Genomic DNA, 57,671 nt, shown 5'->3' with positions numbered 1-57,671 from the left:
TCAAGTATGGAACTAGGTTCCCAAGAAGAGGTTCTAAAGATGTTAGAGCAGGAAGGCTTTAAATTGACTCAAGCAACATTGAGTCGAGATCTTAAACAGTTGAAGGTGGCAAAGGCTGCTTCCATGAATGGTAAATATGTATATGTTTTACCAAATGAAACGATGTATCGACGTGTGACAACACCACGTAAAGCCACAGAAATGTTGCAGAGAAGTGGTTACGTTTCTGTTCATATTTCGGGACAGTTGGCGATAGTTAAGACCCGACCAGGTTATGCCAGTGCACTTGCATATGATATTGATAACTCTGAATCACCTTATATTTTAGGGTCAATTGCTGGTGATGATACTATCTTTATTGCTCTTCGTGAAGGGGCAACACGTGGACAAGTGTTAGAAGCTCTTTCGTATGTAATTCCAGAAATAGGATAAACTTAGGTAAAGAGGGGATTATATTAAGGCTGATAATAGCGCAAGGAAGGGAAATTGATTGCAAGACTTATTTCATAAATTGAAAAAGTAAGTTGGGTCTATAATGAATCATGTGGGTAATTAGTCATAGAGTATAAAAATATTGTCAAAAAGTATATCCACCAACAAAATACAACTCCAAATTGACCTTAGTTTTAATCTGCTTAACTCACGTTAAATCCCTACCCTTACATATACAGCAATGGTGTTAATCCTTCGCACATGTGGTGCATACCATCCGCACCATAAGTGCTAAGCATCCGCACCACATGTGCAAAGCACCCGCACCAAACCGGTGGAATATCAACACACAACCCCACGATTCGTTATTGAGCCAGTAAGTTTATAAAAATAAGCTCTTGGAATATTTAAGTTCGCTCTTCTCTATTTCTAGATGGTAATCCCCAAGGATGTCTGACATGTAGCTTTTGTGAGCGGGATAAATAATAAAAGGTATATTTTTTTTCGTGCCAATATATTATATAAGGTGTATAATCATTTTTTGAGGTTGAATTTGGTCAAAAATGAAAAAAAACGTATTTTCTTGAAAGTTTTTCTTGAAAACATTTGGTAGTATTCAAATTTCTCTATACCTTTGCATCCGCTTTACAAAACAAGCCACCTGGCAAGTTGATTAAGGCAATAAAGAAAGAGTTCTTTGAAAAGATTTACATAAACAGAGAAGTAGTACAAGAAGCGTCTGTTTGATTTTATATCAAATGGATGGGTAAAAGAAACGAACCGATCAATTCATTGTTCTTGCTTTTGAGGCACCGCCTCAAAACAATTAAGAAACAAGCGAAGAGGTGCTTTTTACTTGATACTTTTAGGATAAGCGTTCTGAAACAGAGATTACTCGGTGACGTGTTTGGAAGTAGTGGTATTTATTATCACCTATTATCCATCATTTATCACCAACAGATATTTTACAATGGAGAGTTTGATCCTGGCTCAGGATGAACGCTAGCTACAGGCTTAACACATGCAAGTCGAGGGGAAACGGCGGAGAGTGCTTGCACTCTTTGGACGTCGACCGGCGCACGGGTGAGTAACGCGTATCCAACCTTCCCATTACTGTGGGATAACCTGCCGAAAGGCAGACTAATACCGCATGGTCTTCGATGACGGCATCAGATTTGAAGTAAAGATTTATCGGTAATGGATGGGGATGCGTCTGATTAGCTTGTTGGCGGGGTAACGGCCCACCAAGGCAACGATCAGTAGGGGTTCTGAGAGGAAGGTCCCCCACATTGGAACTGAGACACGGTCCAAACTCCTACGGGAGGCAGCAGTGAGGAATATTGGTCAATGGACGTAAGTCTGAACCAGCCAAGTAGCGTGCAGGATGACGGCCCTATGGGTTGTAAACTGCTTTTTTATGGGAATAAAGTGAGGGACGTGTCCCTTTTTGCAGGTACCATACGAATAAGGACCGGCTAATTCCGTGCCAGCAGCCGCGGTAATACGGAAGGTCCAGGCGTTATCCGGATTTATTGGGTTTAAAGGGAGCGTAGGCCGGAGATTAAGTGTGTTGTGAAATGTAGACGCTCAACGTCTGACTTGCAGCGCATACTGGTTTCCTTGAGTACGCACAACGTTGGCGGAATTCGTCGTGTAGCGGTGAAATGCTTAGATATGACGAAGAACTCCGATTGCGAAGGCAGCTGACGGGAGCGCAACTGACGCTTAAGCTCGAAGGTGCGGGTATCAAACAGGATTAGATACCCTGGTAGTCCGCACAGTAAACGATGGATGCCCGCTGTTGGTACCTGGTATCAGCGGCTAAGCGAAAGCATTAAGCATCCCACCTGGGGAGTACGCCGGCAACGGTGAAACTCAAAGGAATTGACGGGGGCCCGCACAAGCGGAGGAACATGTGGTTTAATTCGATGATACGCGAGGAACCTTACCCGGGCTTGAATTGCAGGAGAACGATACAGAGATGTTGAGGTCCTTCGGGACTCCTGTGAAGGTGCTGCATGGTTGTCGTCAGCTCGTGCCGTGAGGTGTCGGCTTAAGTGCCATAACGAGCGCAACCCCTCTCTTCAGTTGCCATCAGGTGATGCTGGGCACTCTGGAGACACTGCCACCGTAAGGTGTGAGGAAGGTGGGGATGACGTCAAATCAGCACGGCCCTTACGTCCGGGGCTACACACGTGTTACAATGGCCGGTACAGAGGGATGGTGTAATGCAAATTGCATCAAATCTTGAAAGCCGGTCCCAGTTCGGACTGGGGTCTGCAACCCGACCCCACGAAGCTGGATTCGCTAGTAATCGCGCATCAGCCATGGCGCGGTGAATACGTTCCCGGGCCTTGTACACACCGCCCGTCAAGCCATGAAAGCCGGGGGTGCCTGAAGTCCGTGACCGCAAGGATCGGCCTAGGGCAAAACTGGTGATTGGGGCTAAGTCGTAACAAGGTAGCCGTACCGGAAGGTGCGGCTGGAACACCTCCTTTCTGGAGAGGATGCTTTTTAGTTGACAAGTTGACAAGTTAAAAGTATTGTAAAGATAAAAAGAACCTTGGTTCGTTTTTCTTCTTGTACTCACTGCACTCTGTATTATATAAATGTAGGAGTTTAGAGTTTAAGGCTCACATAAAGGTTCAAGTCCTTATTCTCCACTTAGCTGTCCACGCTTCTGAGGCACTGCCTCAGAACAATCAAAGTAACAGCATAAGATCTTTGACATATTGACACAAGCAAGACTGTAAAGTAGAACTATTCTTTCAATGATTGGAAGAATTAGTATTCTAAACAATGAGGTTTAAACTTCATTTTTTTAGAATCACACAACAGCTGAAAGTATGAGCTACATTTCTTGTTGTCAACAACGAGAAAGGCGAAGAAAGTAAGAAAGGGCGCATGGCGGATGCCTTGGCTCACGGAGGCGATGAAGGACGTGATAAGCTGCGATAAGCCTTGGGTAGGTGCAAATAACCTTTGATCCAAGGATTTCCGAATGGGACAACCCATCAGGTTGAAGACCTGTTATCACTACATAAGTAGTGAGGCGAACGGAGGGAACTGAAACATCTTAGTACCTCTAGGAAGAGAAAATAAATAATGATTCCCCTAGTAGTGGCGAGCGAACGGGGAATAGCCCAAACCTGCTTTGTGGCAACGCTTAGCAGGGGTTGTAGGACCACGCTGTCGTACTTAGATTGTGAGAAGAATGTTCTGGAAAGAACAATCATAGAGGGTGATAATCCCGTATTCGAAGCATGACGAGACGTAGTGGTATCCTGAGTAACGCGGAACACGTGAAATTCTGCGCGAATCAGCCGGGACCATCCGGTAAGGCTAAATACTCCCGTGAGACCGATAGTGAACGAGTACTGTGAAGGAAAGGTGAAAAGCACTCCAATAAGGAGAGTGAAATAGTTCCTGAAACCATGCGCCTACAAGCGGTCGGAGCTGCTTACGCAGTGACGGCGTGCCTTTTGCATAATGAACCTACGAGTTACCATGTCTGGCAAGGATAAGCGTCATGAGACGCGCATCCGCAGTGAAAGCGAGCCTGAATAGGGCGTCGAGTCAGATGGGGTAGACGCGAAACCAAGTGATCTACACTTGCCCAGGTTGAAGTCCGGGTAACACCGGATGGAGGACCGCACGGATAAGCGTTGAAAAGCTTCCCGATGAGGTGAGTGTAGGAGTGAAAGGCCAATCAAACTTGGAGATAGCTCGTACTCCCCGAAAGGCATTTAGGTGCCGCGTGCGATGATCTCCATAAGAGGTAGAGCGACCGATAGGTCAAGAGGGCTTCACCGCCTATCGAGACCTGACGAACTCCGAATGCTTATGGACCGCAATCGTGCAGTAAGGGGGCGGGTGCTAAGGTCCGTCCCCGAGAGGAGAAGAATCCAGACCGCCGTCTAAGGTCCCGAAATTCTGTCTAAGTTAGTCTAACGAAGTCTGGTCCCCGTGACAGCTAGGATGTTGGCTTGGAAGCAGCCATTCATTCAAAGAGTGCGTAACAGCTCACTAGTCGAGGGTCCGGGCATGGATAATAATCGGGTATAAGTCAGATACCGAAGGCGCGGGATAGTAATGTATATTAAAAGTATCGGTAGGGGAGCATTCCATTGGCGTTGAATGGTGAGGGTAACCGATCCTGGAGCTTATGGAAAAGCAAATGTAGGTATAAGTAACGATAAAAAGGGTGAGATTCCCTTTCGCCGAAAGACCGAGGTTTCCCGGGCGATGCCAATCAGCCCGGGGTTAGTCGGGTCCTAAGTCTCAGCCGAACGGCGAAGGCGATGGCAGATGCGGTTAATATTCCGCAACTCGCTATTACAGTGATGTGGAGACGGAGCAGTGACACTGCCGCGCCCTGACGGAATAGGGCGTTTAAGTGCGTAGGCTATGAGGAAGGCAGGCAAATCCACCTTCCGAGCTGAACCATGAAAGTACAGGTAATCCTTCGGGATAACTTGAGTGCAGGTAATCATACTTCCGAGAAAATCCGCTAAACTTAATGTAATAGCGACCCGTACCGCAAACGGACACACGTGGTCGGGTAGAATATACTAAGGCGTTGAGAGATTCATGGTTAAGGAACTAGGCAAATTGACCCCGTAACTTCGGAATAAGGGGTCCTCATAGCAATATGAGGCGCAGAGAATAGGTCCAGGCAACTGTTTAACAAAAACACAGGGCTGTGCTAACTCGAAAGATGATGTATACAGCCTGACACCTGCCCGGTGCCGGAAGGTTAAGAGGAGATGTCACCAGCAATGGGAAGCATTGAATTGAAGCCCCGGTAAACGGCGGCCGTAACTATAACGGTCCTAAGGTAGCGAAATTCCTTGTCGGGTAAGTTCCGACCTGCACGAATGGTGTAATGATCTGGACGCTGTCTCAACCATGAGCTCAGTGAAATTGTAGTATCGGTGAAGATGCCGATTACCCGCGATGGGACGAAAAGACCCCGTGAACCTTTACTACAGCTTAGCATTGACCTTGGTCATCCGATGTGTAGGATAGGCCGGAGGCTTCGAAGCGGGTGCGCCAGCATTCGTGGAGCCATCCTTGAAATACGGCCCTTTGGCTGTCTGAGGTCTAACGCGCCTGTGGTGCGGACACTGCTTGGTGGGTAGTTTGACTGGGGTGGTCGCCTCCAAAAGCGTAACGGAGGCTTCCAAAGGTGCCCTCGGGCCGATTGGTAACCGGCCTTATAGAGTGCAATGGCATAAGGGCGCTTGACTGGGAGGCAGACATGCCGAGCAGGCAGGAAACTGGGGCATAGTGATCCGGCGGATGTGTATGGAAACTCCGTCGCTCAAAGGATAAAAGGTACTCCGGGGATAACAGGCTGATCCCCCCCAAGAGCTCATATCGACGGGGTGGTTTGGCACCTCGATGTCGGCTCGTCACATCCTGGGGCTGGAGAAGGTCCCAAGGGTTGGGCTGTTCGCCCATTAAAGTGGCACGCGAGCTGGGTTCAGAACGTCGTGAGACAGTTCGGTCTCTATCTATCGTGGGCGTTGGAGTTTTGCGTGGTGCTGACACTAGTACGAGAGGACCGTGTTGGACAGACCTCCGGTTTACCAGTTGTGCCGCCAGGTGCACCGCTGGGTATCTGAGTCTGGATTGGATAAGCGCTGAAAGCATCTAAGTGCGAAGCCAGCCGCAAGATGAGAACTCCTCATAAGGGTCGTCATAGACGATGACGTTGATAGGGTGTAGGTGTAAAGACGGTGACGTCAAAGCCGAGCACTACTAATTGCCCGAAACTTTCTTCGGGTCTCCCGCCTCTAGATTATAGAGTGCGGGGACCAGTGACTCAGACTTTGAGCTGTGTATTCTTCTAAAGTAAGAAGATAGGTTCTATATATGTTTTGCTTGTGGAAATACGTCACCTTATACGGCTGACATAAGCGTCTTAGTTATCATAGGAAACGATGAATGAAACAATACTGATAATAATTTATTAAGACAGTCAGTTGAACGTTATATCAGGTGGTTATTGCGTCGGGGTCCCACCTCTTCCCATTCCGAACAGAGAAGTTAAGCCCGACTGCGCCGATGGTACTGCAATGCAATGCGGGAGAGTAGGTGGCCGCCTTCTTTTACGAGAGCCCTGAAGAGAAATCTTCAGGGCTCTTTTTTGTGTTTATGGAGGTCAAGCTTATTTGGCTAATAAGCCTACTAGAGCTAATAAGGCTAATAGGAGTAATAAGGCTAATTGGACTTAATAGGACAAATATTTATATTTAGAGACCAATGTCCTATGTTAATGATGAGTTTATTTTTTCTTAGACTATCGTTTTATAATCACCCATACATTTATTTTCTCTGTGTGTCCAATGATATTACAACTTTCGTTGTTCACTTTATATCTTGGTACAGAAGAAGTTTATAATAATTAGCCGAACTAGTTTCGCCAGGCAACTCATAAATCTTAGTTCCTGTCATTCCTATCATTTTTAATAGGCGCTTTTCTTATTGTTTTTCAGCAAAATACATGAAATGTTAAAAATGACAGCAACTAGAAATGAAACTAAACTCGTATTATATTCGATGTTTTTTTATCCTTTATGTATTCATATTACTCATAAGTTTGAAAGTATTTTTTATTATTCATCTCTTATGTGCCTATTTCTCATTTTTTTTCCTACTGAACCCTAATCAGGCTAATAATGGCTAATAGTTCTAATTAAGCTAGTTGTGATAATAGTTTAACAAATAGAGTTGGTCCATAGAATTAAGTGTTAGCGCTTACAATATTTTTTTTTTGTTTTCGTTGATTAAATATGCAATGGACCGACAGAACCCGACAGGTAAAGATATTTTTAGTAATCGCAGCCATTATTATTGCGGTAGCGTCATTACTTGTGTCACACTCTTTGACCCATGACTTATCAGTACAAGAGAAGAGTAAGATGCAAGTATGGGCAGAAGCTATGAAATCTTTAAGTGCAGCAGATGAAAACACCGACTTAAGTCTTGTATTGAAAGTGTTAGATGAAAATCACACGATTCCTGTTGTTGTTTTAGATAACGATGGCAAAGTTACAGAATTTCGTAATTTAGTCATTAAAGCACGCAATGCTCAAGATAGCCTCAATTATGTTACCTCTCAAGGGCTACAAATGAAGGTTGCAGGACAAGTGATTCGCATAGCTTTGAGCAAAAATCATAATGATTATATAGATGTATGCTATGATGATTCTTTAATGTTAAAGCGAATCGCTATATATCCTTACGTACAGTTGGGTGTCGTTATGTTATTTGTTATTGTTGCTATATTTGCTTTACTCACTTCGAAACGTGCTGAACAAAATAAGGTTTGGGTTGGATTAAGCAAGGAAACAGCACATCAGTTAGGCACTCCTATCTCATCTCTTATGGCATGGATAACGATATTAAAGGAATCTTACCCAGACGACGAACTCTTACCTGAGATGGATAAAGATGTAAAACGTCTTAAACTCATTGCAGATCGTTTTTCAAAGATTGGTTCAATTCCTGAGCCAGTTCCTGCAAGTCTTAACGATGTCCTTCGTCATGTGGTCGACTATATGGATCGTCGTACATCAAAAAAGATAGAGATGAGGACTGAACTACCAACTGATGACATTATTATTAATATGAATTCGTCTCTCTTTGAATGGGTGATTGAAAACCTATGTAAGAATGCTGTTGATGCTATGGGTGGAAAACTTGGTTGTATTACCTTACGTTTAGAGGAAACAGAAAATCGTGTATACGTTGAAGTAAGTGATACTGGAAAGGGAATAAAGAAGAAGGATATTAGAAACATATTTCGGCCTGGCTTTACCACAAAGGATCGTGGTTGGGGGTTAGGATTAAGTCTGGCAAAACGTATAGTAGAAGAATATCATCATGGTAAGATTTATGTTAAAAGTTCGGAAGTAGGGAAAGGCACAACTTTTCGTATAGAACTTCGGAAGGAGTAAAAACGAGACTTTGTAATTTTATGATGCTAAGGTTAATGAAAACTAGTTCGTTAGATTATCACTATACCTAGTCATTAAGATGTTAGGATATATTGAATAAGAGGGCACTTGTACACTAGAAATATTCAGTAAAACATTTTATAGTCAGTTGATAATGGCAGTTAAAACTTCATCTGATAACGAGTAGCCTATAGAAGTACAATCTCATATTCCTACTTTTTTTACTTATAATTTGCTTATTATCAGAAAAATATTCGTAACTTTGCAACCCAATTATGGACTTAGAAACCCTTAAGATAGACTTGAAGGGTCTGAAAGAAGGTGTAAATCACCTTGAGTTCGACCTGGATGACACTTACTTTAAGGAAGTTGACGCTCCTGAAGTAAGTCGAGGAAATGTGCACGTATCTCTCGGTATCGTACGCAATGGGAATGATTTCTTTACCCTTGACTTTCATGAGGTAGGTACGGTGATGATTTCGTGCGATAGATGCCTCGACTTAATGGAGCAGCCAATAGAGACCACACAGCGTCTCGAAGTTAATTTTGGAACAGAAAACTCAGAAGAGGGTGATCTTGTGACGGTGGCCGAGGACGAAGGAATACTCGATGTTACATGGTACCTCTACGAATTCATTGCTCTCGCAATCCCTATCAAGCATGTGCATGCACCTGGAAAATGTAACTCTGCTATGGTACGAGCTCTTGAGGAGTATTCTGCCGCCCGAAGCGGTGAGGAAGACGAGCAGCCAATGGATCCGCGCTGGGAAGCTCTATTAAAATTGAAAAAATAAAATATTAAAGTTTAAAGAATTATGGCACATCCAAAAAGAAGACAGTCAAAGACTCGTACACTGAAGAGAAGAACTCACGATAAGGCAGTAGCTCCTACATTGGCTTTATGTCCTAACTGTGGTGCTTACTATGTATATCACACGGTTTGCCCAACTTGTGGTTACTATCGTGGTAAGGTTGCTGTCGTAAAGGAAACAGCTGAGTAAATATGAGTATGATTAATGCGATTATAACAGGTGTCGCAGGTTACGTGCCAGACTATGTCCTCAATAATGAGGAGTTGTCTCGCATGGTTGATACAAATGATGAGTGGATTACCACTCGTACAGGTATTAAGGAACGCCGAATCCTGACTGAAGAGGGGCTCGGCACATCCTATATGGCCCGCAAGGCAGCAAAGCTCCTGATGACAAAGACAGGTGCTGATCCTGACAGTATTGATGCTGTTGTTGTTGCTACAACGACTCCTGACTATCCGCATCCTTCTACAGCTTCTATCGTTTTAGGAAAGCTGGGATTGAAGAATGCCTTCGCATTTGACTTAGCTGCTGCATGTTGTGGCTTCATGTATGCACTCGATGTAGCCTGCAATATGATCCAGAGTGGTCGTCACAAGCGTATCATTGTTATCGGTGCTGACAAGATGTCAGCTATTACCGATTATCGTGATCGTGCTACGTGTCCACTTTTTGGTGATGGTGCAGGTGCTGTGATGGTTGAGGGAACAACCGAGGAAGGTATTGGTATGATAGATTCTTATCATCGTACAGATGGTAAGGGACTTCCATTCCTCCATGTTAAAGCAGGCGGTTCTGTCTGTCCTTCATCAAGTTTTACAGTTGATCATCGTTTACATTACACTTACCAAGAGGGACGCACAGTCTTTCGCTATGCTGTCACAGCAATGGGCGACGATTGTGAAAATCTTTTGAGGCGTAATGGCTTAACAAAAGATGATGTAGATTACGTGGTTTGTCATCAGGCAAATCTCCGTATCATCGAAGCTGTCGCAAAGCGTATAGGTATCCCAATGGAAAAAGTTTTGGTTAATATTCAGCGTTATGGTAACACCAGTGCTGCTTGTATGCCGCTTGTTCTTTGGGATTTTGAATCACAGCTGAAGAAGGGTGATAATATTATTTTCACCGCCTTTGGAGCAGGTTTCGTTAATGGTGCCTCTTACTTCAAGTGGGCTTATGACGGAGACTCTGTAGCAGCTAAGAAATAAAGAAACTAAGTTATTATACATAAAAACGCATCTTTCTTTTCTTATAAGATAGGTGCGTTTTTTTGGTTAATGAGATTAGGAAAATATAAGCTAATAGTATGTTTTGCTTTCTTATCTCTTATTAAGAATTATAACAGAACTTTTCAAATGTCCCTTCTTATCGAAGGAAACATGAGGGTTAGATTTATGCACAAAGCAGGATTTGTAAATATCGTTGGTAATCCGAATGTGGGAAAAAGTACGCTGATGAATCAACTCGTTGGCGAGAAGCTTAGTATAGCCACGTTTAAGGCACAGACAACACGTCATCGTATTATGGGAATCGTCAATACAGAAGATTCGCAAATAGTTTTCTCTGATACACCTGGTGTACTAAAGCCAAATTATAAGATGCAGGAGATGATGCTTCAATTCTCCGAGTCAGCGTTGGCTGATGCTGATATCTTGCTTTATGTGACAGATGTTGTCGAAGATCCGGAAAAAAATATGGATTTCTTGGAGAAGGTATCTAAAATGACCATCCCAGTCATCCTCCTTATTAACAAGATTGACGAGAGCGACCAGAAAAAACTTGGTACACTTGTCACAAAATGGCATGTGCTGTTACCTAATGCAGAGATTCTTCCAATCTCAGCTAAGAATAAGTTTGGAATCGACATTCTTCTCAAACGTATTCATGAGCTTCTACCTGAGAGTCCTGCTTTCTTTGATAAGGATCAGTTGACTGATAAACCTGCAAAATTCTTCGTATCTGAGATTATCCGTGAGAAGATTCTGCGCTATTACGACAAGGAAATCCCTTATTCTGTAGAGGTTGTTATTGAGCGTTTCAAAGAAGATGACCGACAAATACATATAAATGCGGTTATTTATGTTGAACGTAATAGCCAAAAGGGCATTATCATCGGGCATCAGGGAATGGCGCTCAAGAAGGTTTCCACTGAAGCACGTAAGAGCCTCGAGCGATTCTTTGAAAAGAAGATTTTCCTTGAGACTTTTGTAAAGGTTGACAAGGACTGGCGTAACTCACAGAAAGAGTTGAAGCAATTCGGATATAGTCCGGAGTAAAGGGAGGGGTTTTATTAAGCCAATTGGGCTAATTAGGCTAATAAAGCCAATAAACTCTTGAAGACAAGAAACTTGCTCTGACTGCTTAGTAGAGCACACTCTCGCACAATGCGAGGGCTGGGGAATGGTCATCCTCGGCAAATATTCATCGGGTGCTTGACCACATCCGGCGCCTTTTCATAGTTGTTATGAGCTTAGGGCTGAATTATGGAGAGGGAAAAGACCAAAAAGAATGGGAAATTTAGTAGCTATTGTTGGACGCCCAAATGTTGGTAAGTCCACACTTTTCAATCGATTAACTCAGACACGTCATGCGATTGTGAGCGATACTGCTGGTACAACACGCGACCGCCAGTATGGTAAGTGTCAGTGGAACGGACGCGAGTTCTCTATTGTTGACACTGGTGGATGGGTTGTCAAATCAGATGATATTTTTGAAGATGCTATTCGCAAGCAGGTGCTTGTGGCAACAGAAGAAGCCGACCTTGTTCTCTTTGTTGTTGATACCGAGACCGGTATTACCGACTGGGATGAGGATGTAGCAACGATTCTTCGCCGCACAAAGCTTCCTGTGCTCCTTGTAGCTAATAAGGTTGATAATAGTGGTGAGTATTATCAGGCAGCCGAGTTCTATAAACTTGGTCTGGGTGAACCAATCTGTATCAGTGCTGCTACAGGTGGTGGAACAGGTGATTTACTTGATATTCTGTTAGAGAGTTTGAAAGATGCACCAGAAGAGACTATAGATTTGGATATTCCTCGTTTCGCAGTTGTAGGTCGCCCTAATGCAGGTAAGTCAAGTATTATCAATGCTTTCATTGGTGAGGACCGAAATATTGTGACCGAGATAGCCGGTACGACACGTGATAGTATCTATACTCGTTACACCAAGTTCGGTTTTGATTTCTATCTTGTTGATACCGCAGGTATCCGTCGTAAGAATAAGGTGAGTGAAGACTTGGAGTTCTATAGTGTCATGCGTTCTATCCGAAGCATTGAAAACTCAGATGTTTGTATTCTTATGTTGGATGCAACGCGTGGTATTGAAGCACAGGATATGAATATCTTCCAGCTCATTCAGCGAAACCATAAGAGCCTTGTTGTAGTTGTGAACAAATGGGACTTAGTTGAAGACAAGACCCAGAAGGTTATTGATACCTTCGAGAATGCTATTCGCAAGCGTATGGCACCATTCGTTGACTTCCCTATCATTTTTGCTTCGGCACTAACTAAGCAGCGTATCTTTAAGGTTTTGGAGACGGCGAAAGAAGTTTATCAGAACCGAACAAGACACATTGGTACAACAAAATTGAATGAGGTGATGCTTCCTATCATTGAAGCAACGCCACCACAGTCAGTTAAGGGTAAGTATATTAAAATTAAATATTGCTCACAACTTCCTAACACACAGATTCCTTCATTCGTATTCTATGCGAACCTGCCACAGTATGTCAAGGAGCAGTATCGCCGTTTCTTAGAGAATAAGATACGTGAGAATTGGAACCTACATGGCTGTCCAATCAATGTGTTTGTCCGTCAGAAGTAGTCATAGGAAGTCTGCTTATGAAACGAATAACAATTTCTCTTCTCTTCTCTTTACCATTTCTATTGATGGCTTGTGGGAAGAAGAAGGAAGTAGATCATGCAGAGTTGGCTGGTCGTGCAGCCAAACTCTACTATGACCAACTCTTAAAGGGGAAGTATGATGCCTTCTTAGGAGGTGAGAATCGTACGGAGAAATTGCCTGATAACTATCGGAAACAACTCCTGCTAAACCTTCGTCAGTTCATTGAACAACAGAAGAAAGAGCATAATGGGATTGATTCTGTTTCCTTTGTTTCATCAGTTTTCTCTGAAAAAGACAGTACAGCCAGTGCTTTTCTGTTATTCCATTATGGTGATAAAACGACTGAACAAGTTGTTGTTCCAATGTTAAAGAAGCATGGTATTTGGGTGATGCGATAGCACATAGTTGCCATCTGGATCTTCTTTTTTCGAGCAGTTTACTGATGTGTTTGTGTCAAACGCACGTGGTACTAATATCTTATAGGAAGAAAGTGAACCCAAGTTTAACCGGTAAAAATATTTTTCATAAATTTTCGGGATGTTTTATGTGGTATTAATTTCATAAAAGACTGATAATCAGGCATAGGGTATTGTAACGAGGAGTAAAATCTGATTTGTAGGACACCGTCATATCAAAATTATTTTGTTACTTTGCACTCATGCACGCAAATGTACAGACACGATTCAACCCTGCAACAGGCGACATGGCTCCTTATTATCGCATTAAGGAGTCATATCGTGACGTGCAGGGTCATGTACATTCGCTAATTCTGTTGAACATCGGGTTCGAGCCTTCACTTACAGCCGTACAGGTTCGAAAAATTGCATACGCACTTACCGAACGCTTCAAAAACAGAAGTACACCCTCGCTTTTCAAGGAACATCTTGACGGACTTACTCCTATTGAACAGGTAAAGGCTGATGAATGGTGGAGCCGTATGGAGAACGAAGGTGGAATTGATAGGTTTAACAAGGAAGAGCAGAAGTCGCTGAGAAAATATGAGAACTACGTTGACCTTGAGACGGCAAAATATACTGACGCAAGGAATGTCGGTGCTGAGTGGCTCTGCAAGCAGACGATAGACAAACTGCAATTAGAGGGTTTCCTGCGCAAAAACGGCTGGACGGAGAATACAATACACACAGCTTTGTCAGCATTGATTGTTCGCACAGTATATGCTGTTTCTGAACGTTCGTCTTATTATTATTTGCGTGATAACTCGGCTGCTGGTGAACTTTATAGTGGAGTTCCTGGCTGGACACCAGGAATCAATTCTCTGTATAAAGTCACTGACAAATTATATGAACTAAAGGAACAGTTAGAGCGTCATCTGTGCAACGTTACTGACGATCTCTTTAATATAGACAACAAGTTGATGCTCTTCGACTTAACCAACTTCTATTTCGAGGGCAGCAAGCGTAACAGCAACAAGGCCAAGTTCGGCCGATCAAAAGAAAAACGCTCTGACTGTAAGCTACTTGTACTTGCACTATGTATCAATAAAGAAGGTTTTATACGTTATTCTTCTATCTTGGAGGGTAATACAGCAGACCCTAAGTCTCTGCCCAATATGATTGATACGTTAGCAAAGAGGAATCCATCACGGACAAAAGATACGCTCGTTGTCATGGATGCAGGTGTTGCCACGGAAGAGAACTTGGAGCTGATCAAAAGAAAAGGTTACAATTATCTCTGCGTATCCCGTACAAAGATGAAGGACTATACGCTCAGTGATGATAACAAGAGTGTTACGGTAATGGATGCCCGTCGGCAGAAAATAACGCTGAAAGAGGTTAAGACAGAAGATGACAAGGATTATTATCTCGAAATAACATCTCCTTCGAAAGCTATGACAGAGTCGTCTATGAACAGGGTCTGGAGAGAGCGTTTTGAGATGGAACTGAAGAGAATAAACGATGGAATCTCCAAGAAAGGTGGAACAAAAACCTATGAAAAGGTTGTTGAACGTACAGGACGTGCCATACAGAAGTACCCATCTATAGCGAAGTTCTATCAGATAAGCTACATAAAAGATGAGAAGAAACCCAAGCAGATGCTGCGCGTAGACTGGGAGATAAAAGACCTCTCGGCAATGGAGTCCGGTCACGGAGTCTACTTCCTCCGCAGCAATATCAGGACACTTGATGAGCGTGTGACATGGGAATACTACAATCTCATTCGTGAGATAGAATGTACAAACAGGCAACTAAAGAATGACCTCAACCTCCGTCCTATCTATCATCAGAAAGATGAGCGAAGCGACGCACACCTCTTCTTCGGTTTATTAGCCTATTGGGTGGTAAACACCATCCGCTGTCAATTAAAACGAGAAGGAGAATCCTGTTACTGGACCGAGATTGTACGACGTATGAGCACCCAGAAGCTCGTCACAACAAAAGGGAAGAATCCATTAGGTGAGAACATCGAGATGCGCCAATGTAGTAGTCCTTCGAAGCAAGCAAAACAGATATACGATAAGTTGAACTTAAAACACTCACCATACAAAAAGAATAAAATTTGTAGGACACAGAGCCCATAAGAAAAACGAGGAAAGTACGATGACTGCCAGGAATAGGCGAAAGTGGGGGTTAAACTTGGGTGAAGAGTCTTGTGGACTAAGAGATATATAAAGGAAAGTCCTCCTGCTGATATGTTTCAACCTCATTTAGGAAGAGATGATAAGCAGGAGGACTTTCCTTTTGTGTTATGTTGTCTTGCGGAGTGCCAATAAGGCGTCCTGTTGGCAACTTATATGGAAGAGTTTGTAGTTCTTATTTCATATCTTCCTTTTCTATTTTCTTGACTTTCTTAAAGAGATCTGATGCGAAGACGAGGTCGTTTAACTTTTCATTTTTCGATGTAATGACAGAGTTCTTGTCACCTTGCCATTCTTTCTTACCATCTGAGATAAAGATGATATTCTCACCAATACCCAACACTGAGTTCATATCATGCGTGTTGATGATGGTTGTCATGTTAAACTCGCGTGTGATACCTGTAAGCAAATCGTCGATGACCAATGAGGTCTTTGGGTCAAGGCCAGAGTTTGGTTCATCGCAGAAAAGATACTTCGGATTCATGACGATGGCCCTCGCGATGGCAACACGTTTCTGCATACCACCTGATATCTCACCAGGGAACTTCTGTTCAGCTCCAGTCAGATTCACACGATCCAGACATTCCATTGCTCTTTTGTCACGTTCCTTTGCCGTCATATCCGAGAACATGTCCAGTGGGAAACGTACGTTTTCCAATACGGTGAGCGAGTCGAAGAGGGCTGCTCCTTGGAAGATCATACCCATCTCACGTCGCATGAGAATCTGTTCTTTCTTTGTCATCTTGACAAAGTTACGTCCGTCGTAGAGCACTTCGCCCTTCGTAGGCTCAAGGAGTCCTGTGAGAGAGCGCATAAGAACGGTTTTACCTGCACCACTCTGTCCGATGATGAGGTTAGTTTTTCCGTCTTCAAAAATGGTGTTGATATCTTTCAGCACTTCTTTATCGCCGAATGATTTATAAAGGTGTTTTACTTCAATCATAGAGCCTCCCCCGACCCCTCCGAAGGGAGGGGAGCCCAATCTGCTTACTTGTGGGGGAAGATGGGCTTATTAATTAGTTAGTATTAACTTTTAAGAGTTGATTTATTCTCTCATCTCCCCTCCTTTGGAGGGGTTGGGGGAGGTTTAACTCAACATCTGTGTGAGGAAAACGTCGCTGAAGAGAATCAGTACGCTTGAGCAGACTACAGCGTCAGTAGATGCTTTGCCGACTTCAACACTTCCACCCTTCACCGTGTAGCCCATGTAAGATGATACACTTGAAATGATAAAGGCAAAGAAGAATCCCTTGATGATACTCATCCACATAAACCACGGATTGAAATCATGTTGCAAACCAGCAGTCAAATCTACTGGTGTGATGATATGTGCAAGGTAGGCTGTGGCGTATGCTCCAATGATACCTGTTGCTGCCGAAAAGATAACAAGAAATGGCATGATAGTGATGAGTCCCATAATCTTTGGTAGGATGAGGTAACTGGCGGAATTGATACCCATAATCTCTAAGGCATCTATCTGCTGTGTCACGCGCATGGTTCCTAACTCAGAAGCAATGTTTGACCCAACCTTACCCGATAGAATCAGACACATGATACTACTGGAGAACTCCAATAGCATAATCTCACGTGTCACATAACCTGATACCCAATGAGGCATCCAAGGGCTCTGCACGTTGAGTTTAATCTGAATACATATAACAGCTCCAATGAAAAAAGAGATGAGCAACACGATGCCAATTGAGTCAACACCCAACTGGGACATCTCTTTAACATATCGCTTCATGAACATTCTCATTCGTTCCGGACGACTGAATGATCGTCCCATTAATATAAGATAATTACCGAATGTGGTCAGCCATTTGAATAAAAGCATGCTCTTTTTATTTGATGTTGAAAATGCAAATTTAACTAAAATATCACAGAAAGAGAAAAGAAAGACATTATTTAATAGTCATGAGGGTAGCTTTTCTTTTTCTGAAAACAGTATCTTTGTGTCTGTTGTATGGACTTTTAGGATTATATTTGTATTTTTGTGCGTGACAAACTATGAGTTGAAGGCTATGAAAAGTAATCCTGCAATATATGTGGAAGGGGTAGGTTGGCGTCGTGCGCGTGTGGCCTCGCTGCTACGGAGGCTTAAAGGGCATGACTATCAAGGACGGAGTATCTATATGATAACGCTCTGTACGGAAGGAAGACAGCCGCTGTTGGGAAGGCTTATGCGTCGAACTGCAGCTGTAGCATCCGCCTATATAGAACCAACGGAGCTGGGGAGTGAGGTTGTGTGTTGTTGGCGAGAGATTCCCAAGCATTATCCAGAGGTGAGTGTGCTTGCTTTTCAGGTTATGCCAGACCATATACACGGCATCCTTTTTGTGACACATGAGATGGCTGTACACCTGGGGAAGGTTGTCAACGGGTTCAAGGTTGGCTGTAATCGGGCGTATCGGCGGCTGGTGTTGGGGAGTTCTGAGGCACTGCCTCAGAAGCAGGGACAGGAGGACAGAATCGGAAGGCAGAGGCTGGCTGGCAGCGGAGAAAGGACTAAGCAGCGAGGTTGCAAGCACCCAGAGCATGGCTTGCTCTTTGCTCCAGGCTATCATGACAGCGTGCTAAGAGGGAAGGGGCAGTTAGAGAATATGTTCAGATATGTTGCAGATAACCCAAGACGGCTGGCGATGAAGCGGGATAATCCGAAACTCTTTCGTGTTGTGAATAGTTTGAAGGTGGGTGAAAGAACTTTCTCGGCTATAGGAAATCAGTGGTTATTAGAGCACCCAATAAGACTGCAGGTACGTTGTCATAACAACAAGACACCAGAAAACCTACGCCTTATAGCCTTACAAAAGGAATACTTCCTTGCACGAGGACGAGAGGGAGGAGTACTTGTTAGCCCCTGTATATCGGCTGGAGAAAAAGAAATAGCACGTGCAGCATTGGAGGAGAAACTCCCGCTTATAGTCTTGTTAGAAAACGGTTTCCCTCCCCTTTATAAGCCGCCTGGGCAGTATTTTGATGCTTGTTGTGAAGGGCGACTCCTTATGTTAGCCCCATGGGCATATCATCACGAACGTAGGCCTATTTCGCGTGAGCAGTGTCAAGCCCTTAATTCAATGTCAGCAGCACTTAGCAATGAAGCATGGACGATGGCATTCGAGCAGGAGTTATTAAGATATACTTCTGGTGAAGAATAGGGGATAGCTACCAAACAATCAAGGCATAGAACCTTCGTGAGAACGTCTTTTAATAGAAGCGTAGACGCGTAGCTATAGATTTATCTGTATTGTTCTTTTGTTTCTTTTCACGTCTTTATGACTGCTATCTGCTTTTTATTTCGTAATTTTGCAGCGATAGCTTAAAAGAGAAAACTATGTCAGAATCAGATAATATTGTTGTGCGCCCAGAAGGCGAGGGAAGTATTCTTCGTACAGAGAAACTGGTGAAGCGATACGGAAAGCGTACTGTTGCCAATGGTGTGAGCATCAATGTGAAGCAGGGTGAGATTGTGGGATTGCTCGGACCAAATGGTGCGGGAAAGACCACGTCGTTTTATATGACAACAGGATTGGTGGTCCCTAATGAAGGACATGTGTATATTGATGATCAGGAGATTACCAATTTCCCTGTTTATAAGCGTGCGCGTGCTGGTATTGGCTATCTCCCACAGGAGGCGAGTGTCTTCCGTAAGATGAGTGTGGAAGATAATATCATGAGTGTCTTGGAGATGACAAAGCTATCAAAGCAGGAACGTATCGACAAGATGGAGAGTCTGATTCGCGAATTCCGATTGGAAAAGGTGCGTAAGAATCTTGGTGACCGTCTTTCTGGTGGTGAGCGTCGTCGTTGTGAAATTGCTCGCTGTTTGGCTATCGATCCAAAGTTTATCATGCTTGATGAGCCTTTTGCAGGCGTCGACCCTATCGCCGTTGAGGATATCCAGCACATCGTTTGGCGTTTGAAGTTCCGTAATATCGGTATCCTTATCACCGATCACAATGTGCATGAGACGCTGAATATTACCGACCGCGCCTATCTTCTTTTTGAGGGTCGTATTCTCTTCAAGGGAACTCCAGAGGAGTTGGCAGCCAATAAGATAGTGAAGGAGAAATATCTCGGTACAGACTTCGTTCTTCAGAAGAAAGACTTTCAGTTGCTCGACCAGCGTAAACGTGCACAGGAAGAGGCGAATGGTTTATAAGAGGAATATATCCTCACTTTTAGATAGGCTATATTAGCCGTCAGAAAGGCGCAAAGATAAAGCATTCTTTGTGCCTTTGTTTATGCAAGAGTAAGTAAGTTGCGAATTATTTTCATGAAGAAAAATATTTTTTTTCATGAAAAGAAATATTTTTCTTCATGAAAAGAAATATTTTTCTTCACGACCATAAATATTTTTTTTCATGAAAATAATTCGACAACAAAGCCTTTTCTTTTTTCAAAGAAAGCTGAAAATAAAAGCTGCATACAGTAAAACTTAATATGAGAGTTGGTTGTAAGCAGCTTTGTTGGTTAAAAAATAAAACCAATTATAGCCTTCTGTAGCCAATTATCTTGGTTAAAAAAATAAATTTCCACTTATATATTATAAGGTTATGCGATTTTTTAAGTATCTTTGCATTTCAAAGTTCATAGGGGCATTGTGTCTTCTTGTGAATTTACTCTTTTGATAATTAATAATAAACTAAATATTTAACATCAAAGATGAAAATTTCATTTGAGAATCCCGACAAAGTGAATGGTTTGATGACCATCCTCGTTGAGGAAGCTGATTACAAGGATGAGGTTGAGAAGACTCTCAAAGATTACCGTAAACGTGCCGACGTTCCTGGTTTCCGTAAGGGTCAGGTGCCTATGGGCTTGTTAAAGCGCCAGTACGGTCCACAGATTAAGATGGATGCTATTAACAAACTTCTTGGTGAAAACCTTCAGAAATATATTGCTGATAACAAGATTCAGATGTTAGGTCAGCCAATGGGCTCTGAGTCACAGGAGCCAATAGACTTGGAGAAGCCAGCTCCTTACGAGTTCAAGTTTGATATTGCTGTTGCTCCAGAATTTAAGATTGAGTTGAATGGCAAGAACAAGATTGACTATTACGAGATTGCTGTTGATGACAAGTTAATCGATCAGCAGGTTGAGATGTTCCAGAGCCGTTCTGGTCACTATGACAAGGCTGAGGTGTTCGATCCAGAGCAGCGTGATATGTTGAAGGGTGACCTCCGTGAGTTGGATGAGAATGGAAATACACTCGAGGGTGGTATCACCGTTGAGGGCGCATCATTGATGCCACAGTACATCAAGGTTGAGGATCAGAAGAAACTCTTCGATGGTGCTAAGCTTGGTGATATCATTATCTTTAACCCAACAGCAGCTTATCCTGATAACGATATTGAGGTTTCTTCACTTTTGAAGATTAAGAAGGAAGAAGTTGCTGAGCATAAAGGTAACTTCTCTTATCAGATTACAGAGATTTCACGCTTCGTTAAGGCTGAGAATAATGCTGAACTTTGGAAGAGTGTTTATGGTGAAGATGCTGATATCAAGGATGAGGCAGCTTTCCGTAAGGCAATTGCTGATGGTTTGGCAGAGCAGTTAAAGGGTGATTCTAACTACAAGTTTATTCAGGATCTCCGCGCTTACTGCGAGAAGAAGGTAGGTGAACTGACTTTCCCAGACGCTATTTTGAAGCGTATCATGTTGGCAAACAACCAGGATAAGGGTGAGGAGTTTGTAGAGAAGAACTACGCACAGAGTATCAAGGAGTTGACATGGCACCTGATTAAGGAGCAGTTAGCTAAGGATCATGGTATCAAGGTTGATGATAACGATGTTCGCGAGAGTGCTCGTCAGATGGCACGTGCACAGTTTGCTCAGTATGGTATGACTAACGTACCAGAGGATTACTTGAATGGTTATGCTGATGAGATGCTGAAGAAGCGCGAGAACATAGACTCATTCGTTGAGTCAGCTCTTGATCGCAAGCTCGCAGAAGCTATCAAGGAAGTTGTAAAATTGAACGTTAAGACCGTAAGTCTTGAGGAGTTTAACAAACTTGTAAGCGAGTAATATTTTTAGAAAAATCTTCCTTTATATATAGAGGTTATCGATTTTTTTGCTTATCTTTGCTTTAGATATGCAGGCGAATGTCGCTCTGAGTGGCATGGTGTTTGTATAGATGACAATGATAAGAGAGGTCGATAACCTCTATTTTTTGTCATATATAAATTATAAGAAAGGAAAACAATGAACGATTTTAGAAGGTATGCTACAGGGCATCTTGGGATGAATGGTATGGTGCTTGATGACGTGATGAGAGCACAGGCACAGTATCTAAACCCATATATCCTAGAGGAGCGTCAGCTGAACGTAACACAGATGGATGTCTTCTCACGTTTGATGATGGAAAGAATCATCTTCCTCGGGACGCAGGTAGATGACTATTCAGCCAATACAATTCAGGCACAGCTACTTTATTTGGATTCTGTTGATCCAGGTAAGGATATCTCTATTTATATTAACTCTCCTGGTGGAAGCGTAACAGCAGGCTTGGGTATCTATGATACTATGCAGTTTATTTCAAGTGACGTTGCGACGCTCTGTACAGGTATGGCTGCGTCAATGGCTGCCGTATTGCTTGTTGCAGGTAAGGAGGGTAAACGTTCTGCCCTAAAGCATAGTCGTGTGATGATTCATCAGCCATTGGGTGGTGTTCAGGGTCAGGCTTCAGATATTGAGATTGAAGCACGTGAGATTCAGAAGTTCAAGAAGGAACTCTATACAATCATTAGTGAACACTCTCATCAGTCTTTTGAAAAGGTATGGAACGATAGTGACCGTAACTATTGGATGACCTCTGAGGAAGCTAAGGAGTACGGAATGATTGATGAGGTTCTGATGAGAAAACCAGTAAATAACACTTCGGAAGAAGGAGTAAAGTAAAGGATAATAATGCCCCAAAAGAAATGTAGTTTTTGTGGTCGAGGTGAAAAGGAGGTGAAACTTCTTATCACTGGCTTGAATGGCTATATCTGTGAGGATTGTGCACAGCAGGCTTATAATATCGCCATGCAGACAGGTGTGCTGTCACAGGGTCAGGATGGCGAGGAGAACACGTTTACGCTAAAGAAAGTTCCTAAGCCAAAGGAAATCAAGAAGTATCTTGACGAATATATCATAGGCCAGGATGAAGCGAAACGCTATCTAGCTGTAGCCGTTTATAACCATTATAAGCGTCTCCAACAACCTAAGGACGATGATGGTGTAGAGATTGAGAAGAGCAACATCATTATGGTTGGTTCGACGGGTACGGGTAAGACATTGCTTGCACGCACCATTGCCAAACTCCTTGACGTACCATTCACGATTGTTGATGCTACCGTCTTCACCGAAGCTGGATATGTAGGTGAGGATGTGGAGAGTATCCTTTCACGTCTTTTGCAGGTTGCAAACTATGATGTGGCAGCAGCAGAACGTGGTATTGTTTTTATCGATGAGATTGATAAGATTGCACGTAAGAGTGATAATCCAAGCATAACACGTGACGTGAGTGGTGAGGGTGTACAGCAGGGTTTGTTGAAACTTCTGGAAGGAACCATGGTGAACGTACCACCAAAGGGTGGTCGTAAGCATCCTGATCAGGATTACATACACGTTGATACGCGCAATATCCTCTTCATCTGTGGTGGTGCTTTTGATGGAATTGAGCGTAAGATAGCGCAACGACTGAATACACATACAGTCGGTTACAACTCTGTTCAAAATGTTGCAAAGATTGATAAGAACGACCTGATGAAGTATGTTCTTCCTCAGGACTTAAAGTCATTCGGTCTTATTCCTGAAATTATTGGACGTTTGCCAGTGCTAACTTATCTTAATCCGCTTGATCGTGAGGCGTTACGTAGAATTTTGGTTGAACCCAAGAACTCTATTGTGAAGCAGTATATTAAGTTGTTTAAGATGGATGGTATTGAACTAACTTTCACTGAACCAGCACTTGATTATATCGTAGATAAGGGTGTAGAGTATAAGCTCGGTGCCCGTGGATTGCGTTCAATTGTTGAGGCGGTAATGATGGATGCTATGTTTGATGTGCCATCACGGCGTATTAAGTCATTTGAAGTGACTGAAGATTACGTTCGTCAACAATTAAACAAAGCACATATTCAGAAATCGAATACAGTCTCATAAAACCTATAAATACAGCCTACTGATGTGAAGATCAAGTCGCATCAGTGGGCTGTGTTATTTCTACAGAACCGTAAAGGATCGGAATATATCCAGCTATTAACATGACACAAGAAGTCAATCTTACCGAAAAACTAAAACACTACTTTGGCTTTGATAAGTTCAAAGGCGACCAGGAAGCAATTATTCGTAATCTTCTTGCCGGACATGATACTTTCGTATTGATGCCAACTGGTGGTGGCAAGAGTCTTTGCTATCAGCTTCCCTCATTAATTATGGAAGGAACGGCAATTGTCGTTTCTCCGCTCATTGCATTGATGAAGAACCAAGTGGATGTCATCAATGGAATCAGCGAGGAAAATGGTGTGGCACATTATCTCAACTCATCGTTGAAGAAAGCAGAAATTGATAAGGTTCGTTCAGATATCGTTTCAGGTCGTACAAAACTGCTCTATGTTGCTCCAGAGTCTTTGAATAAGGAGGAGAATATGGAGTTCCTGAAGTCAGTCAAGATTAGTTTCTACGCCATCGATGAGGCACATTGTATCTCGGAGTGGGGACATGATTTCCGACCAGAGTATCGTAAGATTCGTTGTGCTATCGAAACGATTGGCACTGCTCCTGTCATTGCTTTGACAGCAACGGCTACTGATAAGGTGCGTACGGATATTGTACGTAGCTTAGGTATTGAGGATTGTGCCGAGTTCAAAAGCTCTTTTAATCGTCCAAACCTTTATTATGAGGTACGTCCGAAGAAGGGTGATGACGATACGAATAAGCAGATTATCAAGTTTATCAAACAGCATACAGGCAAGAGTGGTATCATCTATTGTCTTTCACGTAAGAAGGTGGAAGAGTTAGCTGCTATCTTGCAAGCTAATGATATTAAGGCTGCTCCTTATCACGCAGGACTCGATTCTGAGACACGCTCTAAGACACAGGACGACTTTCTCATGGAAGAGTTGGATATTATTGTGGCAACGATAGCCTTTGGTATGGGTATTGACAAACCAGACGTACGATTTGTCATCCACTATGATATTCCGAAGAGCCTTGAAGGCTATTATCAGGAAACAGGACGAGCAGGACGTGATGGAGAAGAAGGCATCTGTGTTGTGTTCTATTCTAAAAAAGACCTTAATAAACTGGAGAAGTTTATGGAGGGAAAGCCTGTTGCTGAGCAAGATATCGGTCGTCAATTGTTACAAGAGACCGAAGCCTATGCAGAATCATCTGTCTGCCGCCGTAAGATGCTGTTACATTACTTTGGTGAAGGCTATCCAAAATGTAACTGCTCAATGTGTGACAATTGTTTGCATCCAAAGACAAAGATAGAAGCTCAGAAGCAACTTCTCGTCGTTCTTCAAGCTGTGAAGACATTGAAAGAGAACTTCCGGCAAGAGTATGTTATCGATTTTGTGCGCGGTAGGGCTACTGATGATCAGAAAGATCATAAGCATGATGAGTTGGACGACTTTGGAGAGGGCGAGGATGAGAATCCTAAGATTTGGAATCCTGTGATACGTCAAGCACTCTTGGCAGGTTATCTGAAAAAGGATGTTGAAAACTATGGTTTACTAAAACTTACTGCTGCTGGTAAACGATTCTTGAAATCTCCAGAATCGTTTATGATAGTTATGGATACCGAGTTCAGAGAGGAAGATGAGGATGAAGACCCAATGATGGGTACGGCAGTTCTTGATCCAGAACTCTTCTCTATGTTGAAGAACCTCCGCAAGAAGATTGCACATAAGTTGGAGATTCCTCCTTACGTCATCTTCCAGGATGTCTCATTGGAACAGATGGCTATGATGTATCCTATCAACGAACAAGAATTACAGAATATCCAAGGTGTCGGTGCTGGTAAGGCAAAACGTTACGGAAAGGAATTCCTTGAGTTGATAAAGCAGCATTGTGAGGAGAATAATATTGAACGTCCAGAAGAGTTACGAGTTAGGACGGTGGCTAAGAAGTCTATACAGAAGGTTAAGATTATCCAAAGTATTGATCGTAAGTTACCACTTGATGATATTGCATTAGCTGAAGGCCTTGACTTTGATGATTTGCTGACAAAGATAGAAGAAATCGTATATAGTGGAACAAAACTCAATATCGACTACTTCCTAGAAGATGTGTATGATGAGGATCAGGTAGATGATATTTATGATTACTTTATGGAAAGCGAGACTGATAGCCTCGATGCTGCTATGGAAGAGCTTGATAGTGACTATAGCGAAGAAGAAATTCGTCTTGTACGCATTAAGTTCTTGTCAGAGATGGCTAACTAATACAACACATCATTATTAATGGGTGTATAGCTCTTTATCTGTAGGGATACACGATTTGTGTATCCCTACAGTCTATAACCGAAATCCTTTTAATCTACAAACTGAAAGCAAACCTCTGAGTCTTAATCTATTTATTGTTAGTCGCAACTCCTTTATAAATCTTAATAATGTAATTAATTTATTCCATTTATTTGTATATATGTAATCTATTTATTACCTTTGCTTATGGATAAAGTTGTAAGAGAAGTCATCTACTCACCAGAGTATGAAGCCTATTATGCAGGCTTGGATTCAAAAACTAAAGAGAAATACGATTATGTGGAGCATATTATCAAGACACAAGATGTCGTAAAGAAGAATTATGTGAAGCATTTAGAGAATACAGACCTTTATGAGGCACGTATTTCCTTGGGTAGTAATGAGTATCGCACAATTCTGTTTGCGGTGAATGCTACCAGTTTTATGCAAGCAACAAAGATCTTGTATCTTAATTCTTTTTTGAAGAAAGATACGAAACAATATAAACGTGAGATAAGCAAGGCTTATAGATTGTTGGAAAATTATATGGAGGAATAAGATATGATAAAGTTAGATGAAAATAAGTTAGCAAAGTTACGCACCTCTTCTGAACGCTTAACAGAGAAATATGGGGAGCCTGGATCGCCTGAACGGGAAGAGTTTGAGGCACGTGCCAAGGCTTACTATTATGCAGAACTGCTAAAGGAACAGCGCAAGCAGCAGAAGATGACGCAGCAACAGTTGGCGGATAAGATAGGTAAGAAGCGAGAGTATATCTCGAATATTGAGCGTGGAAACAGTGATATGCAACTTTCTACTTTTATGCAGATTGCGAATGCTTTAGGACTTCGTTTTGCTTTAGTGGTAGGATAGTTTCGCTGGTGAAAAGTAGCAAGTAGAGTTCGTTTCGGCAATATATTGCAAGGTGTTTAGCACTCAGCACTAATGGTGTTTACCAACAACACGACGTGTGCGGAGCGTTAGCACGATATGTGCGGAGCAATAATATGTTATCTGAAGATGGGAATATAGAACGCTAATGGTCAGTATAACGAATATTTTAAGACGATGATGGCAAGCTAACATGGGAAGTGTTTACCAGAAAGTTCTTAAGATATTTTTTTGTTTTCCATGTAGCTAAATCAATAAAGAGGCTGAATCAGAAAGTGGTCAGTGATTAATGAAGAGTGGTACGAGTTTAGTCAATTCTTCGATTAAACCTTTTGACAAATGCCTATGGCGTGCATTTCTACTTCTGATTCAGCCTCTTGGCTATTTATAATGTTTTTGTATTATTCTGCGCAGCTCTGTGACTTTGTAGCAACGAGCATCCAAACTGTCTTTTCCTGCTCTTTGAGGAAGTCGCTTACCAATGAAACGGTTGTATCATCGTGTGCATCAGAAGCTAGTTCGATGATTCTACGCTCACGTGCAATCAGTGTCTTATAGTAGTCTAAGAGTAAATTAACTGCCTCTTTGCTGCAACTAACAACGTCAGCCTCTTTGATTTCTGTGACCTTTAGATATTCACTGAAGCGGCTCTCTGGAGTGCTGCCTAACTGAAGGATTCGCTCTGCTACCTCATCAACCTTCTCTGCAGCATCGTTGTAGAGTTCCTCATACTTGCTATGCAATACAAAGAAACCATGTCCCTTTACGTTCCAGTGGAAATTGCGGAGATTGCTGTAGAATACTTGAAAGTCTGCCAGTAAAACTGAAAGCTCGTTTACTACGTTCTGTACCTTCTTCTCGTCTAATCCTAATAAATCTAATGTTCTCGTCTTTAATATGTTTTTAAGTTGTTGTTTCTTGTTTACGAGTGCAAAGTTAGTGAGTTTCTCAATCTGCTACAACAGATAAATTCTATTCACTCATTGATATAAACTGTATGTGCTTGTTATTGGCTGATAATAAGGTTGTTATTGCCGATATGTTAGCTTTTGTAAAAAATGAATTCTTGCTGGTTATTTTACCGTCATGGACGAAAAGTAGGGAACATGTCAAAGAATAAATATTAAATACTTTTAATAAGGTGTGAGAAAAACCGGAAAAAGCCAGTCTGTTTGATATTTAATTGCTAAATTTGCATGCAATAAATTTCTAAAATACAATTATGTCATCATTTGTTGCAGACAAAATCGCGATGGACGGCTTAACCTACGATGACGTCCTTTTAATTCCGGCTTTTTCAGAAGTCCTGCCTAAAGAGGTGGTGTTGAAAACCAAGTTTTCACGTAACATTGATCTTAATGTACCTTTCGTTACAGCAGCTATGGATACCGTTACGGAGAGCTCTATGGCTATAGCGATCGCACGTGAAGGTGGTATCGGTGTGATACATAAGAACATGAGTATCGAAGACCAGGCGCGTCAAGTTGCTATTGTGAAACGAGCTGAGAATGGTATGATTTATGATCCTGTTACTATCCGCAAGGGGCGTACTGTGAAGGATGCGCTTGGTATGATGGCAGACTACCATATCGGTGGTATTCCTGTAGTCGATGAGGAGAATCATCTCGTGGGTATCGTTACCAATCGTGATCTCCGTTTTGAGCGTCACTTGGATAAACTTATTGACGATGTGATGACCAAGGAGAACCTTGTTACAACTCATCAGCAGACTGACCTTATAGCAGCTGCGCAGATTCTTCAGGAAAATAAGATTGAGAAATTGCCAGTAGTCGATCGTGAGAATCGTCTCGTCGGTCTGATTACTTACAAGGATATTACCAAAGCTAAGGATAAACCAATGGCATGTAAAGATGAAAAGGGGCGTCTTCGCGTTGCAGCTGGTGTTGGTGTGACCGTAGATACGATGGAACGTGCTCAAGCGCTTGTCGCTGCTGGCGTTGATGCTATCGTTATCGATACTGCACACGGACACTCTGCTGGTGTGATTGGTAAGCTTCATGATGTGAAGGCTGCTTTCCCTAATCTTGATGTTGTTGTAGGTAACATTGCAACAGGAGAGGCTGCAAAGTTCTTAGTTGATAATGGTGCAGATGCTGTTAAGGTTGGTATCGGACCTGGTTCTATTTGTACTACACGTGTCGTTGCAGGTGTAGGTGTGCCACAGCTGACTGCTATCTATGACGTTTTCAAGGCGTTGGATGGGACGGGCGTACCATTGATTGCCGATGGTGGTTTGCGTTACTCAGGCGATGTTGTTAAGGCTTTGGCAGCAGGTGGCAGCAGTGTGATGGTAGGTTCATTGGTTGCTGGTACAGAAGAGTCACCAGGTGATACTATTATCTTCAATGGACGTAAGTTCAAGAGCTATCGTGGTATGGGGTCATTGGAAGCAATGGAACAGAAGAATGGCTCACGTGATCGTTACTTCCAGAACGATGTCGGTGATGTTAAGAAACTCGTTCCAGAAGGTATTGCTGGCCGTGTCCCTTACAAGGGAACAGTTCAGGAAGTCATTTACCAACTCGTTGGTGGACTTCGTTCAGGTATGGGCTATTGCGGTGCAGCCTCAATCGAAGGCTTGCATGATGCTAAGTTCACTCGCATTACCAATGCTGGCGTGTTAGAGAGTCATCCACATGACATCTCAATTACCAGTGAGGCACCAAACTATTCACGTCCAGAATAATAAATAGACGACAAGTAATCCGCCCTCTTCCTTGTTTTCAGGGGAGAGGGTCCCTGCGTTAAAATAATAACAATGAAATTCAAAGCGTTTTTGTCAGTTCTACTGCTATCTACAACAATGGCATATGGGCAGTCTGACCCTATAATAATGACCATCAATGGGCTGCCAGTGAGCCGTTCTGAATTTGAGTATTCGTATAATAAGAACAATACCGAAGGCGTGATTGATAAAAAGAGTGTAGATGAATATGTTGACCTCTTTATCAATTACAAACTAAAAGTTCAAGCTGCTCTTGATGCGCACCTTGATACACTTAGCTCTTTTAAAAAGGAGTTCCTAAGTTATCGTAACCAGCAGGTACGTCCAACCTTTATCACTGATGCTGACGTTGAGGCTGAAGGTCATAGACTTTATCGTGAAGCACAACAGCAGGTAGAGGCTAATGGTGGTATGTGGAATTGTGCACATATCCTTATCGGAATAAACCAGAATGCAGGGAAAGAGGCTCAAGAGGCAGCAAAGCAGTTAGCTGATTCTATTTATAGCGTCCTTAAAGGTGGGGCTGATTTTGCTCAACTCGCAAGGAAATATTCCACAGATATTAATTCTGCTATGAATGGCGGTGAGTTGCAACATCTACAGAGAGGGCAGACTGTACCGGAGTTTGAGAAGGCTTTATTTGCTTTGAAGCCAGGTGAGGTAAGTGCTCCTGTACTATCTCCTTTCGGTTATCATATCATTAAGATGGGTGGCCGTGAGAGTTTTCCAACGTATGATACGCTACGTCCAGATATCATGCAGTATATCGAGATGCGAGGATTGCGTGAGCAGATTATCGACCAGAAGCTTGACTCTCTTGCAAAAAGTGAAGGAAAGACGATTACACCGAATCAGTTGTTAGATAAAAAACTCGCTTCGCTAGAGGAGGAAGATGCAAGCATGAAGAATCTTATCCGAGAGTATCATGATGGTTTGCTAATGATTGAGATGAGCAATCGCGAGGTGTGGGATAAGGCTGCTAAGGACGAAAAAGCACTCGAGGCTTATTTCCGCAAGCATAAGAAACAATATAAGTGGACTGAACCACGTTTTAAAGGTATTGCCTATCATGTGAAAACGAAAGAAGATGTGGATGCAGTGAAGGCATGTGTGAAGAATGTTCCTTTCAATCAGTGGGCAGAGAAATTGCGTGATAAGTTCAATGCTGACAATACCATTCGTATTCGCGTAGAGAAGGGACTCTTTAAAAAAGGTGATAACGCATTGGTAGATCGTGATGTCTTCGGTGAGAAGACGACTGTAAAACCTGTAGCAGGTTACCCAATTGATGCCGTGTTCGGTAAGAAAATCAAGGCTCCAGAGGGAATGGAAGATGTGCGCGAAATCGTCGTCTCTAATTATCAGGAGGAACTTGAAAAAGCATGGATTGAAGCATTGCGCAAGAAGTATAAAGTAGTTGTTGACAAGAAGGTTCTTTCAACAGTCAATAAGCATTAAGATAATAAAGCATTTCAATGAAGATAAATAAAGGAAAGTCAATAGTCCTGTTCGCAGGTACAGTTCTTACAGCAATGGGGTTGCGTGCTGGTGCGTTCCGCACAAGTGGTCCCGTTGCTCTGACTGATACAGTGAAGACAGAGTTTGCAGCAGTAGATAAGCCAAATAGTGTTGTTGATGAGGTTATCTGGGTTGTAGGTGATGAGCCTATCTTGAAGTCTGAGGTGGAGATTATGAAGCTACAAGGTGAAGCTGAAGGAATGAAGTGGGATGGCGATCCCGAATGTATTCTGCCAGAACAGATTGCCGTTCAGAAACTTTTCCTACATCAGGCTGCCATCGATAGTATTGAGGTAACTGAATCGGAGATCGCACAAGGTGTAGATCAGCAGATAAACTATTGGATTTCTTTACCACAAATTGGTTCAAAGGAAAAGCTTGAGGAATTCCAGAACAAGAGTATGACGCAGATTCGTCAAGACCTGCATGATGATTATAAGAATCGTCAACTTGTACAGAAGATGCAAGAGAAATTGGTGAGCGACGTGAAGGTTTCGCCAGCTGAGGTTCGTGAATACTTTAAGAAGTTGCCAGTGGATAGTATTCCAATGATTCCTACAACGGTTGAAGTGGAGATTCTTACACAGACTCCAAAGGTTGAGCCGGAGGAGGTAAATCGTATTAAGAATCAATTGCGTGACTATACTGATCGTATTACGAAGGGCGAGACTTCTTTTGCAACCTTGGCTCGTCTTTACTCTGAGGATCCAGGTTCTGCTCGTCAGGGTGGTGAGTTAGGTTACATGGGACGTGGTATGCTCGACCCAGCTTTTGCAGCAGCGGCTTTTAATCTTACTGACCCAAAGAAGGTCTCAAAGGTTGTTGAGAGCGAATTTGGTTATCATATCATACAGCTTATTGACCGTCGTGGCGATAAGGTAAACGTTCGGCATATTCTTCTGAAGCCAAATGTTTCATTGGCTTCTATTGATGCTGCTAAGGAGCGTTTGGATTCTATTGGGAAAGACATCAGGAATGGTAAGTTTACCTTTGAGGATGCTACGGCTTATCTTTCTGATGATAAAGACACGAAGAATAACCACGGATTGATGGTTAACTCAACAGAGAACGCTCGCACCTCACGTTTTAAGATGAAGGATCTGCCAACAGAGGTGGCTCGCGTCGTTGATACAATGAAGGTTGATGAGATCTCACAACCTTTCCAGATGGTGAATGCTCGTGGAAAAGTTGTATGTGCTGTTGTGAAGTTGAAGGCTCGTGTACCAGAACATAGGGCAACGATAACAGAAGATTTCCAAGCTATGCGTGACATCGTGACAGCTAAACGCAGAAAAGAGGTTCTCCATGATTGGGTTGTAAAGAAGGTAAAGGAAACCTATGTGAGGATTAATCCTCGTTATAGAAATTGTAAGTTCCAATACGAAGGTTGGTTTAAATGATAATAAGCAACAAGTATAAAGATATATTTTGCGGGCATAGAATCTTAATAACTATGATTCTATGCCTGTTTGGGCTATGGCAATCCCAGTCACTTCGGGCACAGAATGTAACGGAGAAGAAGGGAGATAAGTTCTATATTGACCATGCTGATAATCTGCGTCATAACCAGTTGGAAATGCCTGATGTGATGATTGCAAAAGGCGATGTTCGTTTCCGTTATAAGGGAATGACGCTTAAGTGCGACAGTGCTTACTTTAATGAGAAGTCAAACTGGTTCAAGGCTTTTAGCCGTGTACACATTACTCGCCCAGGTGGTGTGAATCTTGATTGTCAACGCCTACATTATGATGGCTTTGCTCAGATGGTTCATGCACGTGGGAAGGTAGTCGTAAGAGAGCCTGGTAGGTCTCTTCGTTGTGATAGTTTGGATTATAATACAGCTTCAAAGGTTGCAAACTATTTTGGTGGACGTGGTACATTGGTTTACAATGGCAACACGGTTGTTGCTGATCAAGGTGATTACAATACGGAGACTCACGATGCTAACTTCTTTGGTAATGTCGTCATGTTTACGCCTAAGTATCGTATTACAACACCTGAAGCGCATGGTAACACTGAAACGGGTCTTGTTCATGTTATTGGTAAGTCGGTTATCAAGACTACTAAGGGCGAAGTTGTACATACCAATGATGGTACTTATAATAGCAAGACCGACCAGATGGAACTTAATGGACGCTCTACTATCACTTCCCCAAAGCAGGATGTTGAAGGCGATAATATTATCTACAATAGTTCTAATGGTGATGCTGAAGGTCATGGTAATGTAAAGATTGTAGATAAAGCAAACAATCGTACGATCATTGGTCAGGATGTTTTCTATAATGAGAAGACGGGACATAGCAATGCACGTGGCAATGTTAAGATTGATGATCGTAAGGCACAGCGTGTTATTACAGGTAATGAGGTGACTTATAATGCGAAGACGGGTTATAGCTCAGGACGTGGAAATGTGAAGATTGTGGATAAGTTAAAGCAGCGCACAGTGACAGGGCGTGACCTTACCTATAATAGTAATACGCACGAGGGAACAGGTGAAGGCAATGTTTACTATATCGATTATAAGGGGAAGCATGCTTTCTATGGTGACTACTTACATTATACTGACTCTGCAGCGATAGCCTTTGGTGGTAATCCTGGTCCTGTAGCTAAGGACTTCTCACAAGGTGACACGCTCTATGTTCATGCTGATACCATTAGTATGAAAGCTTTTCATATGAATACTCCACAGATGTATCGTGAGATATATGGCGTGAACAATGTTCGTGCTTATCGTACAGACGTGCAGGCTGTATGTGGCTTTATGGTGGCCAATACAAAGGATTCATGCCTAACGATGTATGATTACCCTATCGTGTGGAGTGGTACACGTCAGTTGGTGGGCGATTCTATTAAGGCATATATGAACGACTCAACCATCCGTCAGGCGTTTGTGTATGGCAATGCTTTCTCTATTGAAAAGCTTCCTGAAGCCAAATACTATAATCAGATATCCTCTAAGGATATGCGTGCCGACTTTGTCAATGGTGCTATTCGTCGTGTTGATGCTTGGGGAAATGTGGAAGTTGTCTTCTATCATACCGATAAAGATAGTACGCTTATCGGGCATAATTATACCGAAACCGATACCCTCAGGATGTTTATCTCACCTGTTCGAAAGCTACAGAAGATATGGATGTCGAAGTCGAATGGCGTTATTAGTCCAATGACACAGATACCACCAGACAAGTTGACACTGCCTCGCTTTGAACTTTTCGATGATGCACGACCTAAGGATAAGAATGATATATTCCGCCTTGCACCACGTAAGACGAGTGCAACCGTACGTAATTCGCGAGTATCTTTACCGCCTCGTCAGCAAATAGAATGACGTCTTTGGGTCTTATATACAGACCCATTTGGTGTTTTATTAAGTAATATTCCACAATAAATAATGCTATTCTTTCAATCATCACGCCCCCGTCGTTTCCATCATGAATATATGTATGTGGACGAACGTAAGGAACTGCTCAATGATATAGAGCAGCGTGCTCGGCGTGAATTGAATGGTGAAGAGGTGCCTGAGGGTGAGTATCGGGAGGAGTTACAGCGCAAAATTAGTGGTTCTCTGAAGCCAGAAGTGTTGCGCCATAGAGGTAATCGTTTTACGGCAATGTGGGTGTCATTGATTCTTTCGGCAGGTGTCATTGCTCTTCTTACCTTATTTTTATTTATTGCTTTATAGAATCATTCATGAGTGATATTATACAACTTTTACCAGACAGTGTAGCCAATCAGATTGCAGCCGGTGAGGTTATCCAGCGTCCAGCTTCTGTTATTAAGGAGTTGGTGGAGAACGCCATTGATGCTGGAGCAACGCATATTGATGTGTTGGTGGTAGATGCTGGCCGTACTTCTATTCAGGTAATCGATGATGGAAAGGGTATGTCAGAGACGGACGCACGCCTTTCTTTTGAGCGTCATGCCACTTCCAAGATTCGTAAGGCTGACGACCTTTTCTCTCTTCGTACGATGGGTTTCCGTGGAGAGGCACTGGCTTCTATTGCCGCAGTGGCTCAGATTGAATTAAAGACCCGTATGGAGAGCGAGGATTTGGGTACACACCTGTCTATTGCTGGCAGTCGCTTTACGGGTCAGGAGCCTTGTTCTTGTCCTGTGGGAAGTAATTTCTTGGTAGAAAATCTCTTCTTCAACGTACCTGCTCGACGCAAGTTTTTAAAGTCGAATACTACCGAACTCAATAATATTATTACTGCCTTTGAGCGCATCGTATTGGTCTATCCACAGATATCCTTCACACTGCACAGCAATGGTACAGAACTTTTCAATTTGCGTGCTTGTAGCTATCGTCAGCGCATCGTTGAGGTGTTTGGTAAGCGACTCAATCAGGATCTCCTTTCGATAGATGTGGATACAAGTCTTTGTCATATCCACGGCTTTGTAGGTAAACCAGAAGCGGCACGTAAGAAAAGTGCTCATCAGTATTTCTTCGTCAACGATCGCTATATGAAACATCCTTATTTTCATAAGGCAGTCATCACGGCTTTCGACCGACTTATCCCACAAGGAGAGCAAGTTCCTTACTTCCTTTACTTCGATGTACCAGCAGAGAATATTGATGTGAATATTCATCCGACAAAGACTGAGATAAAGTTTGAGAACGAACAGGCTATTTGGCAGATTCTACTTGCAGCTGTAAAGGAGGCTGTAGGTCGCTTTAATGATATCCCTTCCATAGACTTTGATACGGAGGGAAAACCTGATATTCCTGTGTTCAATCCCAATGTCGGAATGTCTGCACCAAAGGTAGACTTCAATCCTGCTTATAATCCTTTCAAACAGACATCTCAACCTGCTAAACCTTCTGTTCCAGATGGATGGGAAGAACTCTATGCAGACTTAGGTTCTGGTGGCGAAATCCGTCAGTCAAAACTCTTTGAACAAAGCGAGGGAGAGCTGGTAAGTAGTAGTATGGGTGCTGTGAGCAGTAGTTTGGAGGATGGGGCAATCATCCCTTCAGCAGCTACACAGCCTGTTGCAGAGTCGTTGATAGAAGACAAGGCACCTTCTCATTATCAGTATAAGGGCTGTTATATCATGACAGCTGTGAAGTCTGGACTTATGATTATCGACCAGCACCGTGCGCATATCCGTATCCTCTATGAGGAGTATTTGCGCCAGTTGTCTGAACATAAGGTACATTCTCAGAAGGTACTCTTTCCTGAGATGGTTCAGTTCTCCGTCTCTGACCAAGTGGTTCTCGATCAGATTCTACCCGAAATGGCTGAGATGGGCTTCCAACTCGATAGCCTTGGTGGTGGTAGTTATGCTGTTAATGGCGTTCCTGCAGGTATAGAAGGACTGAATGTAGTTGCGCTTATCAATGACATGGTAGCTTCGGCAATGGAGAGCGGAACGAGTGCTAAGGAAGAAATCGATCAAGCCTTGGCATTGAGTCTTGCACGCAATGCAGCCATACCACAAGGTCAGGTGCTGAGTAGTATGGAAATGGATAATATTGTCAACGAACTCTTTGCTTGCAGTAATGTCAATTATACGCCTTCTGGCGAACCTGTAATTGCGATTATGAAGCAGCAGGATATTGAGCATCTCTTCGATAGTTGATTGATTTTTCTTTCTTGTTATTAGCCTTATTAGCCGAATAGGGCTCATAGTTCGCTATAATCCTTTATTTAATTTGTTCTCAACGTTAAATAAATTGTATTTTTTAGAAAAAAACGACTATGATAGATTTTAATTATTATCTTTGCGAACAGACTTAGTATTGCTGGGAATCACTGTCAGCAATAAAGAAGTAGAATAGGTTAAGATCGTTAAATAATAAGATTATGAAAAAGTTATTGATAGTTTTGGCGTTGGCTGGTGTCTCTATGACCAGTTTTGCCCAAGATGAGGTGCCTACAGCGAAGTATAGCGTTGCTACCAACTCGTTCTGGAGCAATTGGTTCGTACAACTTGGTGCAGACTGGAACGCATGGTATTCTAACCAAGAGCATGGGCGTGATGCAGCTATTAGTCCATTGAAAGACTTCCGTTCAAAACCGGGCGCAGCTTTCGCTATTGGTAAGTGGTTCACACCGGGTATCGGTCTTCGTACAAAGATACAAGGTGTTTGGGGTAAGCGTGTCGGTGCTGACAGCAATCCTGCTTCTCAGCTCGATAACAGTAATAAGTATTGGATTGCGCAGGAGCAGGTGATGTTCAATTTGAGCAATCTTCTTTGCGGTTACAATGAGAACCGTGTTTGGAACCTTGTTCCGTTTGCTGGTGCTGGTGTTGGCCGTTCTATGTCAGCTAACCGTTATGCTATGGGTTTGAGCGCAGGTGTTCAATCTTCTTGGAAGGTGAGCAAGGGAATGCGTGTCTATCTTGAAGCAGGATGGAATCGCTATGAGGGTGACCTCGATGGAGCTGCATACGCAAACAATGAGCGTCGTGGATGGGAATCACACGACAATAACCTTTATGCAGAAATTGGTTTGAACTTCAATATTGGTAAGGGTACTTGGAAGAAGAGTCCAGATATGGAAGCTATCAATACACAGCATCAGGCAGCACTCGATGCACTGAATGCACGCCTTCAGGATGCAGAGGAAGAGAATGCACGTCTTCGCAATGAGCTGACAAACCAGAAGCCTGTTGAGACCGTGTCGGAGTCTGTGAAGCAGTTGGTGACAACTCCTGTTTCAGTCTTCTTTGAAATCAACCAGTCTACGATTGCTTCTCAGAAAGACCTCGTAAACGTACAGGCACTTGCGAAGTATGCTAAGGACAATAATAACAATCTCCTTGTGACTGGTTATGCTGACAGCGCAACGGGTTCTGCTGATTACAACCAAAAACTGTCTGAGCGTCGTGCAACAGTAGTTGCCAACGAACTTGTTAAGATGGGTATTGAGAACAATAAGATTACGACAGTTGGTAAGGGTGGAGTAGAGACCTTGTCTCCTATCTCTTTCAACCGTCGTGCAACGGTTCAGATTACGGAATAAGATAAGCTCAATCAAGATATTTCTTAAATGCAAGTAGGGATACACGAGCGTGTATCCCTACTTTTTGTTATGATGATGGGACTAATTGGGCTTATTTGGCTTATGGGGCTAATCCCCCCAATACCACTTCATTTATCATTGATCCTTTGTACCCTTCATAGTGTAAGCTATGGCTTAAACTCCTTCAGCAGCATGATAAGATGAACGGACAAGCGGTCCACTAACAACATGCTTAAAACCTTTCTCTAATGCTATCTGCTTATATTCAGCAAACATTTCGGGTGTGATATAGGCTTTAACGGGTAGGTGTTCGGCAGTAGGTTGGAGATATTGACCGAGTGTGAGGCGTTGGCAACCTGTTGAAAGGATGTCGTCCATTGTCTCTAAGATTTCTTCATGAGTCTCACCTAAACCAAGCATAAAACCAGTCTTGGCTGTGATGCCACAGTTAGCAATCTCTCTCAGCACTTCTAAACTACGTTCATAGCGTGCCACAGAGCGTACTGATGGTGTGAGGCGACGCACTGTTTCCATATTATGTCCTGCTACGTGGGGGTGTGTTGCCATGACTTGGCGTATGAGGTCTGCCTTCCCCATGAAATCAGGAATGAGCAGTTCAATCTTTGTGTCAGGGTTTAATCGGCGTATCTCTTCGATGGTCTTTATCCAGTGGGCTGCACCATAGTCGGGTAGATCATCTCGGTCAACGGAAGTAATAACGGCATAACGTAGCTTAAGAGCTTTCACTGACTCAGCTACACGACGTGGCTCGTCAGGGTTGAGCAGTCTGGGTCTGCCACTTAACGTGTTACAGAAACGGCACTTTCGAGTACAGATATCACCGCCAATCATCAAAGTTGCCGTACGAGCCATCCAACATTCCGAGCGATTTGGGCAGAGTCCACTCGTACAGATAGTGTTTAGATGATGCTTGGCAAGGATGCCAGCCGTCTCACTAGTCGACTTCTTCGATGTGAGGTCAATCTTCAGCCACTCTGGTTTCATCACGTGTGGCTCACGTCCGAAGAGTAGGCGGAGGAACTGTCGTAGCTTTAGACCACGAATAATCGTGGATAGATCTATGTTTTCCAACCTCTCTTCTACCGCCTCTCTCGTGAACTCACAGCCTTTAAGTAGGCTGAGGAAATCATGGTCGATATCGCCAAGAAGGAAGTAATCACCCACCATATTGATGCTTCCAATGATGTTATTCTTTAGTTCAATATGGGCTTCAAGTGTTCCGACACCTTCAAAACGATGCTTTCGAACGAGGAAGTATTTTGGATTTTTACCATAAACAAAGTTATCAGAAGATAGTTCTTTCTCTATCTCTGCAACTTCTTTCATGTCTTCTTCGGTTAGTTCGAGTACCTCAGTACCACACATTTCTTGTCGTACATAGTCCATAAAAGCCAAGATATCTAACTGTGTATAGGTCGCAACATTCGTCACTCGTTGTCTGACAGACGCTACACCTTTGCTTTGAAGTTTCTCTTTTGCAGGTGTGAGTGCATTAGAAAGGTGGTCAAGTTGGGTGTCAAAGAGTAGGGAGTTGTGCAGAACACTACGGTTAGACAGTTGATAGAAAGCACAACCCGATACCTTTGTTCCGTTAATGAGAATATCATTTCGACCCGATAACTGTGCGTCAATCTTCAGTCCTTTTAGTAAGTCTGCCATTCGTTGCATATAAGCAGCAAAGGCTTCATTGGCATTGACGGCACGTGAAATATAAGAGAATTGTATGCAACCCTTGTCGGCATAGATACATCCTCCACCACTTTTCCGTCTGAAAATATCAATCTTGTGTTCTTTGCAGTAGTCTGTATTGACCTCATTATCAATTAACTGATTGCGTCCTAACATCACCGTGGGGTTCACACGCCAGCCCATAAAGTAGTCGTCATCGGTATAATGCCGTGCTACATATTCTTCTACTGCAAAGTAGAAGGGTAGTTGATGAATGGTATCTGGTTTAGGTAGTAGGATATATTTCATCGTTGGTATTGATTGTTTATGGGAACAAATGTACAAATAAATTTACTAAAGAGAGAAGAAATTTGGGAAAATAGTGAGGAGGGTACTATTAGTCTTATTAGCCTTATTCTCCCAATAAGGCTAATAAGCAACTCTTAAAAAATACAAAAAGCAATCATCACTCTTATACTTTTTCGTACATTTGTAGTCGAATTTATCAGTTAAAAAATAAAGGTAATAGGTTATGTTTAAAAAACAATTAGTATCAGTAGCAGCCATAGCAGTACTAACAACAGGGGTTGCTTTCGCTGCAGTGCAGCAGGATAAGGTAATGTATAAGCAGCCAGATGGCACCTACGTTGTCAATACGACCAGCCTCTGTTCAAATGTAAAGGGATTTAAAGGTGCAACACCAGTAGAGGTTTATATCAAGAATAATAAGGTTGTCAAGGTTGAGGCTTTGCCAAACCATGAGGGTCCTAAGTTCTATGAGAAGGTGAAGCAAGGGTTATTCCCAAAGTTTAATGGCTTGAAACTATCAAAAGCTGCAAAGGCAGAGAGTATTGATGGTGTAACGGGAGCTACCTATACATCACGTGCTGTGAAGGAGAATATAGCTGCTGCTGTAGCTTACTATAAGAAGAATAAGTAGGGTACATACTTTCCTTCCTTATTAAACGTGCTTTTTGTGGCGTTTTTCTCACGTGTTTATTCTGTTGATATATAGTTTATTAGACTATGATATAACGACTTCGGTGAATTCTTTTCATGATAATAAATATTTATTTTCATGAAGAAAAATATTTATTTACGTGAAAAGAAATAATTATTTACGTGAAGAAAATTCCACCAAGCACGTTTCTCATACGTAGAAACGATAGTTATACGATAGTTAAATAGCGTTTTTAGTAGGTCAAGAGACTATGTTTACTATGGTGAAGCTTATGTCTTTTGATGTAGCCTATCATCAATTGGCTTTATTAATGCAAAAGAAAAGAGCGTATCAAGAAGTTTTCAGTCTTCTCGATACGCTCTTTTTATGTTCTGCAAACCCTTATCCTTTTTCGGTAATCACTCCCCTCCCTACGGGGGAGGGGTTGGGGGGAGGGGCCAGCTTTTCTTTTTCTTCCTTCCTATTTCACATTACCCACCTTAATCAAATACTCCGCAATTTGTACAGCATTCAAAGCGGCACCCTTACGAATCTGATCGCCTGTGAGCCAGAGCGTATTACCATTGTCATCAGCAAGGTCCTTACGGATACGGCCCACATAGATGTCATCGTGGCCAGCACTCTCAAGTGGCATTGGATAGATATAGTTCTGTGGATCATCAACAACAGTAACACCAGGAGCAGCCTTCAAAGCCTCACGAATCTCCTCAACAGAGAGTGGACGCTCGGTCTCGAACCATACTGCCTCAGAGTGACTACGGAGTGAAGATACACGAACGCAGGTAGCAGAAGTGCGAACATCAGAGTGCATAATCTTACGTGTCTCGTTAAACATCTTTACCTCTTCCTTTGTATAGTCGTTCTCTGTCATCTTATCAATCTGTGGAATGACATTGTATGCCAACTGATGTGGGAACTTCTCAACAGTCTTCACCTCGCCTTTCTCAACAAGTTCCTTATACTGCTGCTGCAACTCTGCCATTGCGGCAGCACCTGCACCAGAAGCACTCTGATAGCTGCTTACATGTACCTTCTTGATATGGCTGAGTTTATCGATAGGATTCAATACAACAACCATCATGATAGTTGTACAGTTAGGGTTGGCAATGATGCCACGAGGGCGATTCAATGCGTCTTCTGCATTGATCTCTGGAACAACCAATGGAACGTCATCATCCTGACGGAACTGGCTTGAGTTATCTATCATGACAGCACCATACTTGGTAATGGTATCTGCAAACTCGGCTGATGTGCCACCGCCAGCACTAGTGAAAGCGATATCTACATCTTTGAAATCATCGTTATGCTGGAGCAGTTTTACTTCGTATTCCTTACCCTTGAATGTGTATTTCTTACCCGCTGAACGCTCTGAACCAAAGAGAACGAGGTCGTCTATTGGGAAATTTCTTTCAGCTAAGATGCGCAGGAATTCCTGACCTACGGCACCACTGGCACCAACAATTGCTACTTTCATATCTTTTATCTTTATTTATTTCAAACCTATTCTTAGTTGCAAATTTACTATTTTTCTTGTAATATAAGGTATGGTTTGTTTTTCTTTTTTTGTTTTTTTTGTCTATTTTTTTCTTTTATTTAATTTTTATTATTAATTTTGCTTCTTCTATTAAGCATATAAGTAAAGAATTTTCCCGCAATCCACAACTATTTTATATACGGCTATTTAGAATGTTATATTCTGTGGTTGTCTGACGTAAGGAAACTCTTTATAGTGTTAAATCATAAGTGAGATGAAGTATACACTGTTATTGAAACAGGTTTCGGTTACCAGATTTATTCTTTTTTGGCCTGATCAGGACGGGAATAACTGTCGGATAAAGCTTGTTGCTCCTTTTCCGTGCCTTGAGTTCGAGAAGGCTAACTGTTTCTGGCTCGGGCAAGAAGTAAAGGATGGTGGAAGAGAGCATTCAGGCTGGACAGATGGTATATGTTTAATCGTTATGGTCTTGAAAGTTTTCCTGACAGCTAAGTTTTTACTCCCTGTAGATTTCTGAAAGATGGTCCACATTGTTTTGTAACTGCGATTATTTATAGTCTCGCCAGTTTCGTCTTTTACTTACCTTTGATTAATTACATTGAAAATCAAATAAACATACTAATATATTTATAAAACCTAATTATTTATGAGAAAAATCAGAAAGGGTGTACGCGAACTTTATGTGTATCCTACTGTTGAAGTGATCGAGGTGAAACTGGAGAGTGAACTCTTTGCAGGAAGCCCCGATGTCCGTCCCGGTGGTGGCGGTACTCCTGCTCAGCAAGGTACGGTTCAAGTTATTGAAGCCAAAGAAGAAGATGGAGGCGATGATGATAACTTGGAAGGATGACCGATGAGTTTTTATATGAGTTAAAGTAAAGAACTTTTCTACTGTGTCAGAAGTGGTAGGGGGATAGTCTTTATGCTGTTGTCTTTCACCTCTTACACTTTCTTTACGTAATTAAAGGGAATAAGTGGAAAAATAATTAACGTACCCCACAATTTCTATAGCAAGAGTGGCGTCCTGCAAACCTTTAGGGTTATCTGACAGTTCACTCTCCTCTCTGAAGGTGAGAGAAGCCTGGGGTGAAGTTTTCTTTTAGAATTTATGAACAAACTTTCTTATTATGCGTTCACAGCATTTTTAGCTGTTGGATCAGCAATGACAGTAGTATCGTGTGCTGACGGCGATTTGGAGAACAATGACAGAGTGTACGGCAATGGTGAGCTTGTCCGTTTCAGAGTTAATGATGTGCAGGAAGAAACCTTGAGCCGTGGTGTGATGACACGTGGTGCCATTACACCTGGTTTGTGTGACAGTGACCTGGCTGGTCAGAAGCTTGAGGCATATAGCAATGCCAATATAGATGTGTGCCTGATAGAGACTACCGTTGAGGGTGTCAATCCGGTAAAGTCTGGTGTTTCTACACGTGCTAGGATAGTTACGACTTCTACTCTTGGCGATTTCTCTTCCTCTGGTATTCGCGGAACTGTAGCCTCTGGCATTATTACCAGTCCTGAGTGGTTCCATGCTAAGAGAACCAAGAGTAACGGTGAGCTTTATACGCCTATTTACTGGTCGTTCTCACAGCCTAAGGCCCGTTTCTTTGCAGTTCATCCTAACATTGAGAGTTACTCAAAGATGGTTATCAACGAAACTGATGCCAGTGGTAGCCCAAGTGTTGACTTTACTGTAGAAGGTGATGTAACGAAGCAGGTCGATCTGATGACTGCCTGTTCTGGTGATATAGAGTATGCTGAGCAGGGTGTTCAGCCTACAACAAGTCTTGACTTTCGTCACGCTCTTACAGCTATTCGCTTTGCTGTGGGGCAGAATCTTTCTTGGAACAAAACCATCGACAGGGTGGAGTTGCGTAATGTTGTAATGAAGAGCAGGTATGTGCTTTCAAAACAATTTGATGGTACTGGTGCAGACTGGGATCATTCAAAAGATAGTCGTGGTACTGCATTCCTCTCTGGTGTTAGGGTTAGCACTAGCCATAACCCTAACGTTACTATCATGGGTGATGCAGGTGATAACTACACCTTCTATATGATTCCTCAGAAACTTACAGGAAGTAACGTTGAAGTCTATGTTCATTGCACCGATGGCACAACGATTAACGTACCATTGAAGGGCGAGTGGAAGGCTGGTACAACACGTACATACAAGTTAAGTCAGATAAACTCAACTTGGACCTATGTGCTTACTCCAACTGACCCAGAGCGTGCTGCTAACTATGACGAGAATGAGTCACAGGCTTTTGGTATTACAAGTTACCGTTATTCTCCAGGTTCTCCTTCTCAGAGGCAGGCTGTACCTTGGAAGGTTGTTGGTTATGATGCCAATGACGATGGCAATTTCTCAATGGACGAAAAGCCAGACTGGCTGACTACGCTCAGTCTGACAGAAGGGGAAGGTGGTACTGCTGCAGATCTGGGAACTGCTTCTTTTGAGCCAGCTGTTACTGATTTTCTTGATAATCGTAACAAGGAGCTCAAGGAGGCACAGGCTTTAGGCACTGTTACCCCTTATGACCTTTCAACCAAGGGAGGAAGCGTAGCCCGTAGTACCGCCAACGCTTATCTTATCTCTGCTCCCGGTCATTATCGTATTCCTTTGGTCTATGGTAATGCTATTAAGAATGGTGAGAATAACCCTAGTTCTTACAAGACAAATAAAAGAGGGGCTAATGTCCTGAGAAACTTCCAGGACCACGCAGGACAGGATATCACTGACCCGTGGATAGAAAAGACCAACGGTGGGTCAAATAGTGGTGTTGATGGTGCTGAAGTTGTCTGGGCTGATGCTGCTGGGCTTGTTCAGCTTTCTTCTACTCCTATTGTTCGTGATGCTGTGGGTAATGCCTATCTTGACTTCACGGTTCCAGCGGACAATATTCAGGGTGGTAATGCTGTCGTTGCAGTTAAGAAAGGTAACACCGTTATTTGGTCTTGGCATCTCTGGTTCGCACCTGAGGATGTTCTCAGTACGATACCTGTTACCAACAAGCAAGGTAAGGTTTACAACTTCACCAAGGAGACCTTGGGATGGAAACCAACAGTGTGGGAAGGTTCTTCCTATGACAAGGACCGCATGGTGAAGGTGGGGATAGAGCAGACTGTTGCTAACAGTGGAATAAAGCAATTTGCTGTCATCAACCTCACCCAGAAGGCTGGTTGTGCAAGGCTAGGTTCTGCTACCTTTTATCAGTTCGGGCGTAAAGATGCCTTTCCTGGTGTCCCAAATGATGGCATCAAGGAAGGTGGTATTACCGCAAGTCAGAATGATGAAATGTCCATCAAAAATGGCATTCAGAATCCAGGAGTGTTCTATCCTGGTAGTCATAAGTTGTCTACAGGGCCTACAAATAGTTATTCGTACTATAACCTCTGGTCAATGGATAATACCGCTACTGGCTTTAATGATAATGTTGTTGTTAAGACGGTATACGATCCGTGTCCAGCAGGCTTCAAGATGCCTGCTTCTAATGCCTTTACAGGCTTTACGGAAAATGGTAAGAACGGAGGTAATATGAACGTTGACGGAACGGATGACGGAGAGACTTTCCAAAATAATTATGGTCATAATTTTTGGACAAACAACCAAAAGAATGCTACTATCTACTTTCCTGTTACGGGATTACGCGAGAAGTACAGCGCTTTTTTGACCATAATGGATATCGGTTGCTACTGGTTGGCAATTCCTTCCGATGCGGAAAACGCTTGCTTTATGGAATTCTCTGGAAGTGAGATTAAGCCGCTGCATAAACTCGATCGCCATTACGGACACTCAGTCCGCCCAGTCGCAGAATGATTTGACTTGTTGGAGGTAGTCCCTTTTGGGTATTGCCGCAAGTGGGTTAGCTGAAATCTTAGACATCTTGCCTTCCTATGTGTGGAAGGCAAGATGTAAGTAAGGTAAACAGTATGTGTTTTGTAGAAAAAATAGAGAGTGGGTAAGCAGGCTGGAATATTGGGCTTCTTTCTCTTTGCTCTCTGTAGGAGTGGGGTATGTCGTTTCTTGTATGTAACTTGATGTTTCAAGTCTTGTTACCGATTTTTATCCGTTTCTTTAATATCATTTTCCTACCTCTATGCGAGAAGTGATTTCTTGTTGGAGGTAGGTTTTTATTATTGCCTTGTAGAGTATCAAGAATTATAGAGCTTAATACATTGTTAATGTTAGGTAAGGCCAAAGTTTTTTCGTAACTTTGCAGACAGTAATTTTATAGATACGCATGCTGAATTTATCACAATATTTCCCGATAACCGACCCGACATTGATTTTCTTTGTTGTTTTGCTGATGATATTGCTTTCGCCTATCATCATGGGACGACTGCGCATTCCACATATCATTGGTATGGTGTTGGCGGGTATCCTTGTTGGAAAATATGGACTGAATATCCTTGGTCGTGATGCCTCGTTTGAACTCTTTGGACGTGTAGGACTGTTTTATATCATGTTCCTTGCAGGTCTGGAGATGGATATGGAAGGACTGAAGAAAAATCGTAATAGGGTGATGGTCTTTGGTATGTTGACCTTTCTTATCCCCTTTGCAATGACCTATTTTATGGGTGTCAGTCTATTGGGCTATCTTCCTTTGGCATCGCTTCTGCTTGCGGCAATTATGGCTTCTAACACGTTGATAGCCTATCCGATAGTGGGACGATACGGATTAACACGACATACGAGTTCGACGTTGAGTGTGGGTTCATCTATGATGGCTCTCTTTATGGCGTTGATAGTCATGGCTTCCATTGTAAACTCGTTTCATGGGAATGGTGGTATCGTCTTTTGGCTACTATTCATTCTGAAGTTTGTGGTTTATTGTGTGGGCTTGATTATGGTGATACCACGTGTGACCCGTTGGTTCCTTCGTCGGTATTCAGATGCTGTGATGCAGTTTATCTTCATCCTTGCCATCGTTTTCCTCTCAGCAGCTTTGTCGGATGCTGTGGGTTTGGAAGGAATCTTTGGAGCGTTCATGTCAGGTTTGATATTGAACCGATTTGTGCCAAAGGTATCTCCATTGATGAACCGTATAGAGTTTACAGGTAACGCACTCTTCATTCCTTACTTCCTTATCGGTGTGGGTATGCTGATTAATGTACGCTTGCTTTTTGCAGGAAGTAAGATACTTTGGGTTGTATTCTGTATTGTCTTCTTCGGCACCTTGGGTAAGGCGGTAGCAGCTTACTTGGCAGCTCGTTTCTTCCGTATGTCATGGTTGGCAGGTCACATGATGTTTGGTTTGACCAGTGCCCATGCGGCTGGTGCTATTGCGATGGTGATGGTAGGACGTAGGTTGCAGGTAGCACCGGGTGAATACCTCTTTGGTGATGAGGTTTTGAATGGAATTGTGATAATGATTCTCTTCACCTGTATCATCTCAACTGTCATCACAGAGCGGGCAGCACAACGGCTTCGTCTGCAGGAGAAAGAGGGACATGATATGATGAAGAATCTCGATGATGAGAAGATTCTGATACCTGTTAAGTACCCAGAGTATTCTGATAATCTTGTAACCATGGCTACACTGATGCGCAACCCACGGTTAAAACGAGAGTTGGTGGCGTTGAATGTGGTGTATGATGATGTAAATATGCGCCATAACCAGGCGGAGGGACAGCGTTTGTTAGACCATCTCTGCCATTTGGCAAGTGCTTCTGATGTACCGATGGTGACGCAGGTACGTGTTGCTGCTAATATAGCGAATGGCATCAAACATGCTTTTAAGGAGTTTCAAGCGTCAGAGATTCTGATGGGGTTACACTTCCATAAGGAGATTAATCGTAGTTTCTGGGGAGAATTTACACGAAGTCTGTACAATGGCCTGAGTCGTCAGATTATCGTGACACGTATTTTGCAACCGCTGAATACAATTCGTAGAATACAAGTGGCAATCCCTTCTCGGGCTGAGTTTGAACCAGGTTTCTATCGTTGGTTAGAACGATTGGCGCGTATGGCGGGCAACTTGGAGTGTCGTATCGCTTTCCATGGGCGTAATGAAACGCTGCAACTTGTTAATGAATTTATTCGTAATCGCTTCCCAAGTGTTAGGGCTGAATATGAAGAGATGGAGCATTGGAAGGAATTACCAACGCTTGGTTCGAAGATTCGAGAGGATCACCTCTTTGTCATAGTGACAGCACGTAAGGGTACGATATCTTATAAGACGGCAATGGAAAGACTTCCTGAAGAACTGAATAAGTTTATTAAAGGCAAGACAATCATGATTATCTTCCCTGATCAGTATGGTAGTGAGATGGATGATATGACCTTTGCTCAGCCACAGCATACGGAGGAACGCAGTGCTTATGAGGCTGTAAGAGAGTGGATTCATAATAAGGTGTAAGTGGTTATTAGGCTAATAAGGCTAATACGGCTAATTAGCCCAATAGCCCCAATAAAAGAATAGAATATGATAGATATTAAGAACATAACAAAAAGCTTTGGCTCGCTTCAGGTGTTGAAGGGGATTAATCTTCGTATTGAGAAAGGCGAGGTTGTCAGTATCGTTGGCCCATCTGGAGCTGGTAAAACAACCTTGTTACAGATACTTGGAACGCTGGATAAGCCAGATAGTGGCTCTATTGTTGTGGATGGTATTGACGTGGGTAGCCTATCAGCTGGTAAGTTGAGTGATTTCCGCAACCAGCACTTGGGTTTTGTCTTCCAGTTCCATCAGCTTCTTCCTGAGTTTACAGCTCTTGAGAACATTATGATTCCTGCTTATATTGCTGGAAAGAAGAATAAGGATGCACGTCAGCGTGCCGAAGATTTATTGGAATTTATGGGCTTGAGCGACCGTGCTAATCATAAGCCTAACGAACTTTCCGGTGGTGAGAAACAGCGTGTTGCAGTAGCTCGTGCGTTGGTAAACAACCCTGCTGTCATCCTTGCCGATGAGCCTTCGGGTAGTTTGGATAGTAAGAACAAGCAGGAACTGCACCAACTCTTCTTTGATCTTCGTGATAAGTTCGGTCAGACCTTTGTCATCGTTACACACGATGAGGGGCTTGCACAGATAACAGATAGAACGATATATCTTAAAGACGGCTTGATACAGAATGACGTTTGTCAAGAGACAGAATGATGTTTGTTGAAAGACAGAATGACATAAAGACATATTTTTTAATGACATATTCTTTATAGAGTATGTTGGTAGACGATAAACTTAATAATTACTAATAGCCTGATGAATACTGAAGAGGTTATAAAGCTGATAATCAATAAAGCCTATGAGGTTCGGAGCCATTTTGTAGCTGGGTATTTAGAGAGTGTTTACAAAAAAGCATTGCTGATAGAACTCAGAGACGCTGGACTTAAAGTGGAGGATGAAGTAGAAATGCCTGTTCGATATAAAGGACATATTATAGGTGATTTCAGAGCAGATATTGTTGTAGAAGGATGTGTTATCATCGAACTAAAAGCAGTTGCTCAGTTACTTCCAGCACACGCAATTCAATTGGTAAACTACCTTTCAGTAGCTGGAGTAGATAATGGTCTGCTTATAAACTTTGGTGCTGCAGAAAGATTAGAAATAAAACGCAAGTACAGAGTTTATAGTCCTCATTCCTAAAAGAAAATCGCATTTAAGCTCGGCAAAATAAATATGTCATTGAAAAAATATGTCTTTATGTCATTCTGGCTTAAGCTAATTAAATATTGAACATTATGTCTAAAATAAAGCTTGGAGCATACAATACGCTCACAGTACAGAAGATTGCCTTGCGTGAAGGCAATGGTGATCCATTTGGAATCTATCTTGATGGTGGTCCGGCTGGCGAGATTCTCATGCCTCAGAAATATGTCCCAGAGGGTACGGAGATTGGGGATGAGCTGGAAGTGTTCGTTTATCTCGATCAGGATGAACGCCCAATTGCTACTACGGAGGAACCTTTGGCGCAGGTAGGCGACTTCGCTTACTTGGAGTGTTCGTGGGTGAATGAGTATGGGGCATTCCTCTCTTGGGGTGTGATGAAAGACCTCTTCTGTCCTTTCCGTGAACAGAAGAAACGTATGACTATCGGCAATAGCTATATTGTTTATATTCATCTTGACGAAGAGAGCTATCGCCTTGTTGCCTCAGCAAAGGTAGAGCGCTATCTTGACGAGCAGCCACGTGGCTATAAGCATGGACAGGAAGTTGACTTGTTGATATGGCAGAAGACCGATCTTGGCTTCAAAGTCATTGTAGATAACCGCTATGCAGGCCTTATCTATGAAGATCAGGTGTTCCAATATGTTCATACTGGCGACCGCCTAAAGGGTTATATCTCTACTGTTCGTCGTGATGGTAAGATTGATTGTACACTTCAGCCTACAGGTCAACAGCATGCGGAAGACTTTGCGGAAGTTCTGCTTCAGTATTTGAAGGATCATGGTGGTGTATGTGATCTTGGCGATAAGAGCGAGGCAGAGGATATCAAACGCCGTTTCCAAGTCTCTAAGAAGGTTTATAAACGTGCTGTTGGTGACCTCTATAAGCGTCATCTAATCACCATCGAACCACTGTCTATTCGTATTGTCAGTGAGGGATGATGCTTCTAACTCGCTTTTTTGTTGTATCTTTGTAGTCAAATAAAGGATAATAAAGAATATAATGCAGAATCAATTCTCAAGAATCCAACTTCTTCTTGGTAAGCCCGCTATCGATACGCTTAATGGTAGTCGTGTTGCTGTCTTTGGTGTTGGAGGTGTTGGCGGATATGCAGTAGAAGTATTGGCACGCAGTGGCGTGGGTGCTATAGACGTTATTGATGACGACCGTGTCTGTCTTACGAATGTCAACAGACAGCTTCTTGCCACCACGCGAACAGTGGGAAAGCATAAAGTAGATGTTGCTGAAGAGCGCATCCATTCAATCAATCCACGATGTATCGTGCGTAAATATCAGACATTCTATTTGCCTGATAATGCCGATCAGTTCGACTTCTCTCATTATGATTATGTCATTGATTGTATTGATACTGTAACTGCTAAGCTTGATCTTATCTATCGTTGTCATGAAATGAACATCCCATTGCTTTCTTGTATGGGTGCTGCATATAAACTGGATGCCACACAGTTTCGTGTGACTGACATCTTCAAGACCATCAACGACCCATTAGCGAAGGTGATTCGTAAGAAACTTCGTAAGACAAAGATTAAGCACCTAAAGGTTGTATATAGTCCTGAGGAGCCACTTGAGAGTATAGAACAGCCTGAGATCTCTTGCCGTTTCCACTGTATTTGCCCTGACAAGGATATGCGTAAGTGTACTGACCGTCATACTATCCCCAGTTCTAATGCGTGGGTACCAGCTGCGGCGGGACTTATTGCAGGTGGAGAGGCTGTGAAAGATCTTGTCAGTCTTGCCCACACTATGCGCATCCGTCCTGAGGATGAGGCTACAAGTGAGCCTGCTCGCATCGCTCGTGAACGTGCTGCAAAGATGTTGGAAGAGCATAAACGAATCAAAGCGGAGAAGGCTGCAGCGGATAAGTAATGTATTTATATTTTATTATTAAGGACATATAAGTCATTTCTGTCATCATTGGAAAGACATAATCCTAAGACTACGTAAGAAAATAAAAGGACATTTGGTGATGTTGCTATCTCCAAATGTCCTTTTTATTGCTTGTTATCTTTAACGTCACATTATACTATGAGATTACTCATAAACGAAGGTGAAGTCTTTCTTTGCGGTTAGTGTATTGCCAACAAAACAGGTCTTAAGAGCGATATGCTCAAACTTCTTACGCTGCTTCTCGTCGAATGAAGCCTTTAGATGGAACGTGATAGGAATACGTGTAATCGTAAAGGTCTGTATGTCTTCCTCTATCTCGCCGACCTCTGCATAGCAACCAGAAAAATCTACATCGCTGCGTTCTGCCCGCAGGCCCATCATAGTCAAGGCACATGCAGCCAGTGCATTACCTAATAGCTCCACGGGATTCTGATTTTCTCCTAAGCCTCCTACAGCTTTACCCGCATCAGTGTTTATGGTTACAGCCGACCTAACGTGCGTTGCTTCAACTCGTCCTTTACCTTGATAAATAGCTTTTGTAATTGTCATAATTATGATTTTTAGAATTAGTAATAATACTTTAGTTAGCTAATAATGCTTATATGTTCTCTACAAAGATAATAAAAGAAAATAGATAAAACAAAGATAGTATTTCTAATCTAAGTACCCTAGTTATTTTTTATTTAGTTTGCTGTCACTTTTAATATTTCCAGTATAAGGCTTATTATCAGTGATTTGTAGTCAATATTAGAGTGACAGGAATGACAGGAAAGTTTAAAATGAAATAGAATAGCAGAATTTCTTTTTGTGCCTCTTCTCTGATTATTTTATGGTAATGAAGTAGTAGATGCCAGAATATCCACTAATAATATTGGGTTTTTCTATGCTTTTACCTCAGTGCTAACGCCCAGCACATATGGTGCTGGGTGTTAGCACTAATTGTGCTGGGGCTTAGCTCTTACCAATGTTTTGTAAAGTAGCGTGTCAAACTACGCGAAAAGCCTATGTTGTTTTGCGATAAATGGGTGAGACCTGTTTCTTACAATTAGTTAAACCAATCTGATTCGGGAAGTTATTTCCGACTTATCTTTCCCATAAAATCTGATACGGTACTGTGGAAGTTTATTTTGTTGAAAATAAATTTGCTGTCATTTCTGTCATTCTAAATAACATTTTAAGTACTTGTCACACTGTGTTCTAGGGCGAAATGTTAAAATGACAGCAAATGATTTTAAAACTTATATTGTTATTACAGCTTATCTTTTGGGGAGTGTTGAGGTGTTTTGAAAACCTCTCAGATGGATAGTTTCCCCAGAGATTAATCTTCAAAATGCATAGGTAACCTTTACAGCCTTATCACGTGATAGCTGCCCAGGGTTAGTGCCGGGTTCTCCTTCGGGTACTTCACGATGATAGAAGGCATAGAATTGAGTCCAAGCATCCAAGATTTTTCCGTTGTTATCGTGGAAGGACATCGGGATTGTTGAGAAAATAGGTAAGCCGTGGTGATCGACAAATGATTTCTGAATCAATTCGCTACAATAGATTTCTTTGTCATCGGGCATGTAGAATCGGTCGTATGGTCGACCAAGATAGCTTAATGCTCGCTTCATAGAAGTATTCATGTCACAATCGACAATTACTCTACCTACAGCAATGTGCGGTTTTTCATCTTTCCATTTTGAACGATCAAGGAAGTTGGTAAGAGGAGTAAGTGACACCACTTTGCCATAAGCTTCTAAAGCATAATTGGCACTATCCGTATGATGGAAGATTGCCACGTGGTCAATCTTTAGTCCGTTAATGCCCTGTGTTGCATCTGTAATAGGGTTGCTTGTTTCCTTCACAACGAACATGAGGTCGCCCTCATGCAAGTTACGTAACGATATGTCCTCGTCTTGGAAAGATTCAGTAGAGCAGCTTACTAAGAGAATAAGGCACAGTAAGAGAAGGTTTGATTGGATTCTTTTTAGTTTCATGATAATTTATTTTTATGTACGTGTTATGTTTAAGTTTCGTCGGGAGTGTTCTTATAGGTAAATAAAAAGCGACTATCTTTTGGAGGATAGTCGCCTTTTGTTCTTATGTTTAGAACTCTGCGTTCTTTGGAGTACGTGCGAATGGGATTACATCACGGATGTTCTGCATACCAGTAACGAAGAGGATGAGACGCTCGAAACCGAGACCGAAACCACCATGTGGGCAGGTTCCGTACTTACGAGTATCAAGGTACCAGTCGTAAATCTCACGCTTCATACCACGGCTTTCAATCTCCTGAACCAGTTTGTCATAGTTCTCCTCACGGACAGAACCGCCGATAATCTCACCGATACGTGGGAAGAGAACATCAGTACCCTGCATTGTCTTGCCGTCCTCATTCTTCTTCATATAGAATGACTTGATTTCACTTGGGTAATCGGTCATAATAACAGGACGCTTGAAGTGTTCCTCAACGAGGTAACGCTCGTGTTCACTGCTGAGGTCCATACCCCAGTGAGTGATAGGGAACTCAAACTTCACACCGTCAGCAGCAGCTTTCTGAAGAATCTCGAAACCTTCTGTGTAAGTAAGACGAGCAAAGTCTTCCTTCAATACACCCTCCAAACGAGCGATAAGCTCCTTATCAATCATCTTGTTGAGGAACTCAAGGTCGTCCTTACAGTTCTCCAATGCCCAACGAACGCAGTACTTGATGAAATCTTCCTCAAGGTCCATCAGTTCATCCTTGTCGATGAAAGCAACCTCAGGCTCAACCATCCAGAACTCTGCCAAGTGGCGCGGAGTATTTGAATTCTCTGCACGGAAAGTAGGACCGAAGGTGTAGATAGCACCAAGTGCAGTAGCACCTAACTCACCCTCCAACTGTCCAGACACCGTGAGGTTTGTACGCTTTCCAAAGAAGTCAGCACTATAATCAACCTCACCGCCTTTTGCAACACGATCAAGGTCGAGTGTTGTTACCTGGAACATGTTACCAGCACCCTCAGCATCACTACCCGTAATCAGCGGAGTATGGAAGTAATAGAATCCATGATCGTGGAAATACTTATGGATAGCGATTGCCATATTGTGACGAATGCGGAACACAGCACCGAAGGTATTGGTACGAAGACGCAGGTGTCCATACTTGCGCATGTACTCAAAACTCTGTCCCTTCTTCTGCATAGGGTAGTCGCTTGGGCAGAGACCGTAGATTTCAATCTCCTTACACTGAATCTCTGAAGTCTGACCAGCACCTTGACTCTCTACGAGCGTACCAACAACGCTGATACAAGCACCCGTAGTGATACTCTTCAGTTCTTCTGCATCGATAGATGATGGGTCAACTACAACCTGAATGTTCTTAATTGTAGAACCATCATTCAGTGCGATGAAGTCAACAGCCTTGCTACTTCTATGAGAACGAACCCAACCCTTTACGTTGATATCTTTACCAAAATCGGTGCAAGCAAGTGCATCGACGACTTTTGTTCTTTTCATTTGCTATATTGTAATTAGGTACTCCCCAAATCTTTCAAAAGGAGAGGAATATTGTTTGACAACTTTTTAATGCTTTGATAGTAGCATTGTCTGGTTGCTCATATCTTCTTCTTTTGAGAGCTTTGGGGAGGTTACTATTTTATTCAAACGCACCCATACGTAGCATATCAACTTCCTTCTCAGTGAGGAAGCGCCAATCACCACGACGTACATTCTTCTTTGTCAGACCAGCAAACTGTACGCGGTCGAGTTTTACGACGCGATAGCCGAGGCTCTCGAAGATACGACGTACGATGCGGTTCTTGCCGCTGTGAATCTCAATGCCAACCTGAGTCTGATCCTGTGGGTCAGCATACTCGATTGCGTCAGCCTTGATCTCACCATCTTCCAACTCAATACCGTCAGAAATCTTCTGCAAGTCATTAGCTGTAATAGCCTTATCAAGGAATACGTGATATACCTTCTTCTTCAAGAACTTAGGATGAGTAAGTTTTGAAGCGAGGTCGCCATCGTTAGTGAGGAGTAGTACGCCAGTTGTGTTACGATCAAGACGACCAACTGGGTAGATACGCTCTGGACAAGCACCCTTTACGAGGTCCATAACAGTCTTGCGCTGCTGTGGGTCATCGCTTGTGGTTACATAATCCTTTGGTTTGTTCAGAAGTACATAAACCTTCTTCTCCAATGAAACAGGCTTCTCTTGGAAGAGTACCTCGTCAGTGCGCAGAACCTTGCTACCTAGTTCTTTTACAACCTCGCCATTTACGGTAACTGCACCTGAAAGGATGAACTCATCAGCCTCGCGACGTGAACATACACCTGCGTTAGCAAGATATTTGTTCAAGCGGATTGGCTCATTAGGATCGAAGTTTTCCTCCTTGTATTCAATGCGCTTCTTGAGTGAATACTTTGCATGTGGATCATAATCGGCACTGTGCTGACGGTAACCACCCTGGTTGTATCCGCCACGGTTGTTATAGCCTCCGCGATTATTATTGTATCCACCACGGCTTTGGTATCCACCACGATTGTTATTATATCCACCACGGTTATAGTTGTATCCGCTACGATTCTGGTAACCACCCTGCTGGCGTGGTTGGTATCCACCCTGGCGTGGCTGATAACCGTTTTGATTTGCTTGGTAGTTGTTATTCTCTTCGCCCTCGGCACCATTGTTTGCGTTGTAACGTGGACGATAAGCCTGAGGCTGGTAGCCATTTTCATCGTTGTTGTAACGTGGGCGATAGCCACCCTGCTGTGGACGACTTTGGTATCCGCTACGGTTCTGGTATCCACCCTGCTGACGTGGCTGGTAACCACCTTCCTCACCATTACTATTGTAACGTGGGCGATAGCCACCTTGCTGTGGACGGCTCTGATAGCCGCCTCGGCTATTGTTATATCCGCCACCATAGCTGTTCTGACGTGGACGATAGCCTCCCTGCTGAGGACGACCTGCACTCTGCAAGCCAGAGCCGAAGCCCTCAGGACGGAATCCGCCTTCGTCATTGCTACTATTAGCCTTGTCGCTGCTGTAAGCACGCTGGCTGTGAATACGTGGGCGCTGTGTGCGTCCTGTGCCACGGTACTCTCTTTGATAGCCGCCTTGTTCGGCTGCTGAATAGCCTTCGCGGCTGTTCTCATTCTGCTCAGACTGAACTTCTTTGTTCTCGAATTCTTCTGCCATAATTGTTTAACTTTGAATTTGATACTACTGGCCTCACGGCCAATTTATTATTATTATTTTTATTGGTTATTAAAATATAGAACTCCTTTTACGGAGATACTCAGTTGAAATCCTTTTGTTTTATAGGAGTTATTAAATTCCTGTATAGTTGTATGGGGTTATAGCCATTAGCTCGGCTTTCACGCTGTCGCTGACATTGAGTGTCTGTATAAAGGCGTGTATCGTTTCCTCTGTCATCTTATTGTTTGTGCGTGTGAGAGCCTTTAATGCCTCGTAAGGATGTGGATAAGCTTCACGGCGCAAGATGGTTTGAATAGCTTCTGCTACAACTGCCCATGTATCATCAAGATCCTCTTTTAACTTTTCTTCATTGAGAATGAGTTTGCGAAGACCCTTTAATGTACTTTGAATTGAGATAATGCTATGACCTATAGGGACTCCGACGTTACGCAAAACAGTTGAGTCTGTAAGGTCGCGCTGCAAACGACTTACTGGTAACTTTTGTGCCAAGAACTGTAGAATAGCATTTGCTATTCCGAGGTTGCCCTCACTATTCTCAAAGTCAATTGGGTTCACCTTGTGTGGCATTGCACTCGAACCAACTTCTCCAGCTTTAA

42 protein-coding genes and 3 rRNA genes (2 of these 45 only partly in view) are annotated in these 57,671 nt (G+C 42.7%); 35 read left to right on the top strand and 10 right to left on the bottom strand.

Annotated elements, in window-relative coordinates:
* From J4856_RS11375 to J4856_RS11320, 12 genes are all read left to right on the top strand, one after another.
* A protein-coding gene (locus J4856_RS11375) for an arginine repressor (protein ID WP_025837827.1) crosses the window boundary here: on the top strand, window positions 1-432 show its 3' portion. Its footprint begins 45 nt before the window's first position; only the last 432 of its 477 coding nucleotides appear in the window; its start codon lies off the left edge, out of view; its stop codon occupies window positions 430-432.
* A 967-nt stretch (window positions 433-1,399) separates the two neighbouring features.
* Window positions 1,400-2,930 (top strand): 16S ribosomal RNA (locus tag J4856_RS11370).
* A gap of 386 nt (window positions 2,931-3,316) precedes the next feature.
* Window positions 3,317-6,218 (top strand): 23S ribosomal RNA (locus J4856_RS11365).
* 213 nt (window positions 6,219-6,431) lie between these two features.
* Window positions 6,432-6,544: ribosomal RNA gene (rrf, locus tag J4856_RS11360) — 5S ribosomal RNA — on the top strand.
* The 16S, 23S and 5S rRNA genes sit together here, the layout of an rRNA operon.
* 685 nt (window positions 6,545-7,229) lie before the next feature.
* Window positions 7,230-8,396 carry a sensor histidine kinase gene (locus J4856_RS11355; RefSeq protein WP_025839971.1) on the top strand — a complete coding sequence of 389 codons (1,167 nt, stop codon included), beginning with the start codon at window positions 7,230-7,232 and terminating at the stop codon, window positions 8,394-8,396.
* Window positions 8,397-8,671: 275 nt separating this feature from the next.
* Window positions 8,672-9,190, top strand: coding sequence for a YceD family protein (locus J4856_RS11350; RefSeq protein ID WP_025839970.1), 519 nt, complete (start codon window positions 8,672-8,674; stop codon window positions 9,188-9,190).
* 21 nt (window positions 9,191-9,211) lie between these two features.
* Window positions 9,212-9,397 (top strand): 50S ribosomal protein L32, encoded by a 186-nt coding sequence (rpmF, locus tag J4856_RS11345; protein ID WP_009012646.1) that lies wholly within the window; start codon window positions 9,212-9,214, stop codon window positions 9,395-9,397.
* A 2-nt stretch (window positions 9,398-9,399) separates the two neighbouring features.
* On the top strand, window positions 9,400-10,419 hold the full coding sequence (locus J4856_RS11340) for a beta-ketoacyl-ACP synthase III (RefSeq protein WP_025839969.1): 1,020 nt from the start codon (window positions 9,400-9,402) through the stop codon (window positions 10,417-10,419).
* Between the two features lie 186 nt (window positions 10,420-10,605).
* Window positions 10,606-11,487 (top strand): GTPase Era, encoded by an 882-nt coding sequence (era, locus tag J4856_RS11335; RefSeq protein ID WP_025839968.1) that lies wholly within the window; start codon window positions 10,606-10,608, stop codon window positions 11,485-11,487.
* A 232-nt stretch (window positions 11,488-11,719) separates the two neighbouring features.
* Window positions 11,720-13,033, top strand: a complete 1,314-nt coding sequence (gene der / locus J4856_RS11330) for a ribosome biogenesis GTPase Der (RefSeq protein ID WP_025839967.1) — start codon at window positions 11,720-11,722, stop codon at window positions 13,031-13,033.
* Window positions 13,034-13,050: 17 nt separating this feature from the next.
* Window positions 13,051-13,452, top strand: a complete 402-nt coding sequence (locus J4856_RS11325; protein ID WP_025839966.1) for a hypothetical protein — start codon at window positions 13,051-13,053, stop codon at window positions 13,450-13,452.
* Between the two features lie 260 nt (window positions 13,453-13,712).
* Window positions 13,713-15,593 (top strand): IS1634 family transposase, encoded by a 1,881-nt coding sequence (locus tag J4856_RS11320; RefSeq protein WP_065367707.1) that lies wholly within the window; start codon window positions 13,713-13,715, stop codon window positions 15,591-15,593.
* 232 nt (window positions 15,594-15,825) lie between these two features.
* On the opposite strand, the gene J4856_RS11315 is transcribed toward J4856_RS11320, so the two are convergent.
* Both J4856_RS11315 and J4856_RS11310 read right to left on the bottom strand, forming a co-directional pair.
* On the bottom strand, window positions 15,826-16,593 hold the full coding sequence (locus J4856_RS11315) for an ABC transporter ATP-binding protein (RefSeq protein ID WP_025838515.1): 768 nt from the start codon (window positions 16,591-16,593) through the stop codon (window positions 15,826-15,828).
* Window positions 16,594-16,737: 144 nt separating this feature from the next.
* Window positions 16,738-17,484 carry an MlaE family ABC transporter permease gene (locus J4856_RS11310; RefSeq protein WP_025838517.1) on the bottom strand — a complete coding sequence of 249 codons (747 nt, stop codon included), beginning with the start codon at window positions 17,482-17,484 and terminating at the stop codon, window positions 16,738-16,740.
* Between the two features lie 187 nt (window positions 17,485-17,671).
* On the opposite strand from J4856_RS11310, the gene J4856_RS11305 reads away from it, so the two are divergent.
* The 8 genes from J4856_RS11305 to J4856_RS11270 all read left to right on the top strand — a co-directional run bounded on the left by J4856_RS11305 (window position 17,672) and on the right by J4856_RS11270 (window position 26,974).
* Window positions 17,672-18,805, top strand: a complete 1,134-nt coding sequence (locus tag J4856_RS11305) for a transposase (protein ID WP_065367866.1) — start codon at window positions 17,672-17,674, stop codon at window positions 18,803-18,805.
* Window positions 18,806-18,981: 176 nt separating this feature from the next.
* Window positions 18,982-19,809, top strand: a complete 828-nt coding sequence (gene lptB, locus J4856_RS11300; protein ID WP_025838519.1) for an LPS export ABC transporter ATP-binding protein — start codon at window positions 18,982-18,984, stop codon at window positions 19,807-19,809.
* A 503-nt stretch (window positions 19,810-20,312) separates the two neighbouring features.
* Window positions 20,313-21,677: a trigger factor gene (gene tig / locus J4856_RS11295; RefSeq protein ID WP_025838520.1), complete on the top strand. Its 1,365-nt coding sequence runs from the start codon at window positions 20,313-20,315 to the stop codon at window positions 21,675-21,677.
* 177 nt (window positions 21,678-21,854) lie between these two features.
* Window positions 21,855-22,550: an ATP-dependent Clp endopeptidase proteolytic subunit ClpP gene (clpP, locus tag J4856_RS11290; RefSeq protein WP_065367708.1), complete on the top strand. Its 696-nt coding sequence runs from the start codon at window positions 21,855-21,857 to the stop codon at window positions 22,548-22,550.
* A gap of 9 nt (window positions 22,551-22,559) precedes the next feature.
* Entirely contained in the window at window positions 22,560-23,798 is a 1,239-nt protein-coding gene (gene clpX / locus J4856_RS11285; RefSeq protein ID WP_025838522.1) for an ATP-dependent Clp protease ATP-binding subunit ClpX, read from the top strand.
* 101 nt (window positions 23,799-23,899) lie between these two features.
* Window positions 23,900-26,083 carry a DNA helicase RecQ gene (gene recQ / locus J4856_RS11280; protein ID WP_065367709.1) on the top strand — a complete coding sequence of 728 codons (2,184 nt, stop codon included), beginning with the start codon at window positions 23,900-23,902 and terminating at the stop codon, window positions 26,081-26,083.
* A gap of 225 nt (window positions 26,084-26,308) precedes the next feature.
* Complete coding sequence (locus J4856_RS11275) at window positions 26,309-26,659, top strand: type II toxin-antitoxin system RelE/ParE family toxin (RefSeq protein ID WP_025838524.1); 351 nt, start codon at window positions 26,309-26,311, stop codon at window positions 26,657-26,659.
* A gap of 3 nt (window positions 26,660-26,662) precedes the next feature.
* Window positions 26,663-26,974, top strand: a complete 312-nt coding sequence (locus J4856_RS11270) for a helix-turn-helix domain-containing protein (protein WP_025838526.1) — start codon at window positions 26,663-26,665, stop codon at window positions 26,972-26,974.
* 419 nt (window positions 26,975-27,393) lie between these two features.
* On the opposite strand, the gene J4856_RS11265 is transcribed toward J4856_RS11270, so the two are convergent.
* Window positions 27,394-27,891: a Dps family protein gene (locus J4856_RS11265; RefSeq protein ID WP_044081146.1), complete on the bottom strand. Its 498-nt coding sequence runs from the start codon at window positions 27,889-27,891 to the stop codon at window positions 27,394-27,396.
* Between the two features lie 323 nt (window positions 27,892-28,214).
* Here J4856_RS11265 and guaB point away from each other — a divergent pair, with 323 nt between their 5' ends.
* From guaB to J4856_RS11230, 7 genes are all read left to right on the top strand, one after another.
* Window positions 28,215-29,699, top strand: coding sequence for an IMP dehydrogenase (gene guaB, locus J4856_RS11260; RefSeq protein WP_025838530.1), 1,485 nt, complete (start codon window positions 28,215-28,217; stop codon window positions 29,697-29,699).
* A 72-nt stretch (window positions 29,700-29,771) separates the two neighbouring features.
* Complete coding sequence (locus J4856_RS11255) at window positions 29,772-31,196, top strand: peptidylprolyl isomerase (protein WP_025838532.1); 1,425 nt, start codon at window positions 29,772-29,774, stop codon at window positions 31,194-31,196.
* 17 nt (window positions 31,197-31,213) lie between these two features.
* Window positions 31,214-32,656, top strand: a complete 1,443-nt coding sequence (locus J4856_RS11250; RefSeq protein ID WP_025838534.1) for a peptidylprolyl isomerase — start codon at window positions 31,214-31,216, stop codon at window positions 32,654-32,656.
* Window positions 32,657-32,709: 53 nt separating this feature from the next.
* On the top strand, window positions 32,710-34,584 hold the full coding sequence (locus J4856_RS11245) for an OstA-like protein (protein WP_065367710.1): 1,875 nt from the start codon (window positions 32,710-32,712) through the stop codon (window positions 34,582-34,584).
* A 63-nt stretch (window positions 34,585-34,647) separates the two neighbouring features.
* Window positions 34,648-34,938: a hypothetical protein gene (locus J4856_RS11240; RefSeq protein WP_025838536.1), complete on the top strand. Its 291-nt coding sequence runs from the start codon at window positions 34,648-34,650 to the stop codon at window positions 34,936-34,938.
* 8 nt (window positions 34,939-34,946) lie between these two features.
* On the top strand, window positions 34,947-36,839 hold the full coding sequence (mutL, locus tag J4856_RS11235) for a DNA mismatch repair endonuclease MutL (RefSeq protein ID WP_025838537.1): 1,893 nt from the start codon (window positions 34,947-34,949) through the stop codon (window positions 36,837-36,839).
* 224 nt (window positions 36,840-37,063) lie between these two features.
* The gene (locus J4856_RS11230) at window positions 37,064-38,227 is read left to right on the top strand and encodes an OmpA family protein (RefSeq protein ID WP_025838538.1); all 1,164 of its coding nucleotides are present in this window, start codon (window positions 37,064-37,066) and stop codon (window positions 38,225-38,227) included.
* Between the two features lie 174 nt (window positions 38,228-38,401).
* Here the strand turns inward: J4856_RS11230 and lplA are convergent, their stop codons facing one another.
* On the bottom strand, window positions 38,402-40,225 hold the full coding sequence (gene lplA, locus J4856_RS11225; RefSeq protein ID WP_072904684.1) for a bifunctional lipoate--protein ligase/lipoyl synthase: 1,824 nt from the start codon (window positions 40,223-40,225) through the stop codon (window positions 38,402-38,404).
* Window positions 40,226-40,448: 223 nt separating this feature from the next.
* Here lplA and J4856_RS11220 point away from each other — a divergent pair, with 223 nt between their 5' ends.
* Window positions 40,449-40,856 carry an FMN-binding protein gene (locus J4856_RS11220; protein ID WP_065367711.1) on the top strand — a complete coding sequence of 136 codons (408 nt, stop codon included), beginning with the start codon at window positions 40,449-40,451 and terminating at the stop codon, window positions 40,854-40,856.
* Window positions 40,857-41,337: 481 nt separating this feature from the next.
* Here J4856_RS11220 and J4856_RS11215 read toward each other — a convergent pair whose 3' ends face one another.
* The gene (locus tag J4856_RS11215) at window positions 41,338-42,351 is read right to left on the bottom strand and encodes an aspartate-semialdehyde dehydrogenase (protein WP_065367712.1); all 1,014 of its coding nucleotides are present in this window, start codon (window positions 42,349-42,351) and stop codon (window positions 41,338-41,340) included.
* Window positions 42,352-43,018: 667 nt separating this feature from the next.
* On the opposite strand from J4856_RS11215, the gene J4856_RS11210 reads away from it, so the two are divergent.
* The 7 genes from J4856_RS11210 to J4856_RS11180 all read left to right on the top strand — a co-directional run bounded on the left by J4856_RS11210 (window position 43,019) and on the right by J4856_RS11180 (window position 51,866).
* Window positions 43,019-43,222 (top strand): hypothetical protein, encoded by a 204-nt coding sequence (locus J4856_RS11210; protein WP_025838541.1) that lies wholly within the window; start codon window positions 43,019-43,021, stop codon window positions 43,220-43,222.
* A gap of 258 nt (window positions 43,223-43,480) precedes the next feature.
* Entirely contained in the window at window positions 43,481-46,189 is a 2,709-nt protein-coding gene (locus tag J4856_RS11205; protein WP_025838543.1) for a hypothetical protein, read from the top strand.
* A 424-nt stretch (window positions 46,190-46,613) separates the two neighbouring features.
* A complete protein-coding gene (locus J4856_RS11200; protein WP_065367714.1) occupies window positions 46,614-48,731 on the top strand; it encodes a cation:proton antiporter in 2,118 nt (705 codons plus the stop codon).
* A 66-nt stretch (window positions 48,732-48,797) separates the two neighbouring features.
* Entirely contained in the window at window positions 48,798-49,472 is a 675-nt protein-coding gene (locus J4856_RS11195; RefSeq protein ID WP_025838545.1) for an ABC transporter ATP-binding protein, read from the top strand.
* Window positions 49,473-49,574: 102 nt separating this feature from the next.
* Window positions 49,575-49,958, top strand: coding sequence for a GxxExxY protein (locus J4856_RS11190; protein ID WP_025838547.1), 384 nt, complete (start codon window positions 49,575-49,577; stop codon window positions 49,956-49,958).
* Window positions 49,959-50,053: 95 nt separating this feature from the next.
* Window positions 50,054-50,920: a CvfB family protein gene (locus J4856_RS11185; protein WP_065367715.1), complete on the top strand. Its 867-nt coding sequence runs from the start codon at window positions 50,054-50,056 to the stop codon at window positions 50,918-50,920.
* A gap of 61 nt (window positions 50,921-50,981) precedes the next feature.
* Complete coding sequence (locus J4856_RS11180; RefSeq protein ID WP_025838551.1) at window positions 50,982-51,866, top strand: tRNA threonylcarbamoyladenosine dehydratase; 885 nt, start codon at window positions 50,982-50,984, stop codon at window positions 51,864-51,866.
* Window positions 51,867-52,031: 165 nt separating this feature from the next.
* Here the strand turns inward: J4856_RS11180 and J4856_RS11175 are convergent, their stop codons facing one another.
* From J4856_RS11175 to purB, 5 genes are all read right to left on the bottom strand, one after another.
* A complete protein-coding gene (locus J4856_RS11175; RefSeq protein WP_025838552.1) occupies window positions 52,032-52,436 on the bottom strand; it encodes an OsmC family protein in 405 nt (134 codons plus the stop codon).
* Window positions 52,437-53,212: 776 nt separating this feature from the next.
* Window positions 53,213-53,866 (bottom strand): YiiX/YebB-like N1pC/P60 family cysteine hydrolase, encoded by a 654-nt coding sequence (locus tag J4856_RS11170; protein ID WP_025838554.1) that lies wholly within the window; start codon window positions 53,864-53,866, stop codon window positions 53,213-53,215.
* 109 nt (window positions 53,867-53,975) lie between these two features.
* Entirely contained in the window at window positions 53,976-55,367 is a 1,392-nt protein-coding gene (gene asnS, locus J4856_RS11165) for an asparagine--tRNA ligase (RefSeq protein WP_025838555.1), read from the bottom strand.
* 139 nt (window positions 55,368-55,506) lie between these two features.
* Window positions 55,507-57,054: a pseudouridine synthase gene (locus tag J4856_RS11160; RefSeq protein WP_065367716.1), complete on the bottom strand. Its 1,548-nt coding sequence runs from the start codon at window positions 57,052-57,054 to the stop codon at window positions 55,507-55,509.
* A 132-nt stretch (window positions 57,055-57,186) separates the two neighbouring features.
* A protein-coding gene (gene purB, locus J4856_RS11155) for an adenylosuccinate lyase (RefSeq protein WP_025838558.1) crosses the window boundary here: on the bottom strand, window positions 57,187-57,671 show its end. 862 nt of this gene lie beyond the right edge of the window; only the last 485 of its 1,347 coding nucleotides appear in the window; the start codon falls outside the window, past its right edge — the gene reads right to left on this strand; it ends in the stop codon at window positions 57,187-57,189.

It is taken from the genome of Prevotella scopos JCM 17725 (assembly GCF_018127785.1).
In the GTDB taxonomy this organism is placed as follows: domain Bacteria; phylum Bacteroidota; class Bacteroidia; order Bacteroidales; family Bacteroidaceae; genus Prevotella; species Prevotella scopos.
This window is presented reverse-complemented; position numbering and strand designations above follow the sequence as displayed.

Coding starts and splice junctions, on each gene's coding strand:
- J4856_RS11355 (WP_025839971.1), top strand. CDS start 7,230: ATGCAATGGACCGACAGAACCCGACAGGTAAAGATATTTTTAGTAATC.
- J4856_RS11350 (WP_025839970.1), top strand. CDS start 8,672: ATGGACTTAGAAACCCTTAAGATAGACTTGAAGGGTCTGAAAGAAGGT.
- rpmF (WP_009012646.1), top strand. CDS start 9,212: ATGGCACATCCAAAAAGAAGACAGTCAAAGACTCGTACACTGAAGAGA.
- J4856_RS11340 (WP_025839969.1), top strand. CDS start 9,400: ATGAGTATGATTAATGCGATTATAACAGGTGTCGCAGGTTACGTGCCA.
- era (WP_025839968.1), top strand. CDS start 10,606: ATGCACAAAGCAGGATTTGTAAATATCGTTGGTAATCCGAATGTGGGA.
- der (WP_025839967.1), top strand. CDS start 11,720: ATGGGAAATTTAGTAGCTATTGTTGGACGCCCAAATGTTGGTAAGTCC.
- J4856_RS11325 (WP_025839966.1), top strand. CDS start 13,051: ATGAAACGAATAACAATTTCTCTTCTCTTCTCTTTACCATTTCTATTG.
- J4856_RS11320 (WP_065367707.1), top strand. CDS start 13,713: ATGCACGCAAATGTACAGACACGATTCAACCCTGCAACAGGCGACATG.
- J4856_RS11315 (WP_025838515.1), bottom strand. CDS start 16,593: ATGATTGAAGTAAAACACCTTTATAAATCATTCGGCGATAAAGAAGTG.
- J4856_RS11310 (WP_025838517.1), bottom strand. CDS start 17,484: ATGCTTTTATTCAAATGGCTGACCACATTCGGTAATTATCTTATATTA.
- J4856_RS11305 (WP_065367866.1), top strand. CDS start 17,672: ATGAAAAGTAATCCTGCAATATATGTGGAAGGGGTAGGTTGGCGTCGT.
- lptB (WP_025838519.1), top strand. CDS start 18,982: ATGTCAGAATCAGATAATATTGTTGTGCGCCCAGAAGGCGAGGGAAGT.
- tig (WP_025838520.1), top strand. CDS start 20,313: ATGAAAATTTCATTTGAGAATCCCGACAAAGTGAATGGTTTGATGACC.
- clpP (WP_065367708.1), top strand. CDS start 21,855: ATGAACGATTTTAGAAGGTATGCTACAGGGCATCTTGGGATGAATGGT.
- clpX (WP_025838522.1), top strand. CDS start 22,560: ATGCCCCAAAAGAAATGTAGTTTTTGTGGTCGAGGTGAAAAGGAGGTG.
- recQ (WP_065367709.1), top strand. CDS start 23,900: ATGACACAAGAAGTCAATCTTACCGAAAAACTAAAACACTACTTTGGC.
- J4856_RS11275 (WP_025838524.1), top strand. CDS start 26,309: ATGGATAAAGTTGTAAGAGAAGTCATCTACTCACCAGAGTATGAAGCC.
- J4856_RS11270 (WP_025838526.1), top strand. CDS start 26,663: ATGATAAAGTTAGATGAAAATAAGTTAGCAAAGTTACGCACCTCTTCT.
- guaB (WP_025838530.1), top strand. CDS start 28,215: ATGTCATCATTTGTTGCAGACAAAATCGCGATGGACGGCTTAACCTAC.
- J4856_RS11255 (WP_025838532.1), top strand. CDS start 29,772: ATGAAATTCAAAGCGTTTTTGTCAGTTCTACTGCTATCTACAACAATG.
- J4856_RS11250 (WP_025838534.1), top strand. CDS start 31,214: ATGAAGATAAATAAAGGAAAGTCAATAGTCCTGTTCGCAGGTACAGTT.
- J4856_RS11245 (WP_065367710.1), top strand. CDS start 32,710: ATGATTCTATGCCTGTTTGGGCTATGGCAATCCCAGTCACTTCGGGCA.
- J4856_RS11240 (WP_025838536.1), top strand. CDS start 34,648: ATGCTATTCTTTCAATCATCACGCCCCCGTCGTTTCCATCATGAATAT.
- mutL (WP_025838537.1), top strand. CDS start 34,947: ATGAGTGATATTATACAACTTTTACCAGACAGTGTAGCCAATCAGATT.
- J4856_RS11230 (WP_025838538.1), top strand. CDS start 37,064: ATGAAAAAGTTATTGATAGTTTTGGCGTTGGCTGGTGTCTCTATGACC.
- lplA (WP_072904684.1), bottom strand. CDS start 40,225: ATGAAATATATCCTACTACCTAAACCAGATACCATTCATCAACTACCC.
- J4856_RS11220 (WP_065367711.1), top strand. CDS start 40,449: ATGTTTAAAAAACAATTAGTATCAGTAGCAGCCATAGCAGTACTAACA.
- J4856_RS11215 (WP_065367712.1), bottom strand. CDS start 42,351: ATGAAAGTAGCAATTGTTGGTGCCAGTGGTGCCGTAGGTCAGGAATTC.
- J4856_RS11210 (WP_025838541.1), top strand. CDS start 43,019: ATGAGAAAAATCAGAAAGGGTGTACGCGAACTTTATGTGTATCCTACT.
- J4856_RS11205 (WP_025838543.1), top strand. CDS start 43,481: ATGAACAAACTTTCTTATTATGCGTTCACAGCATTTTTAGCTGTTGGA.
- J4856_RS11200 (WP_065367714.1), top strand. CDS start 46,614: ATGCTGAATTTATCACAATATTTCCCGATAACCGACCCGACATTGATT.
- J4856_RS11195 (WP_025838545.1), top strand. CDS start 48,798: ATGATAGATATTAAGAACATAACAAAAAGCTTTGGCTCGCTTCAGGTG.
- J4856_RS11190 (WP_025838547.1), top strand. CDS start 49,575: ATGAATACTGAAGAGGTTATAAAGCTGATAATCAATAAAGCCTATGAG.
- J4856_RS11185 (WP_065367715.1), top strand. CDS start 50,054: ATGTCTAAAATAAAGCTTGGAGCATACAATACGCTCACAGTACAGAAG.
- J4856_RS11180 (WP_025838551.1), top strand. CDS start 50,982: ATGCAGAATCAATTCTCAAGAATCCAACTTCTTCTTGGTAAGCCCGCT.
- J4856_RS11175 (WP_025838552.1), bottom strand. CDS start 52,436: ATGACAATTACAAAAGCTATTTATCAAGGTAAAGGACGAGTTGAAGCA.
- J4856_RS11170 (WP_025838554.1), bottom strand. CDS start 53,866: ATGAAACTAAAAAGAATCCAATCAAACCTTCTCTTACTGTGCCTTATT.
- asnS (WP_025838555.1), bottom strand. CDS start 55,367: ATGAAAAGAACAAAAGTCGTCGATGCACTTGCTTGCACCGATTTTGGT.
- J4856_RS11160 (WP_065367716.1), bottom strand. CDS start 57,054: ATGGCAGAAGAATTCGAGAACAAAGAAGTTCAGTCTGAGCAGAATGAG.